At 60.7% G+C, this 56,725-nt stretch carries 51 protein-coding genes (1 of these 51 cut by a window edge); 10 read left to right on the forward strand and 41 right to left on the reverse strand.

The window, feature by feature from the left end:
- Window positions 1–571: 571 nt before the first annotated feature.
- The 3 genes from AC1DWQ_RS10720 to AC1DWQ_RS10730 are packed head-to-tail and all read left to right on the forward strand — an operon-like array spanning window position 572 to window position 3,948.
- Window positions 572–2,884, forward strand: coding sequence for a YcaO-like family protein (locus AC1DWQ_RS10720; RefSeq protein ID WP_477669629.1), 2,313 nt, complete (start codon window positions 572–574; stop codon window positions 2,882–2,884).
- 13 nt (window positions 2,885–2,897) lie between these two features.
- The gene (locus AC1DWQ_RS10725) at window positions 2,898–3,482 is read left to right on the forward strand and encodes a tetratricopeptide repeat protein (protein WP_477669630.1); all 585 of its coding nucleotides are present in this window, start codon (window positions 2,898–2,900) and stop codon (window positions 3,480–3,482) included.
- Between the two features lie 34 nt (window positions 3,483–3,516).
- Window positions 3,517–3,948, forward strand: coding sequence for a hypothetical protein (locus tag AC1DWQ_RS10730; protein WP_477669631.1), 432 nt, complete (start codon window positions 3,517–3,519; stop codon window positions 3,946–3,948).
- Window positions 3,949–3,998: 50 nt separating this feature from the next.
- On the opposite strand, the gene AC1DWQ_RS10735 is transcribed toward AC1DWQ_RS10730, so the two are convergent.
- From AC1DWQ_RS10735 to AC1DWQ_RS10860, 26 genes are all read right to left on the reverse strand, one after another.
- Window positions 3,999–5,246, reverse strand: coding sequence for a tetratricopeptide repeat protein (locus tag AC1DWQ_RS10735; RefSeq protein ID WP_477669632.1), 1,248 nt, complete (start codon window positions 5,244–5,246; stop codon window positions 3,999–4,001).
- A 36-nt stretch (window positions 5,247–5,282) separates the two neighbouring features.
- Window positions 5,283–6,125 (reverse strand): sigma-70 family RNA polymerase sigma factor, encoded by an 843-nt coding sequence (locus AC1DWQ_RS10740; protein ID WP_477669633.1) that lies wholly within the window; start codon window positions 6,123–6,125, stop codon window positions 5,283–5,285.
- A 14-nt stretch (window positions 6,126–6,139) separates the two neighbouring features.
- Window positions 6,140–7,030, reverse strand: a complete 891-nt coding sequence (gene fliP, locus AC1DWQ_RS10745; RefSeq protein WP_477669634.1) for a flagellar type III secretion system pore protein FliP — start codon at window positions 7,028–7,030, stop codon at window positions 6,140–6,142.
- The gene (locus tag AC1DWQ_RS10750) at window positions 7,027–7,578 is read right to left on the reverse strand and encodes a hypothetical protein (RefSeq protein ID WP_477669635.1); all 552 of its coding nucleotides are present in this window, start codon (window positions 7,576–7,578) and stop codon (window positions 7,027–7,029) included. Before AC1DWQ_RS10750 ends, fliP begins: the two co-directional genes overlap by 4 nt.
- Entirely contained in the window at window positions 7,575–8,015 is a 441-nt protein-coding gene (locus AC1DWQ_RS10755) for a FliM/FliN family flagellar motor switch protein (protein ID WP_477669636.1), read from the reverse strand. Before AC1DWQ_RS10755 ends, AC1DWQ_RS10750 begins: the two co-directional genes overlap by 4 nt.
- 38 nt (window positions 8,016–8,053) lie before the next feature.
- On the reverse strand, window positions 8,054–8,986 hold the full coding sequence (locus tag AC1DWQ_RS10760) for a hypothetical protein (RefSeq protein WP_477669637.1): 933 nt from the start codon (window positions 8,984–8,986) through the stop codon (window positions 8,054–8,056).
- Window positions 8,986–10,176, reverse strand: a complete 1,191-nt coding sequence (locus AC1DWQ_RS10765) for a flagellar hook-basal body complex protein (protein ID WP_477669638.1) — start codon at window positions 10,174–10,176, stop codon at window positions 8,986–8,988. The genes AC1DWQ_RS10760 and AC1DWQ_RS10765 overlap by 1 nt, the downstream gene beginning before the upstream one ends.
- A 37-nt stretch (window positions 10,177–10,213) precedes the next feature.
- Window positions 10,214–10,624, reverse strand: a complete 411-nt coding sequence (locus AC1DWQ_RS10770; protein WP_477669639.1) for a flagellar hook assembly protein FlgD — start codon at window positions 10,622–10,624, stop codon at window positions 10,214–10,216.
- Window positions 10,621–11,421 (reverse strand): hypothetical protein, encoded by an 801-nt coding sequence (locus AC1DWQ_RS10775; protein WP_477669640.1) that lies wholly within the window; start codon window positions 11,419–11,421, stop codon window positions 10,621–10,623. Before AC1DWQ_RS10775 ends, AC1DWQ_RS10770 begins: the two co-directional genes overlap by 4 nt.
- Window positions 11,418–11,939 carry a hypothetical protein gene (locus AC1DWQ_RS10780; protein WP_477669641.1) on the reverse strand — a complete coding sequence of 174 codons (522 nt, stop codon included), beginning with the start codon at window positions 11,937–11,939 and terminating at the stop codon, window positions 11,418–11,420. The genes AC1DWQ_RS10775 and AC1DWQ_RS10780 overlap by 4 nt, the downstream gene beginning before the upstream one ends.
- Window positions 11,936–13,399 (reverse strand): FliI/YscN family ATPase, encoded by a 1,464-nt coding sequence (locus AC1DWQ_RS10785; protein WP_477669642.1) that lies wholly within the window; start codon window positions 13,397–13,399, stop codon window positions 11,936–11,938. The genes AC1DWQ_RS10780 and AC1DWQ_RS10785 overlap by 4 nt, the downstream gene beginning before the upstream one ends.
- Complete coding sequence (locus AC1DWQ_RS10790) at window positions 13,396–14,166, reverse strand: FliH/SctL family protein (RefSeq protein WP_477669643.1); 771 nt, start codon at window positions 14,164–14,166, stop codon at window positions 13,396–13,398. Before AC1DWQ_RS10790 ends, AC1DWQ_RS10785 begins: the two co-directional genes overlap by 4 nt.
- On the reverse strand, window positions 14,163–14,804 hold the full coding sequence (locus AC1DWQ_RS10795; RefSeq protein ID WP_477669644.1) for a hypothetical protein: 642 nt from the start codon (window positions 14,802–14,804) through the stop codon (window positions 14,163–14,165). The genes AC1DWQ_RS10790 and AC1DWQ_RS10795 overlap by 4 nt, the downstream gene beginning before the upstream one ends.
- The gene (fliF, locus tag AC1DWQ_RS10800; protein WP_477669645.1) at window positions 14,801–16,261 is read right to left on the reverse strand and encodes a flagellar basal-body MS-ring/collar protein FliF; all 1,461 of its coding nucleotides are present in this window, start codon (window positions 16,259–16,261) and stop codon (window positions 14,801–14,803) included. The genes AC1DWQ_RS10795 and fliF overlap by 4 nt, the downstream gene beginning before the upstream one ends.
- Window positions 16,262–16,270: 9 nt before the next feature.
- Complete coding sequence (gene fliE, locus AC1DWQ_RS10805; RefSeq protein ID WP_477669646.1) at window positions 16,271–16,579, reverse strand: flagellar hook-basal body complex protein FliE; 309 nt, start codon at window positions 16,577–16,579, stop codon at window positions 16,271–16,273.
- The gene (gene flgC / locus AC1DWQ_RS10810; RefSeq protein ID WP_477669647.1) at window positions 16,579–17,043 is read right to left on the reverse strand and encodes a flagellar basal body rod protein FlgC; all 465 of its coding nucleotides are present in this window, start codon (window positions 17,041–17,043) and stop codon (window positions 16,579–16,581) included. Before flgC ends, fliE begins: the two co-directional genes overlap by 1 nt.
- A gap of 34 nt (window positions 17,044–17,077) precedes the next feature.
- Window positions 17,078–17,461, reverse strand: coding sequence for a flagellar basal body rod protein FlgB (gene flgB, locus AC1DWQ_RS10815; RefSeq protein WP_477669648.1), 384 nt, complete (start codon window positions 17,459–17,461; stop codon window positions 17,078–17,080).
- Between the two features lie 28 nt (window positions 17,462–17,489).
- Window positions 17,490–18,536 carry a flagellar basal body P-ring protein FlgI gene (locus AC1DWQ_RS10820; protein ID WP_477669649.1) on the reverse strand — a complete coding sequence of 349 codons (1,047 nt, stop codon included), beginning with the start codon at window positions 18,534–18,536 and terminating at the stop codon, window positions 17,490–17,492.
- Window positions 18,537–18,670: 134 nt separating this feature from the next.
- The gene (locus AC1DWQ_RS10825) at window positions 18,671–19,300 is read right to left on the reverse strand and encodes a flagellar basal body L-ring protein FlgH (RefSeq protein ID WP_477669650.1); all 630 of its coding nucleotides are present in this window, start codon (window positions 19,298–19,300) and stop codon (window positions 18,671–18,673) included.
- Window positions 19,297–20,325 carry a flagellar basal body P-ring formation chaperone FlgA gene (flgA, locus tag AC1DWQ_RS10830; protein ID WP_477669651.1) on the reverse strand — a complete coding sequence of 343 codons (1,029 nt, stop codon included), beginning with the start codon at window positions 20,323–20,325 and terminating at the stop codon, window positions 19,297–19,299. The genes AC1DWQ_RS10825 and flgA overlap by 4 nt, the downstream gene beginning before the upstream one ends.
- Window positions 20,326–20,335: 10 nt before the next feature.
- Window positions 20,336–21,130 carry a flagellar basal-body rod protein FlgG gene (gene flgG, locus AC1DWQ_RS10835; protein WP_477669652.1) on the reverse strand — a complete coding sequence of 265 codons (795 nt, stop codon included), beginning with the start codon at window positions 21,128–21,130 and terminating at the stop codon, window positions 20,336–20,338.
- A 35-nt stretch (window positions 21,131–21,165) separates the two neighbouring features.
- A complete protein-coding gene (locus tag AC1DWQ_RS10840; protein ID WP_477669653.1) occupies window positions 21,166–21,960 on the reverse strand; it encodes a flagellar hook-basal body protein in 795 nt (264 codons plus the stop codon).
- 39 nt (window positions 21,961–21,999) lie between these two features.
- Window positions 22,000–24,087 (reverse strand): flagellar biosynthesis protein FlhA, encoded by a 2,088-nt coding sequence (gene flhA / locus AC1DWQ_RS10845; RefSeq protein WP_477669654.1) that lies wholly within the window; start codon window positions 24,085–24,087, stop codon window positions 22,000–22,002.
- Window positions 24,084–25,169, reverse strand: coding sequence for an EscU/YscU/HrcU family type III secretion system export apparatus switch protein (locus tag AC1DWQ_RS10850; protein ID WP_477669655.1), 1,086 nt, complete (start codon window positions 25,167–25,169; stop codon window positions 24,084–24,086). The genes flhA and AC1DWQ_RS10850 overlap by 4 nt, the downstream gene beginning before the upstream one ends.
- Window positions 25,159–26,007 carry a flagellar biosynthetic protein FliR gene (locus AC1DWQ_RS10855; RefSeq protein ID WP_477669656.1) on the reverse strand — a complete coding sequence of 283 codons (849 nt, stop codon included), beginning with the start codon at window positions 26,005–26,007 and terminating at the stop codon, window positions 25,159–25,161. Before AC1DWQ_RS10855 ends, AC1DWQ_RS10850 begins: the two co-directional genes overlap by 11 nt.
- A gap of 15 nt (window positions 26,008–26,022) precedes the next feature.
- Window positions 26,023–26,289 carry a flagellar biosynthetic protein FliQ gene (locus AC1DWQ_RS10860; protein WP_477669657.1) on the reverse strand — a complete coding sequence of 89 codons (267 nt, stop codon included), beginning with the start codon at window positions 26,287–26,289 and terminating at the stop codon, window positions 26,023–26,025.
- 503 nt (window positions 26,290–26,792) lie between these two features.
- Between AC1DWQ_RS10860 and AC1DWQ_RS10865 the strand changes: the two genes are divergently transcribed.
- Complete coding sequence (locus tag AC1DWQ_RS10865; protein WP_477669658.1) at window positions 26,793–27,854, forward strand: S1C family serine protease; 1,062 nt, start codon at window positions 26,793–26,795, stop codon at window positions 27,852–27,854.
- Window positions 27,855–27,985: 131 nt separating this feature from the next.
- Here the strand turns inward: AC1DWQ_RS10865 and AC1DWQ_RS10870 are convergent, their stop codons facing one another.
- The 3 genes from AC1DWQ_RS10870 to AC1DWQ_RS10880 all read right to left on the reverse strand — a co-directional run bounded on the left by AC1DWQ_RS10870 (window position 27,986) and on the right by AC1DWQ_RS10880 (window position 38,965).
- A complete protein-coding gene (locus AC1DWQ_RS10870) occupies window positions 27,986–29,677 on the reverse strand; it encodes a ShlB/FhaC/HecB family hemolysin secretion/activation protein (protein WP_477669659.1) in 1,692 nt (563 codons plus the stop codon).
- A gap of 27 nt (window positions 29,678–29,704) precedes the next feature.
- Window positions 29,705–37,735, reverse strand: a complete 8,031-nt coding sequence (locus AC1DWQ_RS10875) for a beta strand repeat-containing protein (RefSeq protein WP_477669660.1) — start codon at window positions 37,733–37,735, stop codon at window positions 29,705–29,707.
- A gap of 303 nt (window positions 37,736–38,038) precedes the next feature.
- A complete protein-coding gene (locus AC1DWQ_RS10880) occupies window positions 38,039–38,965 on the reverse strand; it encodes an NAD-dependent epimerase/dehydratase family protein (RefSeq protein WP_477669661.1) in 927 nt (308 codons plus the stop codon).
- A gap of 60 nt (window positions 38,966–39,025) precedes the next feature.
- Here AC1DWQ_RS10880 and AC1DWQ_RS10885 point away from each other — a divergent pair, with 60 nt between their 5' ends.
- On the forward strand, window positions 39,026–40,078 hold the full coding sequence (locus tag AC1DWQ_RS10885; protein ID WP_477669662.1) for a CDP-6-deoxy-delta-3,4-glucoseen reductase: 1,053 nt from the start codon (window positions 39,026–39,028) through the stop codon (window positions 40,076–40,078).
- A 94-nt stretch (window positions 40,079–40,172) separates the two neighbouring features.
- Here the strand turns inward: AC1DWQ_RS10885 and AC1DWQ_RS10890 are convergent, their stop codons facing one another.
- Window positions 40,173–40,535 (reverse strand): hypothetical protein, encoded by a 363-nt coding sequence (locus AC1DWQ_RS10890; protein WP_477669663.1) that lies wholly within the window; start codon window positions 40,533–40,535, stop codon window positions 40,173–40,175.
- Between the two features lie 236 nt (window positions 40,536–40,771).
- On the opposite strand from AC1DWQ_RS10890, the gene AC1DWQ_RS10895 reads away from it, so the two are divergent.
- Window positions 40,772–41,701 (forward strand): Bug family tripartite tricarboxylate transporter substrate binding protein, encoded by a 930-nt coding sequence (locus AC1DWQ_RS10895; RefSeq protein ID WP_477670200.1) that lies wholly within the window; start codon window positions 40,772–40,774, stop codon window positions 41,699–41,701.
- A 337-nt stretch (window positions 41,702–42,038) separates the two neighbouring features.
- Here AC1DWQ_RS10895 and AC1DWQ_RS10900 read toward each other — a convergent pair whose 3' ends face one another.
- From AC1DWQ_RS10900 to AC1DWQ_RS10925, 6 genes are all read right to left on the reverse strand, one after another.
- Entirely contained in the window at window positions 42,039–42,428 is a 390-nt protein-coding gene (locus tag AC1DWQ_RS10900; RefSeq protein WP_477669664.1) for a DUF2845 domain-containing protein, read from the reverse strand.
- 162 nt (window positions 42,429–42,590) lie between these two features.
- Window positions 42,591–43,307 carry an ABC transporter ATP-binding protein gene (locus AC1DWQ_RS10905; protein ID WP_477669665.1) on the reverse strand — a complete coding sequence of 239 codons (717 nt, stop codon included), beginning with the start codon at window positions 43,305–43,307 and terminating at the stop codon, window positions 42,591–42,593.
- 14 nt (window positions 43,308–43,321) lie between these two features.
- Entirely contained in the window at window positions 43,322–44,089 is a 768-nt protein-coding gene (locus AC1DWQ_RS10910) for an ABC transporter ATP-binding protein (RefSeq protein ID WP_457279485.1), read from the reverse strand.
- 11 nt (window positions 44,090–44,100) lie between these two features.
- Entirely contained in the window at window positions 44,101–45,219 is a 1,119-nt protein-coding gene (locus AC1DWQ_RS10915) for an ABC transporter permease subunit (RefSeq protein ID WP_477669666.1), read from the reverse strand.
- Between the two features lie 34 nt (window positions 45,220–45,253).
- Window positions 45,254–46,183, reverse strand: coding sequence for a branched-chain amino acid ABC transporter permease (locus AC1DWQ_RS10920; protein ID WP_477669667.1), 930 nt, complete (start codon window positions 46,181–46,183; stop codon window positions 45,254–45,256).
- Between the two features lie 264 nt (window positions 46,184–46,447).
- Entirely contained in the window at window positions 46,448–47,740 is a 1,293-nt protein-coding gene (locus tag AC1DWQ_RS10925; protein WP_477669668.1) for a replication-associated recombination protein A, read from the reverse strand.
- 146 nt (window positions 47,741–47,886) lie between these two features.
- On the opposite strand from AC1DWQ_RS10925, the gene AC1DWQ_RS10930 reads away from it, so the two are divergent.
- Window positions 47,887–48,459 (forward strand): class I SAM-dependent methyltransferase, encoded by a 573-nt coding sequence (locus AC1DWQ_RS10930; RefSeq protein WP_477669669.1) that lies wholly within the window; start codon window positions 47,887–47,889, stop codon window positions 48,457–48,459.
- A gap of 54 nt (window positions 48,460–48,513) precedes the next feature.
- Here the strand turns inward: AC1DWQ_RS10930 and lolA are convergent, their stop codons facing one another.
- From lolA to AC1DWQ_RS10945, 3 genes are all read right to left on the reverse strand, one after another.
- Window positions 48,514–49,158, reverse strand: coding sequence for an outer membrane lipoprotein periplasmic chaperone LolA (lolA, locus tag AC1DWQ_RS10935; protein ID WP_477669670.1), 645 nt, complete (start codon window positions 49,156–49,158; stop codon window positions 48,514–48,516).
- A gap of 5 nt (window positions 49,159–49,163) precedes the next feature.
- Window positions 49,164–51,518 (reverse strand): DNA translocase FtsK, encoded by a 2,355-nt coding sequence (locus AC1DWQ_RS10940; RefSeq protein ID WP_477669671.1) that lies wholly within the window; start codon window positions 51,516–51,518, stop codon window positions 49,164–49,166.
- A 247-nt stretch (window positions 51,519–51,765) separates the two neighbouring features.
- Entirely contained in the window at window positions 51,766–52,443 is a 678-nt protein-coding gene (locus AC1DWQ_RS10945; RefSeq protein ID WP_431097946.1) for a Crp/Fnr family transcriptional regulator, read from the reverse strand.
- A 176-nt stretch (window positions 52,444–52,619) separates the two neighbouring features.
- Between AC1DWQ_RS10945 and trxB the strand changes: the two genes are divergently transcribed.
- The 3 genes from trxB to rpmG all read left to right on the forward strand — a co-directional run bounded on the left by trxB (window position 52,620) and on the right by rpmG (window position 54,179).
- Window positions 52,620–53,564, forward strand: coding sequence for a thioredoxin-disulfide reductase (trxB, locus tag AC1DWQ_RS10950; protein ID WP_477669672.1), 945 nt, complete (start codon window positions 52,620–52,622; stop codon window positions 53,562–53,564).
- 202 nt (window positions 53,565–53,766) lie between these two features.
- Window positions 53,767–54,000, forward strand: a complete 234-nt coding sequence (rpmB, locus tag AC1DWQ_RS10955; protein ID WP_293403299.1) for a 50S ribosomal protein L28 — start codon at window positions 53,767–53,769, stop codon at window positions 53,998–54,000.
- Between the two features lie 11 nt (window positions 54,001–54,011).
- Entirely contained in the window at window positions 54,012–54,179 is a 168-nt protein-coding gene (gene rpmG, locus AC1DWQ_RS10960) for a 50S ribosomal protein L33 (protein ID WP_007863188.1), read from the forward strand.
- A gap of 285 nt (window positions 54,180–54,464) precedes the next feature.
- On the opposite strand, the gene AC1DWQ_RS10965 is transcribed toward rpmG, so the two are convergent.
- Both AC1DWQ_RS10965 and AC1DWQ_RS10970 read right to left on the reverse strand, forming a co-directional pair.
- Complete coding sequence (locus tag AC1DWQ_RS10965) at window positions 54,465–54,863, reverse strand: diacylglycerol kinase family protein (RefSeq protein ID WP_477647988.1); 399 nt, start codon at window positions 54,861–54,863, stop codon at window positions 54,465–54,467.
- A 127-nt stretch (window positions 54,864–54,990) separates the two neighbouring features.
- Window positions 54,991–56,725, reverse strand: partial view of a linalool dehydratase/isomerase domain-containing protein gene (locus tag AC1DWQ_RS10970; protein ID WP_477669673.1) — the 3' portion only. 41 nt of this gene lie beyond the right edge of the window; the window shows 1,735 of its 1,776 coding nt (coding positions 42–1,776); the start codon falls outside the window, past its right edge; it ends in the stop codon at window positions 54,991–54,993.

Genomic DNA, 56,725 nt, shown 5'->3' on the forward strand with positions numbered 1-56,725 from the left:
ATTGACAAACGCCTGCTCGCCGCTTCGCCCCTGGCCGGCCGCCCCCAGCAGCCCGCCTCGCCCCAGCGTGGCCAATGACGTTGAACCCAAGCCCAGGCTATTGCCGCTGACGATCGCAACCATGTGATCTACCTAATGGTGAACCGCCGGCTCGGGCCCCTGCCCCTCACCCCTCCTCCAACCCTTTGGAGAACTGCTCAACGGTATTTCATCAATACATCCTCACATTTACCACTTTGTTTAGGAAAACCCTCAATCACCAGACCAACAGGCCATGCCATTTGCGGCGCAAGGCTTGATTTACCGGGATAGTGCAACGGCTGACGAGGTAGCCATGACAAGTGACAGCGGAGAACAAACGAATGCGATGGTCCGCAGAAAAAACAAACAAATTCCGAACTGCGCGGATATATTAGTGAGCGCTTCGCCGATGGGGCCGGAGCCTCTCCACTCTGTCCCGCACAACTCCGCGCGCCAGGCAGCCTATTACCCTCTTCGGAGACATCTACGTGCCTATTGACATCCGCATGACCCGCCCGCCGGCCGGGAATCTCCGGGACGACGCCTATGGGTGGATCACAGCATTCCCGCAATGACTCGCACAGGTACGCACAACAGCATCCTGAACCCCAGAGTGCCGGCGGCCGTCGAAGCCTGCCTGACCGATTGGGATCGCCTGGCGCCCATGCTGGCGGGCGCCAGTTGCATACGCAGCAAAGGCCGCAAAGCCATGCTGGTGGTTCGCCATGCGAGCGAGATTGTCGAGATAGAGGCGCCGGCGGTCCTGCTGGAGCATGTTTTCGCTTTATGCGACGGCACCCGCACTGCCAACCAGGCCGTCAGCAGCATTGCCGATACACAGGCCCGTGCAAAGTTTTCCGAATTCCTGACTTTTCTGCTCAGCGAAGGCGCATTGATCGATGCCAGCCTGGCGAGTGCTCATGCGGCGCGTTATGCGTTCCAGCTCAGCCCTTTGGGCATCAGAGCATCTCCCGCGCTCACTAACGGCATCGCGGGCCGGTTCTTGTGGAATACCGAGCAAGCGCCCAGTGCCTTGCCCGAGGCCGCCGTCACGGTGGAAAGTGCACCGCTTGACAGATTTCTGTCCTCCCGCGTAACCAGCAATACCTTTGACGATCGCACGGTATCCGCTTCTGCGCTGCATCAGCTGCTGTGGTCGCTTGCCGGGGTTGTGCACATCAAACATCCTCGCACAGGCTATTTGCCTCATCGGGCCCTTGCTTCAGCGGGAGGGATGCACCTGCTGGAAATTTACCTGGCACTGCAGCGCCAGGTCGATGGCTATGCGCCGGGGGTGTACCGCCTTCACTACCCGCAGGAGCGCATGATTTACCTGCAGAAGATCGGCGAAACTGCGGCGCAACTACCGCGCGCCTTCCTCAAGCCGTGGGAATTAACCTATGCCACAGGCGCTATTTTTATAGCGGCCGATCCCGCTATCGGCGCGATGCGCTATCGCAGCCGTTCGCTGCAATACCTTTTTATGGAAGCAGGAGCCGCGCTGCACAACGGAGCCTTGAGCGCCGATGCACTGGGCCTGGGCTACGCGACGATCGGCGGTTACCAGGAGCAGCCCATCGCCCTCATGTGCGGCTTGCACCGCCAGTTGCTGTTGGGCACGGCGATGTTTGGTGCCAAACCCTCACCCGAACAAATCGAGGCAGCTTCCCACGCTGCGAAAATTGATTTTTCCTGGGCGGATGTCGAATCTTCCAGTCCTCACCGTGGTGTACACCTGGCCCGGGCACGGACAGACGCGGTTGGGCCGCACGCCTGGGGTAGCCACACCGATCCAATGCAGGCGGCCCGCCAGGCCATTCAAAACGCCCTCGCGCACGCAGGTCATCAACAAGTGCACAAACTTGTCCAGGGCCGTATCAGCGAGATCGGGGACGCGCAGAACCCTGAGCAATTCGTGCGCTATGCGGACGTACAGTACAAACTCCCCAATTTCCCCTACCTGCCGTTTTCGCAGTCGCAGGTCTACCCTTGGGTTGAAGGGGTAGACCTCTGCACTGGAAAATCAGTTCATGTCCTGGGAGAGCTGGCTTTCTCCCGCGCTGGTCTGGCGGCCTTGGGGCACTGTCCGCAAAAATGCTATACGCAGGCCAACTTTTCCGGTTGCTGCAGCGGCACATCCCAGGAAGACGCGACGGTGCGGGCTTTGCATGCCGCCATCGAACAAGACTCACTGATGAGGCACTGGCTGGCCCAAAAACCAGGCATTGTTCACCCGCCAGCGCAATGGCCCAGGGAGTTGGCTCAGCGCCTCGATGCGTTTGCAAGCGAGGGATGCATCATCACGGTCCAGCGACTCTCCACGGAGTACGCCCAGGTCGCGATGGTCTCTGCTCAGCACGAGGAAAGGCATTTCACGGCTACCGCAAGCGCGGCAGGCTCCTGCTTTACCGACGCCGTCAACAGCGCGATCGATAAACTGGAAGCGAGGATTCATGCATGGATGCGAGGGTACCTTCCCCCTATCAAACTTGCAGAACAGGTCGAAACGGCCGAACACCATTTTGGGCTGTATGGACTCAAACGCCATTTCAGGCGCGCCGACAGAATGTTGTTCCCGTCCGGTGAGGTGACCGGCACCCCTTGGCCGACAGCGGAGGCGAATTACTCGCTAGACTTGCTGCTTGGGCGTTTTTCCGGGAAAGGCCTGTGCCCTGTCGCCATTGATATCACCCCCCGGCACTCCCTTGTCGATCAGGGCCGAACACAGCTTACGGTCGCGAAGGCCCTGGTGCCCGGCCTGCTTCCTGTTTCATTCGGTCACCAGCGGGAACCTCTGGGAATGGTTCCACGCAGTCACCCCGGCGCAAAATTCCCTCACCCGTTCAGCGAATTTCGAATCTGAAATGATGCCCACCATGACACAAATACCTTCCGCGCGTTCGCAGGCACAGGCTCTGCTCCAACAGGGCATTGAAGCCGGCAGAAACCAGGTACAAGCACTTGATTTTTTTCATGAGTGCGCGGCAGTCGACCCCACTTGGGGCATCCCGCTGTTTCTGATCGGCTCGCATCACGCGGCTCACGGAGAGATGGAACAGGCCGAACTGGCGCTTTCCAATGCCGTCCTGCTCTCGCCCGAGTTCACCATGGCAAGGTACCAGCTTGGAACATTGCAATTCAGCGCAGGCAGGGCTGCGGCGGCATTGGTGAGCTGGCAACCTTTACTCGACCTCCCTGAAAGCGACCCGCTGCCGTATTTCGTTCGCGGCTACGCGGCGCTCGCCCAAGACGACTTCGAAAGCGCCGTCAAGCACTACGAAGACGGTTTGGCGAGGAACACCGAAAACGAAGCTCTCTCTGGCGACATACGCAAAATCATCGCCCGAATAGCCGAATTGAAAGAATCGACCTCGGACCTTGTTCTACCGAAAGCGACAGACGGGGCCGAAGAAAACCATGTGCTGCTTTCAAACTACCAGCGCCATAACCACCCGAATTGAGATGGCTAACCCCATCTGAATTTAACCCAGTCCCATGCCCATCATTGATCCTTCTTCCCGCCTCGGGGCGTTTCTTCGCCCCAACGCCACCGACCCCAAAAGGCCGGCGCCGCCTGATGCTCCTTCGCAGGGGAAAGCCTCCGAGCTCCAGCGGGGACAAGCAGGGAACACCAACCCGTTTCTCGACTCGCTGGCACTGCTTGAGCCCAAACTCAAGCAACAGCTGCTGCAACGGATTCGTGCGCTTTCCAGAGAAGACTCACGGCAGCCACGCAAGGTATTCCAGCTGTTCATGGAATCCGTTCTGATGCAGGAATTCGTCGGCGACGCAGCGCAGGACGTGGACTGGAAGCGGCTGGCGGACCCGGTCCTGGACCAGATGGAGTTCGACCCAGAGCTGGCCTCCGCGATCAAGGATGCAGCTCGCTATCTCGTCGACGCAGCGGCCGCCATACCGCAGGTCTGAAAGGCGATATCGGTAGACAGTCCTAGGGGTTCTCGGCCTCACTCCACGGACTAGCCTTGCGGTGAATTTCCCGTGAAATCCGGAACGCTCACACCGGACAGGTTCTTCCGGCTTGCGAGCAGCCGTTGCGCGAGTTTTCGGATAGCAACTTCATCCTTCACCTCTCCATTGAGCAAAGCTTCGGCATAGCGTCCCGACAAATTATTTTTGTCCAGGCCTATGGCACGCTCCGCATGCTGTCTGGCTTCATGTGTTTGCTTTTTGAGCGCCAGCACGACCGCCATGCCGCCATGGCTTTCGGAAAAGTTGCGGTCCATCTCAAGGGCTGTGGAAAAACTGGCCTGCGCCGCCTCAAGGTCGTGATCGAGCAATTCCGCCCAGCCCTGGCCGTGCCACGTCCCGATGTGACCGGGCATGCCCTGCAAAGCGCGCGCAAAATCCTGCCGGGCCAGCTTCAGGTCACCTTTCAGTAAATGTGCAAATGCCCGCCCAGACCATGCACGACCGTCCGAATGATTGAGCTGCAGAGCCTTGTCCGCCCAGTCGATGGCTTCATCCGCTTTTCGCATACCGAGGGCCAAAGTCAATTGCGTGACGAAAATCTCGGCCGGAAGAAGGCTTGGCGGTGTTTGCAGTTGTGCTTGCTGTAACGCCAAATCCACCCAGCGCTGCGCACTCACCGCATCCCCCGCATCTATGGCGATCAGGCTTGCTATTGCGGCGGCGCTAGCGCGCAGATTTTGCAACTTTTCGGCCTCCCGAACCCAATTGCAGGCGCGCTCCAGTTCGGCCGTACGATGAAGCGACCGTAGCCACAGCTGTTGCAACAGTTCTCCTGCCAGCGAGGCTCGCGCAATACCCTCATGCGAAAGTCCCGATGCCGCACTGGTGAAAATTTCCATGTATTCCGCCAACTCGGAAACACACTCGGCGTACCGACCCTGCCTGAACTCGATATAAGCAAGATTGTGCAAAACCACGGCGGTGAACTCCGGGGGAACCCCATCGACTTGCTGCAAAACTTTCAGTGCTGCCGTGGCCTCCGGGTAAAGCTCCTGCGCCAACAGCAAATCGCCCTCCTTCAGACGCCACGACAACGCATCGGCCTGGAGCACTTGCCCATGACGCAGATAGAAGGCTGCGCGATCCCATTGCCTGCATTGCAAAGAAAGATCAAAAGCCTCTGCGAGCAACTGTAGATTGCCTGGATCTGTTTTCAGGTAGCCTTCGAGACGATCAAGGCGGGCAAGTTCAGCGGAGGCCACGTTTGCACCTTCAGTAGACAGATCGTTATTCATTGATAAACATCCATGTAACTCATAAAAAAGTCAGGCTTAAGCCAGCACATCGCAACCTTGTCGCGCCAGGCCTTGCCTCAAACTCCGGAGCGCCTGGTGGTGGATCTGGGAAACACGACTTCGCTTGACTCCCAGCATCTTTCCAATGTCATCGAACGAGGTCTCTTGAAGATAGTGATAGCGAATGACCGTTCGTTCCTGTTCCGTGAGCCCTTTGAGGAGATTGGCAAGAGTCTGCTGCAAGCGTTGCAGTTCGGTTTTTTTAAAATAAGTCACCTCAGCAGAAGCTTCGGCGGCCTCCGAATGAAACGCCTCAGCATCTATCATCCCGGTGCCTTCGAGCATGACTCCCAGGGCCAGGCTCATACCGACTTCGGCGAGAAAAGAAAACAGGAACTTCGGATCGTTCATCCTGGATGAAAGCTCGGCGCCTTCGGTCGCCGCCAGAGCCGGATCCAGTTTCTCCAGCGCCGCCGCTTTGGCGGCATTGAGGCGCTCGCGGCGCAACTCGCCCTGGACTGCAATCTGCTGGTTCTTCTCCGTCAACCGGGCAAGCCCGTTAAGGATGGAACCCTGCATTCTGCGGGCGGCAAAAGTCCTGAACTGCGCTCCCAGCGAAGGCTCATAGCGATCAAAGGACTCCAATAGCCCCACACTGGCAAGCTGAAGATAGTCATCGAACTCCACTTCGTCGTGGGTGCGGCGCGCGTAAAAAGTCGCAGCGACGATGCGAGCATATGGCAAGTGCATGGAAAGAAGTTTCTCGCGGGCGGGGGCCGCACGCTGGTCTATCCACGCTCGCCACAGCAGCAGCTCATCATCCCCCAGTCCTGAAGGTGGCGCAGACTGGGACGGCTGATTGTGTGCTGTCTTCGGCATGGTGGACACGGGGCTCAATGAAAGCTGCCAACCAGTGCCTTGAGCACAAGGCTCCATCCATCGACCAGGATGAACATCAGTATCTTGATGGGCAGGGCAATGGTGGTCGGCGGCATCATCATCATCCCCAGGGCCATGAGGATGCTCGACACGATGAGGTCTATAAGCAAAAACGGCAGGAAAATCACAAAGCCGATCTGGAACGCCGCGCGCAGCTCGGACAGCATGAATGCGGGGATGAGCTGCACATTGCTAATGTCATCCATGGTCTGCGGAACCGGGGCCTTTGACAGTTCCACCATCAATGCCAGGTCGGGCTCACGCGTCTGTCGGACCATGAATTCACGCAAGGGACCCACGCCTTTGTCGTAGGTTTGTTCCATGCCGATCCGCCCCGCCATGAACGGCTCGAAAGCATCCACATTTATTTTCTGCAGGACCGGCGACATCGTGAACATCGTCAAAAACAAGGCTAAGCCGATCAGCGCGGTATTGGGTGGCGTCTCGGGCATGCCGATGGCATGGCGCAGCATGGACAGCACGATGATGATGCGCATAAAACTGGTGAGGCATACCAGCAACGCCGGCAGTATCGCAAGAACCGTCAGGCCGAGCACGACACGCAGGGCTTGCGAGGTTTCCGTGGCGGGTGTTTTACTTGCCGCGACAGCAACCGCGGGCGCGCGGCGGGCCGCTGTGGGCGTCGGCGCTCCGGACAGCATCGGGCTGGCCTTTAGTTGAATCTCAGGCTCGCCAGCCGAATTTCGAACCACCGCGGTTTCGGCGCTCATCGCACCTTCCGCGACATCCGTCGCTTGGGCATGCACGCCCACCCATGACACCATACCGATGAGGATGCCCGCAACCCAACGCAACAACAGAGCGGCAAACGATGAGCGCCTCATGTTGCACCCTCTGGCTGCGTCGGAACGGGATGGTTTTGTCCGGCGGTGCTCGCAGACGACTCAACCACCGCGTGCTCTGACAGCAAGGTCATGGCCTGGTCGGTACAGCCGATCAGCAAACGACGCCCTCGCCATTCGATGTCGTGAACACTGTGCTTGGGTGATAGCCGGGTCGCCCCATGGAGCAGAACATCCCTGGACGAAGCACCACCCCACCAGCTTGAACGCTTTGCGGCGTCAACGCCGGCAGTCGGCCGGCGATTTCGCCATATCCAGATGGCAAAACCCGCAAAGCCAAGCGCCAAAATCGCCGTGATGGCAGTCAGCGGCGGCCCCTCACCGCCGGACGACGAGGCCGAGTCCTGCTTGAAAGGAATCGTTTTGGGCAAAGCGATGGCGCTTGTGGCAGCGGAGGCGGAGGACGCTCCCGCCGATGCAGCCGTGCCTTGGCTGAACGCGGTGGCATGGCTGACCAACAGGCAAACCGCCGCCACTTTCAGGGCGCGGAAAAAATAAGGCAAACGCTTGAGCAAACCGGCAAGCCTCATGGCTTGACTTCAGCCAGCAAGCCACTTTGAAGATCTAGCGGCAAAGGCAACTCCGTGATGCGAACCGCGAAATGTTCGTCCAGCGCCACCAATTGGCCGCGGGCAACCACCTGGCCTTCGAGCAACAAATCGACAGGCTGGCCCACAGTCCGGTCCAGCACCAGCACCTGATTTTTCGCGGCGGACATCAGCTCGCCCACCGTAAGCGTTGCCGATCCCAAGTAGACCTGCAACGTGGCCTTCACCTGGTGAATGGGATGAGCAGCATGACCCTCGGGCCGCCAGTTCTTTTTCTCGGGAGCTGCCGCGTCGCTCGGCTGATGCCTGTCGTTGGCCGGCGCATGGGGAAATGTGATCGGTCGTACCGTAAGAGCCGACACGTCAGGCTTTTCGGCATCGGCGCTTGAATAAGCAGGGTTTTGGGGTGGCGGGTTCATGATTTTTTCAGCAGCTGTATTCACGTTATGTCTCAGGGTCATTTGGGGGTAGCGGTGAGTTCCAGGGATTTAAAGCCGCTTGTTTGTGTCATCCAGGCATGCGCCACTTTTTCGCGATTCTCTGAGAAGACCTGTGAAGGGTGGTCCAGCGGGTGCTCAAGCGCGATGACGTCACCGACCCGCAGGCCTTGGAGCGCGCCCAGCGAAATGGTGCATGGAAGCAAATAGGCATCGAGCGCCAGCGTGCGTTGGCGCAAGGCCTCATCGACGCGAACGCGGTCGGCTTGCCTGAACGGTTTCTGCGTAGCGCGCGGCTTTTCCTCGCCGGCCTTGGCGAGGATGGCGTCCACGCTGGCCGCTTCCAGCGCCACCGTCCATTGCAGGTCCGCGGCGGAGAACTCGACCAGCAAAGTGCCGGAAAATTCATGCGGGCACGGCCAGTCGACCGTTCGCCCCTCCATCTTCAGCGGCGTGCCAGCGACAGCACCGGGCGGTGTACAGGCAATAGCCCATCGCTGCTGGAAATCCTGCCACATGGACCGCGCCATCTCCGCCGCCATAGATGCCAGCGCCGGAGCGGGTTCGGGCAACTGGCGCTCGTCCGCCGTGCCCCATAGCCAGGTGGCAAAACGCTCCACCGGGAATTCAGGTGCCGCCACATCAACATCGCCCGCACGGCAGCGCATTCTCAGCAAACCGGCGCCGGGATCGGAAGGCTCGCAAACCAGCCATTTTGGATTCCAGGCGGCGTACACCGGATCGACGGCACCGCGGACCACAACCTGAAAACTCTCTGCGTCCAGACTCTTGCCACGCCAATCCCATGCACTACGCCACGACATAAGCATCGCTGAAATAGTGGCGCTCACACGTGCGCGCCGGTCAGTGGAAAATACCCTGAGCTCGCGGAGTTTTGGAGCGGCGTCGGCTTCCGACACCAGGACTTTCCCTGCAACAGAAGCATCGGCCATTATTTGCCTTTCAGCGCAAACAGTTCCTGCAGCATCTCATTGGCCGTCGAGATTACCTGCGAGCTCGCCTGAAAGCCTCGCTGCATCACCACCAGGTCGCTAAACTCCTGCGAGAGGTCCACGTTGGCAATCTCCACGGAAGAGGAGCGAATCGAACCAAAGCCGCCCTCCTCCGCGCTGCCTGTCACCCAGTGCTCCGGATCCAGCGCACTGAACTGGTTGTCGCCCACCGTACCCACCGCATCCAGCGAGTCGAAGCGGCCAAGGGCCAGGCGCGCGCCCTTGACACTCTGGCTGTTCGAATAACCTAGCACCAGGGTCCCCGTGGAATCAAAACTGGCCTGGGTCAAGGCACCCGGCGTGACGCCATCCTGCGAAGACATGGCGAGCGTGGACAGGTTGCCCGCCGCAAAGGAGGTCACGTCGGTGCTGAAGTCCAGCAGCAGCGGAATCGCCGCGCTTCCAACTGGCGTATAGCTCACGCTGAGTTTCGAGGTCGCTGCGGTCGGCTTGCCGTCAAAAAAAATAATCTGGCGGGTCGCAACCACCGTGGTGCCGTCGAGCAATTCAACCTTCCAGCTTCCAGCTGTTGTCGCGTCCGTGTTGGTGAATTTGACGCTGAGGGTATGGGCGCCGCCCAGCGCATCGATGACCCGTACGCCGCCGACAGTCTGGTCGGTGAGGGTACTGGAAATATTGCCGTTGAACTTGACATTCGCGGTAGCCTTTCCCGCATTGGTGCTCAGCCCGGCGAGGCTGATTTCGGTGAGGCCTCCGTCGGAGCCACGGCCCATGACTTTCGCGTTGTCCCCCTGGTTCACGAGCACGCCGTCACCATTGAATTTGAACTGGCCCGCGCGCGTATAGGTGATCTTCCCCTCCGCGTCCCTGAGGATGAACAGCCCCTGGCCGTCGACAGCCATATCCAGCGGATTGTCGGTTTGGCGAATTTCGCCTTGTTTGAACGAGAGCACGGTCGAGCCCGCATTCAGCCCGTAACCCAAGCCACCGTAGCTGCCCGAACCACTGCCACTGGCCAGATTGCTGTTGGAATAAAAGAGGTCGGAGAACTGCAGGCTGGAGCCCTTGAACCCCGGGGTATTCAGGTTGGCCGTATTGTTGGCGATGACACGCAAACCTTTGGAATACCCCAGCAGACCGGTCATCCCTACGTAGATCGAATCAAGCATTTTTTTCTCCCCTTGTACCGTGCATGTTTGTTGCGCCTTAGCGTACCGCGACGATCTGGCTGATGCTGATGCCGTCGATCACCGCCCCAGAGGCGGTTTTCACGCTAAGGGCCGGCGAGCTTCCCTGCAGGGACAGCGCCATGACGGTGCCCGTCAGCGTACCCGAGGCGGTAGTGGCATCGACGGTGCGTCCAATCAGCCCCACCGACTGCAAGGCTGCCTGGTTGTTGATCAGGGTCTCGATTTTCGTGTTGAGCTGCTGGGTCTGCTCGACGCCGGTGAACTGCGCGATCTGAGCCATGAACTCCTGGTTGTCCATTGGCTTGAGCGGGTCCTGGTACGAGAGCTGGGTCAACAACACCTTCAGGAAGTCCTGGAGCCCCAGGCTGCTGGCCTGCAAGTTGGACGAAGAACCGCTTGGGGGGGCGCTGATCGCGGAGATAGTCATGGAAACTCCTTGGACTGTGTGAAATAAGGAAACTCTGGAATGAACGAGGAAGAAACTTCAAAAACGGTCTTGCCATTGCAGACCAGCTTGACAAGCCTGCTGCGCTGCCCCTGAAGGCAGGCTCTGATGTGGGGCAGAAGCTGCGCGAGCTGCTCCTCCCCGGAGTCGGCTCGGGCATCAACGCCTAGCCATACGGCGACATCGTGCCCGTGCCATTCGGCATGCAGGCGTATCGCCTGCGAATCGAGATCGGCCTCTTCGCTTGGTGAGCCCAGTCCTGCCGGTACATTGAGCGCATCCGCCATGTCCCCGGGATCAGTCGGAGGCGCCAAGCCCACCACCTTCAGGCGCGAGACGCCTGCCAGCGCAAGCGCCAGACTGGCCGCCCGTATATCCGTGACAAGCATACGGCTGGCTTCGGGCTTGGGCGCTTGCACGACCATCAGGGCCGCTGCCTGTATCCCGGGCCCACGATTCGGCACAGGACCGGCGCCCATCAGAGGCGGTGTCACCCTGCGTCCGTCCGCCTTCACCGCATTGTTGGACGATGCGGGGCGCTGTGCACCTGAATTCAAAGTAGCCTGGCTGGTAGTGCCTTCGGGCCGACCGTCGCTGCGCGGTGCAGCTTGTCGCGGTTTGAACCAGGTGTCCAGTTGCGCCCGCTCCATCTCGCGATTCCAGGCACCGGCCGATTGCGGCTGATCGCCGGCAGCCGCTTGCTGCAATCCCGCCCCAGCCTTGGCCACCAGTCGCAACGCTCCAGGATCTTCCCGGAGCGGGAACAACGGAGAACTCATGCGCCGCCTCCGGGTTCAGTCGGGGAGGTCGCGGGCGCCCTGTTGAAGGCCTCGCGCGTCATCCAGTCCCGGTCGGCTTCTGTCGCGTGAAGGCGCGACTGCTCACGCACGTAAGTATCGATGACGGCCGATTCGTGGGACCGAAACCCTTCAAGCCGGGTTTCGGCCGCCCGGCACAGCAGCAAGAAGCCATCGCGTGCCTTGTCCAGCACGGCCACTTGTGCCTGAATCTTCTCCATCGAAGCCTGCAGCTGCGCCAGGTAGAGCAGTCCGGCCTGGTGCATCGAAGCGTCCAGGCGCACCTGGAGCTGCTGCCCCAGCTTCTCGGATGTCTGCCTGTGCAGACTTTTCGTGGCGCTCAGCGCGGCCCGTGCCGAGGCCAGTTCGTGCTGCGCTTTGGCAAGTTTTCCGTTCAGCTCGTCAAGCTCCCATTGGGCTCGCCTGGCCAAAGGCTCCAACGGATATTTGAACCCGCGCAAATCGCCTTTTCCCGAATTTTTGTAACCCGGCAGATTCATCTCGAGCCTCCCGCTTTGATGCCCGGCATGGCTGCCGGAACAGCTACGGCTTCAGCCATGCAGGCCCGCAACTGCTCCAGCGCACGTGGCCGGTCAAAACCACCGTCCCGTTGCGTCATCCACTCTCGAAGTGCCGTGTCACGCCGCAGAGCCTTGTCCAGTTGCGGATTGGTTCCGGCTTCATAAGCGCCAATCTCCACCATCTGGCGATTGCGCTCCATCAGTGAAATATGCTGGGTCACGCGGTTGACAAGCTCACGCTCGGCGGCATCCGTGAGGTCCGTGCGCAAACGGCTGGTGCTTTGCAGAACGTCGATAGCGGGATATTGGCCGGTATGGGCCAGCGAGCGCGACAGCACGATGTGGCCGTCCAGTATGGCGCGCAGGTTGTCCGAGATGGGTTCGTTGAAATCGTCACCTTCGACAAGAACCGTCAGCAAGGCCGTGATCGCACCGCCGCTGTCCGATGTTCCGAAGCGTTCGCACAGTTGCGGCAACTCGGCAAACACCGAGGGCGTATAGCCCCGCGCTGTGGGTGGTTCACCCGCCGAGAGGCCGACTTCACGGCGAGCCATCGCCAGCCTGGTGACCGAGTCCATGGTGAGAAGGACCTGCCGTCCCTGGTCCCTGAAGTATTCGGCGATCGCGACGGCCGCATGGGCGGCGCGAATCCGGGCCAGTGCGGGTTGGTCTGCGGTAGCGACTACAACAACGGACCGCTGCAGACCCTCGGGCCCCAGCTGCTTGTCGATAAAGTCCCGGACTTCCCGCCCGCGTTCGCCGATCAGCGCGATGACGTTGATGTCGGCCTTGACATGACGCGCAATCATGCCGAGCAAAGTGCTCTTTCCGACGCCGCTTCCCGCGAAGATTCCGACGCGCTGGCCCTGGCCCAAAGTAAGCAGGCCGTCGATCGCCCGAATGCCGGTTTCGATGATGCGGGCAACCGGCGGTCGCTTCATGGGATTGACGGGCGCGCCGTGCAAGGGGACGTCGCGAACCGTGGCAGGCCGCGCATCGCCATCCAGAGGCTCGCCAAAGCCGTCTATCACGCGGCCAATCTGGGCAGGACCCACCCCAAAGGTCGATGCCCGGCCCAGTGCAACCACCTCGGCGCCAGCGCTGACGCCCTGAAGCGAGCCATAAGGAAGCAGCGTGACATGGCCGGCATGCAAACCCACTACCTCGGCCAATACCCCCGCATTCGCCGAAAACAAATCGCCTGCCGGGTCCGATCCCGACGGGTCATGGGGCGCCAGGCGCGGACGGATCCGGCACAACTCGCCCACCACGGCGTCCGGCCCTTGCGCCTGGATGGCCAAACCCTGGACCTGGCGCACCCAGCCTACACGCCTCATCAGTTCCTGCTCCCGCACAGCTTTTCGATAGGCGCTCAGCCCCGGACTGGCGGCCTGGCCTGCAAGGTCGGAAACGGCCGGGGAGCCCGGGTTGGAGTTCATGCCGGGCGCTCCGCTCGGCGTGTCGCCCGGGTCTGAAGCAGCATTGTTTTGAGCGCCTCAACCTGCACATCAAGGCGGGCGTCGAGCGCGCCCTCGGGGGAACGCAACATGCAGCCGCCCAAGGCGACCTCAGTGCTGGCAACCCACCGCGTTGTGTGATTTCTCTGTGATGCGATGCGGGCTCCCAAATCTGTATCCGCTTCAAGCCACTGCAGGTCTTCGGGGTGGACGTGAATTTCGAGCGCCGCTTTTCCTCGCCAATGGGCGAGCGCGTTCACCACGCCCGCCTTCAGCATGTCCCGGGTGGGGACCGTTTCGCCCAGCACCCGGCAAAACGCCTCAAAAGCGAGCGCCACCATGTCATCCTCGGCGTCATCCAGAAAGCGGTTTTTCTGCCCAACTATCGCATCAGCCATTTGCCTGATCTTTGCCAGCGCATCGACCAGCTTCTGCTGGCCAGCCTCATGGTCTTCAAGAAGCGCATGGCGCTCCTGTTCAGCGCGCTCCAGCGCCTGTTTCATGCCCGCCTCATAACCGTCTTTTTGACCCTGAACCCTGCCTGCCTCGTACCCGAGGGTGCGCGCTTCCTGCCGGACCTGTCCGAGGCCCGCATCAGGCTCCTGCAACGCGCGGCCGGTCATCAGGGTCGCTGATTTATCGGCCATCGGACGCTGCAAGGGCAGCACTGCAGGCGCGCGCGACGCCACGCGCAGCTCGAGCGGCGCGCCCTCCACGGCGCCTCTGATAACAAAACCTTCCGGGCTCACTTGTAGGCCCTCATGGGTGCAATGATGCTGGACCAGAACCGGCGCCGTTCCTGCCACCAGCGTGCAAAACCGCCCCGGTGCGCGCTGGTCGCGTTCTGCGGGGACGCTGAGGCCTCGACGGTTCGGTAGCGTCGCAGCAAGCGCCGCAATAGCCCGAGCCGCAGCTGAGCGGCCTGGTCTGGGGTCGCCCCAGCTCTGCTGTCCAGGCTGTCGACCTGCAGGCGCAAAGAGAGCCGCCTGTGCGTCTCAAGTGCCGCCAGCAGGGAATCGGCCCAAGACCAGGATTTCAAAGAGAGCAGGAAGGCCAGCAACGCAACAGGTTCAGGTTTCAGGAGGGGCAGCAACAGATCCACACGTGCCGCGTCAAGCGCATACATCAGGGCTTCGACGGACAGTTCATCGATATGAGCGTGGCCCGCAGGAGCAGACTCCTGTGGTGCCGCATCGCCCAGGCGCAGCTCGTCAAGAAGCCTCGGGTCGGAAGGGATGCCCAAGTCGCGCAACTCCTCCAGCAAGGATTGCAACTCGGCCGCCTCGATAGCAGGGAGTTGTTGCAACAGCCATGCGGCGTCGTGCGGCGCCATGGCATGCAAGGTCAATGCAGCCTGCCGCGCATTGGAAGAGGATTCCGGTCTCATGGCTTCAGTCCTGCGGGCGGGGCTTCCTGCTGCATCCAGGCCCGGACCTGCCGCAACGCCGATTCGCGCTGCTCTTCGGTCATCGCGGGATCGGCGGTTTTGCGCTTTTGCAGCAGAAACCACACCAAGCCGCACAGCATCACCAGCAGCAATCCCGCTATCGCCACGACGGGCGTCGGCGTTTCGCCCGACGCCGCAGCGCCTGGCCCTGTGGCTCGAGGCGAATCGCCAGCAACGTCAGGAATTGCCGGCAGGGGAAGGGCGCCATTCTTCAGGCTCTGCACAACTACGGTGTCGCCCCGTTCGAGTGAAGCCCCCACAGCTGCGGCAATGACTTTCCGGGCTTGCTCTTCGTCGGCGGCGTCCAGCGCTTTGCGCACAACGGCCACCACTTGTATGCGGCGTATCGACCCCGGCTGGCTGACCACCTGCTCGACCCTTCGCCCAACCTGATATTCCACTTCCCGTTGTACGCTGCCATTCACGCCAGTACCAGTACGCGCGTCGAGCGGCGCCACCCCGGTATCGCGCACAGACTCGCGTTCGCGCACCACCACGCCGGCAGGCGGCTTGTTTTCTCGCCCCGGCGCCGAAATCACTTCTTCGGTGGTGATGCGTATCTGATCCATGTTTAACAGGACGTCCACACTGGCGAGCGCTTGGCCCGCGCCAAAGCTCTGGTCCAGCACCAAGGCCGCCTTGCGGGCAAGGTAATCTTCGGTTTCTTTTTTAAGGTCGAGCCGGCTTGAGCTGTTTGCGAGCGCCGCGCCGTTTTCGGCATTGGTGGCCACTCGACTCAGCGCGATGCCCTGGTGGTTGACGACGGCGACATCGGCAGAGGTCATTCCCGGTGTCGCTGAAGCGACGAGGTGCTGAATTCCGAAAACCTGCTCGGGACGCAGGTTCTGGCCCTGTTTGAGCGTCAGGGTAATGGCGGCCTTCGGTTTACTGCTCGCCTGCTTGAACAGGCCCTGCTCCGGAAGCGCCAGATGGACGCGCACGTCGCTGACCTCCGCCAGGGACAGGATGGTTCGTGTCAACTCGCCTTGAAGCGCTCGCTGATAGTTGATCTTCTGGGCGAATTCGGTCATGCCGAAATCGGTATTGTTGAACAGCTCAAACCCGACCACTCCCTGTAAGGGGATTTCCTTGCCCATCAGCTTGATGCGCGTTGCGTGCACCTGCGTTTTGTCGACAAGAATGGTCGAACCGCTTTCGGCGAGGCGATAGGGCATCTTTTGCTTGTCGAGCTCCGTTGTCATCGCCAGCGCATCCTGGGGCTTCAGGTCAGTGAACAGCACCTGGTATTCCACTCTGAACGCCCACCATGCAAAAAAGACCACAGCGCCCAGGAACAACACCAGCGCTCCAACCAGGAGCGCACGCGCCGGCTGGGTGAGCCCTTTCCAGAAATCGATCATTGCTTCAGCTTTCTTCTTTAAAACAGGTTCGAACAAGCCCCGTGGCTATATCTGCATCTTCATGACGTCCTGGTACGCCTCAAGCAGGCGATTGCGAACCTGCATCATCAGCTGAAAAGCAATCCGGCTTTCTTCCATGCGGATCATGACCTGGTGCAGGTTCTGGACGTCCCCCACGGCCAGCGCCTGGAGATCGCCCTGCGTGGCGAGCAGCTGTTCGTTGACCTGCTGCAGGCCCTGGGTGACCATGGCGCCGAAGGACCCCGCGCCCTGCAGTCTTTCACTCATCGGCTGGAACTGGGAAATGTCGACGCTTGTTGCCGCGGCAATGGGTGCGATCATTTCGGTGCTCATCATGCGCCTCCAATTTCGAGTGCCTTCAAAGCCATGGTGCGTGCCGAATTCATCGCTGCCACGTTGGCCTCATAGGAGCGCATGGCGCTCATCAGCGTCACCATCTCGGTCGCGCTATCCACACCGGTGTAAGCCACAAAACCCTTGTCGTTGGCCAGCGGGTGACCCGGTTCATAGACCATTCGTGGCGGCAAATCAGTCGGCTCAACCGACACCACGGCAGGTGCCGATGTACCGGTCAGGCCTGCACCGTTAACCCCGCGGCTGAAAAGATCAGCGAATGCCGGTGAGCCGGATGCCACCATCGCGGCAGCTCGAGCCACCACGCGGAGCGGCCGGTACTGGGGACCGCCCGTCTCTTGAATGGTGTTGGCATTGGCCAAATTGAGTGAGGCCACGTCGGCGCGCGTGCGCTCCAGGCTCATGCCGGCGGCGCTGATGGCAAAGGAATCGGAGTAATCCATAGGTGCAGGTCCAATACGTGAGTGATCGGTCGAACTATTTCTTGCCTTCCGTCGCTGCCGACGAAAGCATGGCGAGGTGGCGCGAAAGCCCTTTCACCAGCGCCTGGTACTGGACCGCGTTACGGGCCATGTTCCCCACCTCGACATCCAGCTCTACGCGCGCCGGCTGGCCGTCGATGCGCAGCATCGGTTGTTGCCGGAACTTCATGTCTCCCAACGCCGCCTCGTCGAGCCGGCCGCGTTCGCGCAGGGCTCTGCGGGCCTGTTCAAGCTGGCCCTCGAAGTCAAGGGCCTGCGGCACAAAGCCTTCCGTATTCGCGTTGGCGATGTTGTTGGCAATGACTTGCTGCCTTGCCGAAGCCGCGTCAAGCGCCAATGACAGCGCGGCCGTCGTAATGGATTCGATACTGTTGGACATGGGTGTACCTCTGGTGTAGACGTCGGAACTACTGGACGACGAGTTCGGCATGCAGGGCGCCGGCAGCCTTGACGGCCCGCAGAATCGAGATGATGTCGCGGGTGTTGGTCTTTAGTTTGGCGAGCGACTGGACCAGGTCTGTCACAGTGGTTCCGCCAGCCACAAAACCCGGGCCGTTGCGCTCATCCACGTCGATCCGGGTATTGCTAACCAAGGCGGTGCGCACGCCCGGCCCGGCCTCGCCGATAAAGAAGGGTTGCGAAACGCCGTTCTGCTCGGTGATGGCAATCTTCAAATCACCATGGGTGATGGCTACCTTGGCGATGCGCACATCCCCGCCCGCAACGACTGTGCCCGTGCGTTCGTTGATCACCACTTTGGCCCGCCTGTCGGGCTCGACCGTGACGGACTCCAGGCGCGACAGGAAAGCTACCAGGCTGCCGCGCTGGCTTTCCGGCACATCGATGTCGATGCCTGAGGCGTCGCGCGCCTGGGCCAGGTTGGCACCCAGCTGGGTGTTGATGGCCAACGCAATCCGGTTCGCCGTGGTGTAGTCCGGCTCGGCAAGCAGGAAGGTTACGTTGGGAATGGCGGTGCCGGTGGATCCGGGCTCCATGGGGGCTTTGGCCGTGCCGACCTCAACGGTCGCGCCATTGGGCACCGCTCCCACTGTCGGGTGGTTCTTCTGCAACACGTTGCCGTTGGAATCATAACGGTAGCCTCCAACCGACAGCGGCCCCTGCGCCAGTGCATAGACACGGCCGTTCGCCGCTTTCAACGGCACTTGCAACAAGCTGCCGCCCACCAGGCTGCGTGCGTCGCCTGTCGAAGACACCGTGATGTCCAATGTGTCGCCGGGCCGGGCGAAACTCGGCAGCGAAGCGCTGACCATGACGACAGCCACATTCCGGCTTTGGATCTGTTCAGGCGGCACGCTGAGATTGAACTGGGACATCGCATTGGACAATGCCTGCCGGGTGGCCCGGTTCGTCGGTGAGTCGCCCGTTCCGGCGAGGCCGGTCACGATGCCGGTACCCGTCAATGCGTTGTCTCGCCACCCCTGGAGTTTGCCCAAGTCCTTGATTCGGATCAGGCCAGTCTGACCATGCGAAGCCGGTGCCACCAGACAGAGCGCACAGCAAATGAGTACCGGAATGATACGAAGCCGGGAGACAAACCTCGACTGCAGAAATGAAGTGAGCGCCATTTTCAAAACCCTGTCCAATCGAGCAATTTCCGCCACCAGGGCCGCTGGTTGCGTTCAGCGATATCGCCCTCGCCGACATAGGTGATTTTCGCGTCGGCCAATCTCGTGGAAAGAACGATGTTGCCGTCGGACACGTCCACGGGCCTCACGCGCCCCTCGAGCGTGACGCGTTGCGGTTCCTGGTTGACCGTCAGCATCTGCTCGCCCGTCACTGCCATGTCGCCGTTAGGCAAAATCTCGCGAACCGTCACCGACAGCGTGACCAATAGCCGGTTGGCGCGCTGGGTGCGCCCCCCGCCGTCAAAGTCGCTGGCCACGTTGACGCCCGTCTGGGCTTTGCTTTCACCACGGTGGCTCAGGTCCGCCGACAGGCTGTTTTTTCTTCGGGTGTCCGTGTCCGCGCTGCTGCTGGCACTGGAGTTTTCAAACACCTGAACGGTGAGGACATCTCCCACGCGAAAGGCCTTGTTGTCGGCCGTCAAGGGGCGATAAGTCTTTTCATCGTAGAGGCTGACTCCCTGCGCATGCGACAGGCAGGCCCAGCAGCACAGCACCAGCCCCAACGCGGCCAGGCGCGCGGCTGCAAAGTTGTTCCGCAATTCATTGCCAGGTTTGGAAGCTGAAAAAATCATGGGTACATCTCCACACGGCCCGGGCCTGCGACCCGGGCTAACAAACTGGCCGTAGCATTGACGGGCTTGACTTGAACCATCTGGCCGGCGCGGCCGTCCTGCAGCACTTCCGCACGGCTCTGCACATTCAGGCCGGCCTGGCGCGTTTCGAGCACGGCCCAGCTCCCGCGCGCCACATCGGGAACGGCTTCCGTGTGGGCCGCCGTCAAGGTTTCGCCGGCCCGAATCGGGCGGCGCAAACGCTGGCCGTCAGAAAACTGGCGCGCCGGATTTTTCTGCGAAGCTGCGGCTGCGGCAATGTTTTGTTCACGCAGCTCCACATCGCCCGCCAGGAGGGACGCACCTGCGGGAATGTCTCTGGTGGCAACCACCACCGGCCCGTAGACCACAACCTCAAAAACGACCGCCACCGATCTTTGCACTCTGCCAGCACTGCCCACATCGATCCAGACCGTCATTCTGGAAGCCAGTGCCGCCGCACCCTGAGCACGGGGATTGATCTCCACCAGTTCATCGGCGACTACCAGGTCGCGCGGCACGGTCACCGGCTGCAGTTCGATGCGAGTGCCGGCCGGTAGTTGGCCGCGCAGTTGCTGCCGGAGTGTCTTGTCCGCGAGGGCGACGATATCCTCGCCGGGTATGTCGCGGCTGCGCAGGCTGATGTCAGTGAACGCAGCGCCCTGCCAGGTGATTTGATCTCCTTGAAGGCCCGCGTGACCCCGTATCCACCGGGCAAGGACATCCCGTTCCAGGACAAAGGACTGGCCGGCACGCGGCGCGCGGCCCAGCGGCAAAGCCATCAGGCGCCGCAAGGTCGCCGGGTCCGGGCTGGCAAGGCTGGCAACGTCGCCCAAGCGCACGTCGCTGTGGCTGACCTGCACATGCTCCGGCAGGCTGATACGCGCCATGCTCGCAGCGGTTTGTGCCTGAAGAGGCTGCGCGGGAGCCGCCCAGAGCGCAAGCAGGCAGAGACCCGCCGCCTCGACACCGGAAGGCAGGAACCCAAAAAAGCGAACACCACGCATCAGTGTTTTCTTAGCGGCGCAGCGCATTGACCATGCCGAGCATCTCGTCGGATGCCTGCACAACCTTGACGCTGGCTTCATAAGCGCGCTGCGCGATCATCAGGTTCACCATCTCGTCGACCAGCTTGACGTTGGAGCCTTCCAGAAATCCCTGGGCAATCCGCCCCAAGCCCTCTTCTCCAGGTTTGCCGACGACCGGGTCGCCGGCGGCCTCGGTCGGCCGGTAGAGGTTGTCCCCCTGCGCCAACAGAGCTTGCGGATTGGAGAATCGCACCAGGTCAATCTGCCCGATCTCCACAGGCGTGGCCTGATTCGCCAAACGGATCCGCACGGTGCCATCCGTGTCGATCAGCAAGGCCTGCGCATTGTCGGGAATGCTCAGGCCAGGTTTCAGCGCATAGCCTGCCTGGGTTGCCAGCAGGCCCTCCTTGTTGACCCTCAGCGTGCCGCCGCGCGCATAAGCCTGTGACCCATCAGGCAAAGTCACCTCCATGAAGCCGTCACCTTCAATTGCAACGTCGAACGCGGACTCCGTTTTCTTGAGGTCGCCCATGTCGAAAAGCTTGGCCATGCCGCCTATGCCAACGCCCGCCCCCACTCTCGTAACCGCATCCATGAGGCCCTGCGGCGCGCCGGCATTCGCCAAAGGGAGCGGCGCGGCCGAACGCGTGACCAGATCCGAGAACGTCAGTCGGCCTTTTTTAAATCCCGTGGTGTTGACGTTGGCCAGATTGTTGGCGATCGTGTCCACATTCATCTGCTGGGCCTGCATGCCGGTCGCACCAATATAGAGCGCATCGAACATAAAACTCCTCTGGTTTGTGTGTAGTGAAAACGGGCTCAGGCAAGATCGCCGAGCTTTCGAATGGCTGTCCCCATCATTTCGTCGTAACCTGTCGCGACCTTTTGCATCGACTCGAAATGCCGCATCGTCTGCATCAGTTGCACCATCTCCTGCATGGACGAAACATTGGAGTTTTCGAGAAAGCCCTGGCGTACCTGGACATCGACATCGTTCATCATGCCGGCCGGACTCTCCGAAGCGACAAGCCCCTCCCCGAGATGCCGGAGCGTCTGCGACGCCTCTAGCTGCATCACCTTGAGCTGGGCCACCGGCTCTTGCGCGGACAAGCGGTTGGCGGCAATGCCGGCTGCTCCGGACTTGGGGCCTTCAAATACATAGCCCCTGGAATCAATCGAGGGATTGCGTGTCGTCAAAAAGATGGCGCCGCCTTTACCCATCACCGGGTGTCCCTGGGCATTCACCAACCGCCCCTGACCGTCCAGGTGGAAGGAACCCTGCCGCGTGTAGGCCGGGCCGGACGCCGTTGAGACCTCAAAGAAGCCGTCTCCGTCCAACGCGAGATCCAGATTTTGTCCGGTGGACTTGAGTGTGCCGGGGCGAAGGTCCGTCTGCGTTTTCAGCAGGCCGCCGGTCGCGTCTACCTGCTGCGACAACGCATCGACCTGCGCGGAGAAGGAGGCGCCGAGTTGGGAATAGGGGGTGGGCTGGACCGAAACGACCTCCCGCTTGTAGCCTATGGTCAAGGCGTTGGCCAGGTTCATGCCGACCCTTTCAAGACGGATGCTGTCCTGGTGCATGCTTTGCAAAGCGACGGAGAGAATATTGGTCATGGTTCGGATTGAGTTGCAGGACAAAAATGCACGGGTTGCTTAAAAGCTCACCACACCATACGACTTGAGTTCGATGTTGTGCGGGATCTCGGCCATGGACAGCACACGCAGATGCGGCATTACCCGCTCGGACAAGGCACGCACGTGCCGGCGAAGCTCGGGAGAGCAGAGCAGCACTGGCAGCAAATTGCTTTTCATCATCTTTTCCGCTTGCTGCACCAGTTTGCCGATGAATTTTTCGGCCATTTGCGGTTCCAGGACGAACTGACCCGCGGCCTGGCTGGAACCCTCGGCACGGGAATTTTGCACGCCTTGAATGAAGCGACTTTCAATGGCCGGGTCGAGTGTGAGAACGTGCAACGCATTGGCCTCCCCGAGCAAGCCCTGGCATATCGCGGAACCCAGCCTGTGGCGCACAACCTCCGTCAGGTAGCCGGTCTCCTTGGATTGCCGGCCAGCGTCCGTGAGAGTTTCCAGAATCGCCTCCATATGCCGTATCGAAACCTTCTCTTTGAGGAGGTTCTGCAGCACCTTTTGCACGTCGCTGATCGAAAGGACTGTCGGCACAAGTTCTTCGACCAGGCCGGGCTGGTTCTGGCGCACCCGGCCCAGCAGGCGGTCGGTTTCGGCCCGTGTCAGCAGTGTGGAGGATTCGCGCCGCAAGACCTCGGTGAGGTGCGTCATGAAAACGCTGGAGGCATCCACCAGCGTGAACCGGGCGCGGGTGGCCGCATCCCGCTGTGACTCTTCTATCCAAACGGCCGGCAGGCCGTAGGTGGGGTCTTTCGTGACTTCTCCGGAAATGGCTGTCACGTCGCCCTGAGGATGAATGGCAAGCAGGCGGTCCGCGCGAACCTCACCCTTGGCACTCAGGGCCCCGTCAAGGTAAATCTCGTATCGGTCCGGCCCAAGGCGCGGTGCATCCTTGAAGCGTATGCGTGGCAAGACCAGCCCAAGCTCCTGCGCATGCTGATGGCGGAAGGCGGCAATTCTTTCGAGGAAAGAGCCACCCTTTTCGTTCACCAGAGGAACCCAGCGGGAACCCACCTGGACCTCGATGGGTTCAACGGTCAGGTGTGCATAGGGATCGTCCTTGCCGCCAGCGTCACTGCCGTCAGCCGATTTTCCCTCCTGGCCCGCCGCCGCTTCTTCCCTGGCAATGGCACCGGTATGCGCCCCGCGATACACCATCCAGGCGCCCAGCCCCGAAAGACAAAGCAGTATGAGCGTGGGGACCGCAGGAATACCAGGCAGGATCAACAGGCCCGCCAGGGCTGTAGCCACCAGCAGCAATGTTTTGGGAAATGAGGTGATCTGCCGCAAAGCCTCTTTGCTCAGGTTGGCATCCGAAGCCGAACGGGTAACAATGATCCCGGTTCCCAGGGCAATGACCAGCGCCGGCACCTGGGTCACGATGCCATCGCCTATGGTCAGCAGGGTATAGGTTTTGAGCGCATCACCCCACGGCAGGCCGCGCTGCATGATACCGATCAGCAAGCCTCCCACAATGTTGATGAGCAGTATCAGGATGCCCGCGATGGCGTCGCCTTTAACGAACTTGCTTGCGCCGTCCATCGCGCCGTAAAAAGCCGCCTCTTTCTCGATGTTCTTGCGGCGGCGCTGCGCTTCGGCCTGGTCAATGAAACCCATGTTCAGATCCGCGTCCACGCTCATTTGCGCGCCGGGCATGCTGTCCAGCGTGAATCGGGCGGCCACCTCGGAGACGCGCTGAGCGCCGCTGGTGATCACCACGTACTGGACGACGATCAGGATCAGGAAAATAATCAGGCCGATCACGTAGTTCCCGCCAACAACATAGGAGCCCACAGCGGCGATCACCCGGCCAGCGTCGCCGTCCGAAAGAATCAGGCGGGTGGCGGCGACGTTCAGCGACAGCCGGAACAGGGTGGCAATCAACAGCAGCGAAGGGAACGTCGAAAACTCGACAGGTCGCGCCATGTAGAACGTCAGCATCAGAATCAAAAACGCGAAGCTGAAGTTCAGCAGGATCAGGAAGTCCAGTAGCGGGCTCGGGATGGGCGCGAACAATACCACCAGTACACCCAGCACCAGCAGCACCATAACGATGTCGCTGTGTTTGGTGAGGAAACCCTGCAGGGCTTTCATGTCGCGGCCATCCCCTGCCGGCGTTCGCGCATGGCAAAGACCCAGACGATGATTCGCGCCACTTCGGCATACATGGCTTGGGGCACATGCTGTTCCACAGCAAGCTCGCGGAAGAGCCTGCGGGCCAGAACGGGGTTTTGCACGATGGGGATGTTGTTCTCGCTCGCTATTTTTCTCATGGCTCCTGCGACCCGGCCGGCGCCCTTGGCCACCATCTGCGGAGACGACATCTCGCCATGCCTGTAGCGCAAGGCGACCGCCACATGCGTCGGATTCGTCAACAACACATCGGCATTTTTTGTGTTGCGCACCGTTAGTGTGCGCTTCAGCGCTTCCCGACGCAGCTCCCTGAGCCGCGCACGGATGCGAGGATCACCTTCCCGGTTTTTTGATTCGTCTTTCAGTTCCCTGCGGCTCATCTTCATCTTTTTGGAGAACTCGCGCCGTGTGTACATCCAGTCCACGGCGGCGATCATCACCAGAATCAAAGCCATCTTCATGCTCAAAGAGGCCGCGTCCTGGAGCAAGGTGCGCAGGTAAGCCAGCGGTGAAAGGCCGGCCACGCCAAAGAAGTGAGGTGCCAGGCTTTTGAGCGCGAACCAGGAAACACCGGCAAGAAGCATCAGCTTGATGCAGGCCCTTGCCGCATCAAACAGGGTTCGCATCGAAAACACTTTCTTGAACCCGTTGACCGGATTGAGCCTGTCGAAATCCGCCTTGAGGGGATCCGTGGTGAACATCGGCCCTGTCTGCATCAGGTTGGCCAGCGCGGCGGTGAGCATGATGACGGCGAAAAAAGGCAGCAGCTGCATCATTGCCCCCTTGACCACCTGGGATGCAAGAGGCCACAGCGCTCCGCCATTGGGATCCAGACCAGCGATGCGAAGCAACAGGCTCTGGTCGAAAACGAATTGGTCCCTGACGCTGTCCCAGCCCTTCCATGTCAGGTAAACGGAAGCCACCGTCCACACCAGCGCCGAAATGACTTCCGGGCTTTTGGCGACCTGCCCTTTTTCCTGCGCCCTGAGAAGCTTGTGAGGCGTCGCCGCTTCATTGCGGTCAAGGTCTTGCTCATCGGCCATGGACGGCTCCCGGCGCAAATGTGCTTTGAGACGCATCCTGGGACAACATGGAATCCCAGGTCGTGTAGATGCTGCGGTAAACCCGCGTCATGACGCCACCTACGCCGGCAAACCACAGGGACAGCGTGATGAGCCCGACAACGATTTTCACGGGAATGCCGATGGCGAACATATTCATCTGCGGCAGGTTTCGCGCGACAACGCCGAGCGCCATTTCAACCATGAAGAGGCAGAAAACCACGGGCGCGACCAGGGCAAATCCCAGCGTGAACAAGGCGCTCACCTGTTTGAGCATCGCGACCAGGCCGTAGGCAGCCGACCACTGCGCTGCCACGGGAAACCGCTCAACGCTGAATGCGATGCCTCGCAGCAAAGCATGATGGCCGGCCAGCAGGAAGAACAGCAGCACGGCAAATGTGTTGAAGGCGGAGGTCAGGATCGGCACCTGCCGCCGAGTGACGGGATCGAACACTTGCGAGATGCCGAACCCGATCTGGATGTCAAGAATCCGCCCGGCGACATCAAAGGCCGCAAACGCCAGCAGCACACCGAGCCCGAGCGTCGCGCCCAGCGCGAGCTCCGCCAGTGCGGACGTAAACAGCGTCGCATGATTGGCGATATGGCCGCTTCCGACCGGTGTAAACCCCAGCGCAATGATGAACGACAGCGACAGCAGCATCAACACCCGCACCGTCGTCGGTATGGGCATGGCATAGAAAACTGGCGTCAGGATAAAAACACCGGCAACCCGTATCGAAAGCAGGATCACCGCCTCCAAAGGTGGCAATGCCCATTTCTGGGAAACCCAAGACCATCCGGCTCCAAGTTCAGCAATCACGCGTGGCGACCTGGGCTAAAACATGGCAGGAATACCTGCCCACAGCTGAGTAAAGTAAGCACTGAGCTTGCGCAACATCCAGGGGCCAAACACGACAAGCGCAATGCCAGCCGTCATCAGCTTGGGTACAAAGGTCAGGGACATCTCCTGCACCTGCGTAACCACTTGAACAATGCTGATCAGCAAACCTGTGAGCATGGTCAAGCCAAGAACGGGCAGGCACACCAGGAATCCCATCCAGAATAGGTCCGACATCATTTTCAAAGCCAGGTCAGCGTGCATTCTGCTGTGTGCTCCCGCATCCATAGTTTGTTGTCGCCACACATGCAAAGGGATGCAAGTCCGCGCGGTCATCCTGACGCATTCGATAAGCTTTGTTGTTTGTCATGTCCCAAGGCGCCTGTAGCGGGGCCTCCCCCTGTTATTTGTTCCGAACTGTATCGCAATCTACAGAATTTGCGGCAGCAGTTACCTTATTTTCCATATCGATTTAGGTACTAATTACTTAGACATTTCCAAAGCACTGGAAATAGATATTGCTTTTGAACCTTGTGCGGTGCTACTTCGCTGACTAGGAATTTTTCACAACCCCTTCCCCTTTTCCCCTCCTTTTGGGGAGCCTGCTGAGGTCAACAAATGAGACTTGGCGGGTTGGGGCAATGAATGAGCTGATTGTTTGTTACACGCTTCTCAAGATTCTTTTGACCTTACCGCTTGTAACGCCATTTATTAACGTGCATTCTTGAGCTGTGGTTGGGATTGTTCCTGCCGTTCAGGAGTCTGTCATGTGCACCTTGCGTCAGCGGCTCTACATCCTCCTTTCAAGCTTATTGCTGTCCGGCACACCCTGGCTTGCCACCACCGCGCACGCGGCCACTGTGCAGCCCCCGGCGGCGCAGGCCATGATGGACGCACTAACCCGCGCTACAACGGCGGTGGTCGGCGTCAAGGTCACGGCGATGGAAGATGCACGCTCGGCCGAAACGCTGGGCCTGCGCCGCGCCGGCTCAGGTGTGCAAATCAACCAGGACGGGCTCATCCTCACCATCGGCTACCTGATGCTGGAAGCCGAACACATCGAGATCGTGACGCAAGACAACCGCACCTTGCCGGCGCGCGCCGTTGCCTATGACCTGGCCACCGGCTTCGGGCTGTTGCGCCCCTTGCTGCCACTGCGCGGTGTGGGCGTGGCAGCGCTGGGCAACGGTAAAGACCTGCAGCCCGGCGAACCGCTGATGGCCGTCACCGGCCCGCAGGCTGATGAGGACGGCGACGTAAGCATGACCCGGCTGGTCAGCCGGCGCGCGTTCTCCGGCAGCTGGGAATACCACATCGAATCGGCGCTGTTCACCAGCCCACCTATCATGGCCAGTGGCGGCAACCACAGCGGCGCCCCGCTCTTCAACCAGAAAGGTGAGTTGATGGGCATAGGCTCGCTGCTGGTGTCCGATGCCACAGGCGAAAACCGCCGCCTGCCGGGCAATATGTTTGTGCCGGTGGATTTGCTGCGTCCCATCCTCGCGGAGCTGCAGCGTTCAGGCGCCAGCATGAAAAGCCGCAGGCCATGGCTCGGCATCACCTCCAATGACCAGGGCGGGCGCATACAGATCCTGCGGGTCAGCAAGGAGAGCCCTGCGGACCTGGCCGGGCTGGAGGCGGGCAACGTGGTGCTGGCAGTAGACGACGCCAAGGTGGCCACGCTCGAAGCTTTTTATAAAAAGCTGTGGGACCGGCCCGCACCCGACGCGGAAGTCAGGCTGACGGTGCTGCAGGGTGCAGAAGTCAAAACCATTGTGCTCAAGGCCCAGGACAGGATGCTGACGCTCAAGAAGCCTGCGGGCATCTGATTTTTACAACAAAATAGGTTGTAGCCCATACAGGTAAAGCGCAAGCAGCTATTGATTTAATAGCACTACAGGGCTACGCGATTTGACAGCCCCGCACGACAAGCCAGGAATGGGCACGAGCAGCGCAGCCTTCAAAACCGGTAGGCGACCTCGGTCCACATACGCGTTGAATCTGTCGTCCTGACCAGCTCGGGTGTCGACCCCAGGGGCGAGGCCAGGTAGGCACGGGCCCGCCACTGGTTGAGCCCGGTCCAGTCAAGGCCAACCCCCGCTCCGCTGAGCGTTGCGCTGTTGGCACCTGTCACCCAGGGTCGTTGATTGACTTTCAGGTAGGCACCGTCCCAGAACGCCACCGCCTGGAGCTTGCCGCCGACAACCTGCCCCAGGTCGTAGCGCAGCTCGACGCTTGTGCGGTAACCCGTATCACCCGACAACGCACCCACATCGTAGGCACGCACCGAATAGGGCCCGCCCACGGACATTTTTTGTGACGAATCGAGGTTGGTGTTTGCCCACTGGCCTGCCCATGAAAAATGCAGCGTGCTGTTTTGCCCGAGGCGCTGCAAGCGGGAGAAGCCCAGATTGGCCTTTGAAAACCAGCCCTGCGTTCGTGCGCTGGCCGCATCGTCCAGCTGCGCCTCTGTAGCGTCAAAAACCACCCTGCCCCGGGTCCATCCCAGGCTCCAGGTATTGATGCCGCCGGACAGCAAGGTGTCCCGCCAGTCCCCGGTCAGGCTCGACGTCCAGGAGTCGAGATGCCGGTCTGTTTTTATTCCCGCCACGTCTACACGCTCGCGCAACTGCACCGTGTCGTATTGAATCTGTCCATAGAGGTTGACCGTCTGGCTTCGCACCAGCGGATGCTTGCCCCAGAGGCTGCCGGTCTCGGCGGAACCATGCGCGCCAAGTATCTCAAGAGACCCGCCAATTTTGTAATCCAGCAAGGAATAGGCGGCTCCTGCGCGGGTGCCCTGGCCGTTCAACAATGATTCGTAGCCCACCCGTCCGTAGCTCAGCCCCTTCCCGGAATTCAGGCCGCTCAGGCTCAGGACATCGCCATGCTTCAAAGGGTTGTTGACGTACACCGTACCGCCCAGGCGGGCTCTTCCTGTATAGCTGTTGCCGTAGTCGTCCACAACCAGGCTTCCTGAAACCGCCGGGCCGGGCGTGGTATCGATACTCAGATCGGAGGTGCCCATCCCGTCGCCGGGTCTTAAGGTTGCCTGCACCACCACGCCGGGTATGTCCGACAGCAACAGCAGGGAATTGTCCAGCAGGGCCTGGTCGACTGGCTGCCCGTTTTGCAGCGGCGCTACCGTCGCCTGCAGCAGCAGGTCGTTCACGCGCGTCTGGTTGTTGACGCCGACCTTGCCGTAGCGCGCCTCGACCACCAGAAAGCGAACAACGCCCGACTGGATCACCTGCGCAGGCACCACGGCCCGGGCAAAGGTCTGGCCCCTGCTGTGGTAATACTGGCCTATGCGCCCCGCCATTTCGTCGAGCTGGTCAAGCGTCAGGCTTTTGCCTTCAGCATCGGCCACCAGTGCATGCAGCGTGGCTGTCTCAAACAGGGTGTTGCCGATGATGTTGATCGATTTGACATCCACCGTCACGGCGGGACGCACAGGTGGCGGCGGGATATTCCCCTCATTGCTGAGGGGCGGCCTTTCTCCGCGGGGCGATGGGACGGCTTGCTGGGACGGCTGGACCTGCCGGAGGATGGTGCCGATATCAACCGGCAGCGGATCAGCCGCCTGGACCGCGAACAGGGGCGCGGCTGCCAACAGCAGCACAGCGTGCTTACCGGATACGTTGCATTTCATGGGGAAACTTTTGTGGGGTAGCCGTATTTATTTTTGAGCGGCCAGCACACCGTTTTGCAGCTGCACGCCGCCGTCAACGATATGCAGGCGCGGATCTTTTCTTACTGTGGCAACCACATCCTGCAGCACCTCGACGGCCCCACCGGAAACCACCAGTTCGTCTCCACCGGAGGCATCGGCGCTTGCGCTGCGAGTTACCCGAAGGATGGGCGATACCTCGATCAGGCCGGATTTGGAGCGTGTCCCATCCACGGCCTGTTGCATGGCGGCGTCGGCACCATCATCGGCGCCCCCCCGCCCAAGCGTTCCCGCCCGTGCGGGCACAGCTGTGACAGGCAAGGGAGTGATGGATGCCGTCAGCCCGGTCGGTTGCACCACCGTGTAGTTGGCCGCGTCAACCCCGCCCAGGGTATAGCCTGTCACGGTCACGGGCTTTGCGTTACCCACATTCGCGTTGGCAAAAGCACCGCTGCCGCCGCTGACGCTAACCACGTCACCGACCAGGGCCGCCACGGCGGCGGTACCACCCAAGGTGGCCGCAGTCGTACCGTCAAAAACCTTGTTCTGCGCATTTACACCGGTGACAGCCAGGCTGGCCGGTGTGATGTTTGCCGTGACACCTGTAGGTTGCACCACGGTGTAGTTGCCGGCGTCGGCCCCGCCCAGCGTATAGCCGGTCACCGTCACGACTTTGCCGTTGCCCGCGTTTTTGTTGACGAAAGCGCCATTGCCGGTACCACCCACAGTCACCACGTCACCGCCCAGGGCTGTGACCCCCGCCGTTCCGTTAAGCGTGGCGTTGGTGGTGGTGTCGTAGACCTTGTTGTTTGCCCCGACGCCCGTGACGGCCAGGCTGGCTGGTGTGATGTTTGCCGTAACACCGGCAGGTTGCACCACGGTGTAGTTGCCGGCGTCGGCTCCGCCCAAGGTGTAGCCGGCCACGGTCACGACCTTGCCATTGCCCACATTCTTGTCAGCAAAAGTGCCGCTACCGCCACTCACACTCACCACGTCACCGCCCAAAGCAGCCACAGCGGCCGTGCCATTGAGGGTGGCTGCAGTACTCGCGTCATACACCTTGCTGTTTGCCCCTACACCGGTCACCGCCAGGCTGGCCGGCGTGATGTTTGCCGTAACGGCAGTGGGCTGCACCACGGTGTAGTTGCCGGCGTCGGCGCCGCTCAGCGTGTAGCCGGTCACGGTCACAGCTTTGCCATTGCCTACATTCTTGTTGGCGAAGGTTCCGCTACCGGTGCCGCCCACCGTCACGACATCACCGCCCAGGGCAACAACACCTGCGGTGCCATTGAGGGTAGCCGTGGTGGTGGTGTCATACACCTTGTTGTTGGCGCCCACACCTGTGACTGCCAGGCTGGCTGGCGTGATGTTGGCCGTGACAGCTGTGGGCTGCACCACGGTGTAGTTGCCGGCGTCGGCGCCGCCCAGTGTGTAGCCCGTGACTGTCACGGCCTTTCCGTTGCCCACGTTTTTGTTGACAAAGATGCCGCTGCCGGTACCGCCCACCGTCACGGTATCGCCGCCCAGGGCCGCGACGTTTGCTGTGCCATTGAGTGTGGCGGTGGTGGTCGTGTCGTAGACCTTGTTGTTTGCGCCTACGCCGGTAACAGCCAGGCTCGCCGGCGTGATGTTGGCTGTGACGCCGGTGGGCTGCACCACGGTGTAGTTGCTCGCATCGGCGCCGCCCAGCGTGTAGCCGGCGACGGTGACGGCCTTGCCGTTGCCCACGTTCTTGTTGTTGAAATTGCCGCTGCCCGTGCCGCCCACCGTCACGGTATCGCCGCCCAGAGCTGTGACCGCCGCCGTGCCATTGAGTGTGGCGGTGGTGGTGGTGTCGTAGACCTTGTTGTTTGCGCCTACACCCGTGACAGTCAAGCTGGCCGGCGTGATGTTGGCCGTGACGCCGGTGGGCTGCACCACGGTGTAGTTGCCTGCATCAGCTCCACCCAGTGTGTAGCCGCTGACCGTCACAGCCTTGCCATTGCCCACATTCTTGTCGGCGAAGGTGCCGCTGCCACCGCCAACCGTCACCACGTCGCCGCCCAGTGCCGCGACGTTTGCGGTGCCATTGAGCGTGGCGGTGGTGGTGGTGTCGTAGACCTTGTTGTTCGCGCCTACACCCGTAATGGCCAGGCTGGCAGGCGTGATGTTGGCCGTGACACCTGTTGGCTGCACCACGGTGTAGTTGCCGGCATCGGCGCCGCCGAGGGTGTAGCCGGTGACGGTGACGGCCTTGCCGTTACCCACGTTCTTGTTGACGAAATTTCCGCTGCCGGTACCGCCCACGGTCACGGTATCGCCACCCAGGGCCGTAACGGCGGCTGTTCCGCTCAGCGTGGCCGTGGTGGCGGTGTCATAGACCTTGTTGTTTGCACTCACACCGCTGACAGTCAAGCTGGCCGGTGTGATGTTGGCGGTCAAGCTGGTGGGTTGCACCACGGTGTAATTGCCGGCGTCGGCACCGCCCAGCGTGTAGCCGGTGACGGTCACGGCCTTGCCATTGCCTACGTTTTTGTTGGCGAAGCTGCCGCTGCCGGCGCCGCCTACCGTCACCGTGTCGCCACCCAAGGCCGTCACCGCAGCTGTTCCGCTCAGCGTGGCTGCAGTTGTGGTGTCGTACACCTTGTTGTTGGCATTCACACCTGTGACCGTGAGGCTGGCGGGGGTGATGTTGGCGGTCAGCCCCGTGGGTTGGACCACGGTGTAATTGCCGGCATCGGCTCCGCCCAGCGTGTAGCCGGTGACGGTCACGGCCTTGCCGCTGCCCACATTCTTGTTGGCAAAAGCGCCACTTCCACCGCCAACCGTCACAACATCACCCCCCAGGGCCGTAACAGCCGCCGTTCCGTTGAGAGTCGCGGTGGTCGTTGCGTCGTAGACCTTGTTGTTGGCGCCTACGCCGGTAACAGCCAGGCTGGCTGGCGTGATGTTCGCGGTCACCGCCGTGGGTTGCACCACGGTGTAGTTGCCGGCGTCCGCACCGCTCAGCGTATAGCCGGTAACAGTCACAGCCTTGCCATTGCCCACATTCTTGTTGGCGAAGCTGCCGCTGCCCGTGCCGGCCACGGCCACGACGTCACCGCCCAGGGCCGTGACGGCTGCCGTTCCGTTGAGTGTCGCCGCGGTGGTCGTGTCGTAGACTTTGTTGTTCGCGCCTACGCCGGTAACAGCCAGGCCAGCCGGCGTGATGTTCGCGGTCAATCCCGTGGGTTGCACCACGGTGTAGTTGCCGGCGTCGGCACCGCCCAGTGTGTAACCGGTGACAGTGACGGTCTTGCCGTTGCCCACATTCTTGTTGGCAAAGGTGCCGCTGCCACCGCCAACCGTCACCACATCACCGCTCAGGGCCGCGACGGCCGCCGTGCCATTGAGTGTGGCGGTGGTGGTGGTGTCGTAGACCTTGTTGTTTGCGCCTACACCCGTGACAGCCAGGCTGGCCGGCGTGATGTTGGCCGTGACAGCTGTGGGTTGAACCACGGTGTAGTTGCCGGCATCAGCACCGCCCAGTGTGTAGCCGGAGACGGTGACGGTCTTGCCATTGCCAACATTCTTGTTGACGAAATTACCGCTGCCGGTGCCCCCCACCGTCACAGTATCGCCACCCAGGGCCGTAACGGCGGCTGTTCCACTCAGCGTGGCCGTGGTGGCGGTGTCATAGACCTTGTTGTTTGCACTCACACCCGTCACCGCCAGGCTCGCCGGCGTGATATTGGCGGTCACCGCCGTGGGCTGCACCACGGTGTAGTTACCGGCGTCTGCTCCACCCAGTGTGTAGCCGGTGACAGTCACCGCCTTGCCATTGCCCACATTCTTGTTGGCGAAGGTGCCGCTGCCGATGCCACCCACCGTCACGGTATCGCCGCCCAGGGCTGTAACGGCCGCTGTTCCGCTGAGCGTGGCCGTGGTGGTGGTGTCGTAGACCTTGTTGTTTGCGCCTACACCCGCGACAGTCAAGCTGGCCGGTGTGATATTGGCGGTCAAGCTCGTGGGTTGCACCACGGTGTAGTTGCCGGCGTCGGCACCGCCCAGCGTGTAGCCGGTCACAGTCACCGCCTTGCCATTGCCCACATTCTTGTTGGTGAAGGCGCCATTGCCGGTACCGCCCACGGTCACGGTATCACCACTCAAAGCCGTCACCGCTGCTGTCCCGCTCAGCGTCGCTGTGGTGGTCGTGTCGTAAACCTTGTTGTTTGCGCCTACACCCGTAACAGTCAAGCTGGCCGGCGTGATGTTGGCCGTGACAGCTGTGGGTTGAACCACGGTGTAGTTGCCGGCATCTGCACCGCCCAGTGTGTAGCCGGTGACGGTGACGGTCTTGCCATTGCCAACATTCTTGTTGGCGAAATTTCCGCTGCCGGTACCGCCCACGGTCACGGTATCACCACTCAAAGCCGTCACCGCTGCTGTTCCGCTCAGCGTCGCTGTGGTGGTCGTGTCGTAGACCTTGTTGTTTGCGCCTACGCCGGTAACAGCCAGGCTTGCCGGCGTGATGTTGGCTGTCACGCCGGTGGGTTGCACCACGGTGTAGTTGCTCGCATCGGCGCCGCCCAGCGTGTAGCCGGTTACGGTAACCACCTTGCCGTTGCCCACGTTTTTGTTGGCGAAGCTGCCGCTGCCGGTGCCGCCCACCGTAACCGTGTCGCCACCCAAAGCTGTCACCGCTGCTGTTCCGCTCAGCGTCGCGGTGGTCGTTGTGTCGTAGACCTTGTTGTTGGCCCCCACGCCCGTAACCGCCAGGCTTGCCGGCGTGATGTTTGCCGTGAAACCTGTGGGTTGCACCACGGTGTAGTTGCCGGCATCGGCGCCGCCCAGCGTGTAGCCGGTCACGGTAACCACCTTGCCGTTGCCCACGTTCTTGTCGGCAAACCGGCCGATGCCCGTGCCGGCCACGTTCACCGTATCACCGGCGAAAGCTGCAACGCTGGCCGTGCCGTTGATGGTGGCGGCGTCACTGGCGTTGTACACCTTGTCCTGGATCGTCACACCGCCAACGGCAAGGCTGGCCGGCGTGATGTTCGCGGTCAGGCCCGTGGGCTGCACGACGACATAGTTGGCGGCATCTGCGCCGCTCAGCGTGTAGCCGGTGACGGTCACGGCCTTGCCGTTGCCCACGTTCTTGTCGGCGAAAGCACCGCTGCCGGTGCCGGCGATGCTCACCGTGTCGCCGGCGATGGCTGTGACGCTGGCCGTGCCGTTGAGGGTGGCGGTGGTGCCGGCGTCATACACCTTGTTGTTTGCGCTCACGCCTGTGACAGCCAAACTGGCGGGATTGACTGTCAGCGTGCCATTGGCGTAACTGATGTCGTAGCCCTGCTGATTGGAATACAGGCCGGAACCCGTCACCGTGTAGCTTCCGGCATTGACCGCGCCCTGGGCGGTTCCGCCGAAACTGATGCTTCCCGACAAGCTGCCGCAAGCCGTATTGGAGCAACTGATGCCGGTTCCGCCGTTCCAGGACAGCTTGTCGTAGGTCTTGCTGGTGCTGCCGACCGTGACCGTGGTGGCCTTCATGAGCGCCTTGAGCAGGGGACGGCTATTTCCCTCATAAATACGCCAGACGCTGGTGAAATCCCAGTTCGGGTTGACGTTGCCGTTGGCAGCCGTGGCCGAGCTGAAATTGGCCTGTTGTTGCATCTGGGCTGTGGTCATGCCCATGCCGCCGCCCGAGCTGGTGGCCCGCCCGGTTGTGACGGTGTCCCAGAAACTGTTGTTGATCGCCGTTCCGGCGTCCCACAAGCCGACCAGCCCGCCCAGGTTGCTGGTGCCGCTCACGGCCCCGGTCGCGTAGCTGTTGTTGATGGTGCCACCAGCATTGAACTTATAGCCCACCAGGCCGCCGACATTCGTGGTGCCGGACACCGTGCCACTCGCATAACTGTTGCTGATCACAACATTGGCGGTACCATTGCTGTCCCAATACCCCACGAGCCCGCCGACATCCTGGCCGGTGCTGGTGACGTTGCCGCTGGCGTAGCTATTGCTGACGCTTCCGCCGTTGAGCATGTCGCCCACCAGCCCGCCAACCCGCGAACTCGATGCGCCGACAGAGCCGGTGGCATAGCTGTCGCTGATAAGGCCCTGGTTCCAGCCAACCAGCCCGCCCACAATGAACGAGCCGATCACCGCGCCGCTGGCGTGGCTGTTGCGGATTACGCCCTGGCTGGTCCCCACCAGCCCACCAGCCTCGGATCCGGAGCCGGTCACTGAGGTGCTGGCGTAGCTGTTAGTGATATTGCCAGAGCTCCACCCGGCCAACGCGCCGACTTTGGTTTGGCCCGTGACGCTACCGCCGGCCAAGCCCAAATTGTTGATTCGCCCCGAAGCGCCTACATAGCCGAGCAGACCGACGTAGGTGGCGGTGGGCCGGTTGATAGTGAGGCCGGAAATGGTGTGGCCCAAACCGTCCAGGATGCCACTGAATTGCGCCAGGTTGTTGCCCAGCGGTTCGAATCCACTGCCGCCGTTCCAAGCGCTGGTTGGCGAGGCGTCGATGTCAGCGCCCAGTGCGTAGCGACCGTTGAGATTGCCGCTCATGCCCTGTAAATCTGTGCCGCTGGTGCTGGTTGCGGTACCCAGGTCAGTGATCACCGTATAGGCGACGGGGGTACCGTTGCTGCCTTGCTTGGTGCTGAAATTGTTGCCTGCCGGCAAATTGATCTTCGCGCCGTTGTTGACGTTGTAGGAGTTGGTGATTCCATTGGTATTGCCCTGGCCGTATTCCAGCGCCAGCTTGCCGGTGCCCGATGCGTTGAGGTTGGCATTGATGTTGATGTTGTTCTGCGCGTTGAGCGTCAGCTGGTTGACGCTCCAGCTCACCACGTTGTTGACGTTGACATCGCCCGCCGTGCCCGTGTTCCCGCTGCTGCTCTGGATGACGACGTTGCCTGAGGCCAGGTTGGCACTCAGGGCCGCACCCGTGATGTTCCCGCCTGCAGCGGCGATGGTGAAGTCCACAGGATCGATCAGCCAGGTGCCGCTTTGGCCCGCGGGGGCCGCCGTGGTGATCCGGGCGCCGTCGGCAATGTTCACCTGCGCGCCCGAGGTTTCCACAAAGCCGCCGTTGCCGCCGTTGGGCGCCGAAGCGTCCAGCGTGCCCGCAATGTTGGCAGTGCCGGCGGCCATGCCGCCCAGCAGGATGATGGTGCCGCTGCGGTTTTCCACGGTGCGCGCCTGGATCACCCCGGTGTTGTTGACTGCGCTGGCCAGCAGGGAATCCTTGGCACCGGCGCTCATCAGCGCCTGCCCGCCGTCAGCCAGAATCAACCCGCCGTTCTCGGCCAGGCTGTTGAGAACGCTCTGGTCCACCTCGATCTTGAGCAGCTGGTTGCCCTGGAAGGTCAAAGTAGCCGCGCTGCCTGCCGCCAGCGCCACGCTGCCCTGCGGAGCGCTGATGCTGCCCTGGTTGCGCACGGTATTGCCGACCAGTGCAACGTAGCCGCCCGTGGCAGCATTGATGCGGCCCTGGTTGACCACACTGCCTGCGCCTGCGCCGCTGAAGCTGCGCTTTCCGCTGCTCAGGTCCGCATCCTTGACATCCAGTGTCGACGCCACCAGCCCGCCCACATTGACCTGGGCGCCGGCGCCAAACAGGATGCCGTTGGGGTTGATCAGGAAGACCTGCCCATTGGCATTGAGCTGGCCCAGGATCTGGCTGCCGTGGGTGTCCATGATGCGGTTGACCGCGATCGCGCTGGCCGAAGGCTGCACGAAGTTGACGCTTTCCTGCGCGCCTACGTTAAAGCTCTTCCAGGTCAGCGAAGCGTTCTGGCTGGATTGATTGATGGTGGTGGCGGAGCCGCTCTGCGAGATGCTGGCCGCGCCCGAAGTGACCTGGCCGTCTACCGGGCCGGCCTGCGCTGTTGCTGCTCCCAGCAGCAAAACGGCCGTTACGGGCTTGCGCAGGGTCCATCTGCCCGCGGCGCTATCGGCCATCCGTCCCAGTGCATCAAAAAACGGCGGCGCCGCGGTGGGTACGCGTTGACCGATGTTTGTTACAAATTGCGCTGCCGTACGCGCATTTTTCGAACTTTTTTTGTGCATTTTTCACATCCCGCGAGTCCCCTTGCGTCAGCCGATTGCAAGATAGAGGCACTCGAAGTGATGGTATTCACAAAGGAAACCCGGCACATCGGGTTAAAAAAAGTTCTTTTTGCAGTTAATAGAAACGTGCTCCAGGCCGACCACGTTAGTTTCAATTTGTTACCGCTTTGGTTGTAACATTCGACCGCAGTACCGTTGCCAAAAAAAGACACCTAAAATGAGAAAACGGGCTGCCATGGTGGCAACCCGTTCATTTCAGGCGGTCAATGGCATTTATTGCGTTGCACCGCGCGGCTGGCTCGCTCACTGATCGCGCAGGCCAATTGCTACTGTCGGGTAGTGCAAACGAAGCCGCAGCTCCTGCTTCAGGCGGGTGTTGTCCAGCCGGCGCGACTCGCTCATGAAGCTCAGCAGCATCAGCGGCAACTCTTCCTGTGCCGTGCCCCGTGCCAGGCGCGGCGGCCGCGGCAGACCGTAGAGGTCCGCCGCTAGGTCGAAATAGTCGCCCATCTTCAGCTGCGTATCGTCACTGACGTTGCTGGCGCGCTGGGGCTTGCCGCGCCACAGCGCCGCCAGGCAGGCACGGGCCAGGTCGTCGGCGTGGATATGGTTGGTGTAGACGTCGTCTTCGGCACGCAGTACAGGTGTGCCCTTGAGCAACCTGCCACGCGGCGTACCGCCTTCGCGGTCGGACGCATAGATGCCCGGGATGCGCAGCAGGTGCACGCGGGTGCCGGTGGCCCGGCCAAAAAGCCGCAGATGCGCCTCGGCATGCACACGCCGCTGGGCACGCGGTGTGTGGGGCTTCAATGGCCGCGTTTCGCGCACCCATTCGCCGCCGCAGTCGCCATACACCCCGCTGGTGGAGCCATACACCAGCGACTGCGGCAGGCTGCGCAGGCGCAGGGCGCGCAGCAGTGCCAGCGTACGTGGGTCCGTACGCCAGTCGGGCTGGTCGCCGGGTGGCGGCGCCAGATGCACCACCCGCGTAGCCAGCCCGGCCAAGCGCCGCAGGGAGGCGCCGTCGTCCAGGTTGCCCAGCAGCGGTGTGATGCCTTGCGCGCGCAAAGCCGGGAAACGCTGCGGTGACGACGTCAGGGCGATGCGCCGGACATTGCGCGGCAGCAGGCGGGCTACGCGCAGGCCGACATCGCCGCAACCGGCAATCAAAACCCGCTCGCGGCGGAAACGGAAAGGCAGCGCGCCTAGGGGGTTCAGGTTTGAGGGCAAAATTGGGGTTGCTGGAAAAAGCCAGCCAGGTCGAGAACAGATACCGCAAGGATACCGAATATGAGCTTTAACGTGACCGTGCAACCCAGTGGCCGGACATTCATCGCCGAGGCGGATGAACCGCTGCTGGCAGCCGCCATTCGCCAGGGGATTGGCCTGCCCTACGGCTGCAAGGATGGCGCCTGCGGCTCCTGCAAGTCAAAAAAACTGGAAGGCAGCGTCCTCCATGGCGCGCACCAGGTCAAGGCCATGTCACCCGAGGAAGAGGCGAACGGCTTCATCCTGACCTGCAGCGCCAGGGCGACGAGTGATATCGTCCTCGAATCACGCCACGTCACGGATGAAAGCGCCTTCCCGGTCAAGAAGATGCCGGTGCGCATCAACAGCCTGGCCAAGGCCTCACACGACGTCATGGTGGTGCGCCTGCAATTGCCGGCCAGCGATGTGTTCAAGTACCACGCTGGCCAATATGTGGAGTTTTTGCTGCGCGACGGCGACCGCCGGGCGTATTCAATGGGCAATGCCCCGCACACCCAGGCCGACAACCCGGGCGTCGAGCTGCACATTCGCCACATGCCGGGCGGCAAGTTCACCGAGCACGTGTTCGGCCCCATGAAAGAAAAGGAAATCCTGCGCATCGAAGGCCCCTTCGGCAGCTTTTACCTGCGCGAAGACAGCGACAAACCCATGGTGCTGCTGGCATCGGGCACCGGCTTTGCGCCCATCAAGGCGCTGATCGAGCATCTGCAACACAAGGGCATCACGCGCCCGGCCGTGTTGTACTGGGGCGGCCGCCGCCCGGCCGATTTGTACATGGACGAATGGGTCAAGGCCAAGGCTGCGGAAATGCCGAATTTGCGTTATGTCCCGGTGATTTCCAACGCGCTGCCTGAAGACAACTGGACGGGGCGCACCGGCTTTGTCCACCAGGCCGTGCTGGAAGATTTTTCCGACCTGTCGGGCTATCAGGTGTATGCCTGCGGCGCGCCCATCGTGGTGGACTCAGCCAAGGCCGCCTACACGGCTGCGGGTCTGCCGGAGGACGAGTTTTATGCCGACTCTTTTGTGACCGAAAAAGAGAAAGCCCAGGCGACCGTGCCCGCGGAAACCTGAGCGGACACCTGGACAAAAAAAGCCCCGGCTGATCCGTCAGCCGGGGCTTTTTTATGTGCGGATTAAGCGCTGCGGCTACCTACCATGCGAACGCTCAGCCAGCCTTGCCGGGTGCAACCTGCCGGTCGTGCTTCTGGCGGCGGATGGCGGCGCTGGCGCGGTTTTCTTCACGCTTTAGCTTGCGGCGCTCGGCCTGTGTGACTTTGCCGTCGGATTTGGCGGCCAGCTTGTCGGACTCAATTTTCGTCTCGCGCTTATCGAGTTTGGCGGTCTCCTTGGAAGTCAACGCACCGGAGGTGACGCCCTGGTCAATACGTTTTTCCTGGTTGGACTGGCGCTGGTCGACGCGCGGCGTGGCCAGCGGGTCTTTGGGGGTCGCGGGAGCGGCAGGCGCCTGCGCAAAGGCTGCGCCACCAGCAACCAGGGCGAGGGCGGCGACAAGGGTGTTGATCTTCATGGGGTTTCCTTGAGGTGGGGGTTGAGAAAACATGAAGCAGGCGCCTCATGAACCTCCAACGCGGCGCGGCCCCCGAACAGCCATGTCCGGTATGTAAAGATCCCGTAACGGCATGCATCAGGCTCTGCCCCAAGGCGTGGCCAACTTTTTGCAACAATAGGGACATGAACATTCGACCTTCCCTCACCCAGCCTTCCCTGCTCGGCAAATGCCTGGGCGCCCTTTTCATTGCAGGCATGGCGCTGTCAGCCCCTCTGGCACACGCCCAGCCCAAAGTCATGCGCATCATCGTGCCCTATGCAGCCGGCGGCCCGATTGACGTGACGGCCCGCCTGATGGCCGAACGCGTCAAGGACACGCTGGGCCCGGTCATCATTGAAAACAAGCCCGGCGGCGGCGGCAACATTGGTGTCGACGCCATCGCCAAGGCGCAACCCGACGGCATGACGATCGGCATTTCCGCTGTCGCCACCCACGCCATCAATCCCTGGCTTTACAGCAGGATGCCGTACAACGCAGCGACCGACTTCGCGCCCATCACACAGCTGGTGCGCGTGCCCAATGTGCTGGTGATCAACGCCGACTCCGCGCGGCGCCTGAACATCAACTCGCTGGCCGACCTGATCAAGTACGCCAAGGCCAATCCGGCCAAGCTCAATTACGCCAGCGGCGGTAACGGCAGCGCGGGGCACCTTGCCGGCGAAATGTTCAAGGCGCAGGCCGGCATCTTTGCGCTGCACATTCCCTACAACGGCGGCAACCCGGCGCAACTGGCGCTGCTGAGCGGCCAGGTGGACTACAACTTTGACAACCTGGCCACGGCATCCGCCAACATCAAGGCAGGCAAACTCAAGGCGCTGGCAGTCACCACAGCCAAACGCAGCGCCATGCTGCCCGATGTGCCTGCCGTGGCCGAGACGCTCAAGGGTTTTGAGATCGATACCTGGTGGGGACTGGTGGCGCCCGCAGGCACACCGAAAGACGTGATCGCCAAACTCAACCAGGCATTCGTCGCCGCGCTGAATTCACCCGAAGCCAAAACCCGCTTTGCCACACTGATGGCCGAACCTGTAGGCAACACGCCCGAGCAGTTCGGCGCCTTCATGAAAAGCGAAATGGCGAAGTATGAAAAAGTGGTGAAGGCGTCAGGCGCGAAGGTGGATTGAAAAAAGGTCCACCCCCTTCCAGGCTCACTGCGTGTAGCCTGTTCCCCCCTCAGGGGGCGGCGCCTGGGGCCGGCGAAGCCGAAAAATTGGCACACCCCTATCGGGCTCACTGCATGTAGCCCTTTTCCCCTTGCAGGGGACGGTGCCTGCGGCCCGGCAAAGCCGGTTCCGCGGCACCCACTGGCGAATACCTCCGCCGATAGTGCCCAAAGAATTCTTAAACCCAGCATGAGCCCCGGAACCGGCTTTGCCGGGCCGTAGGGCGGGCGGCCCCCTCGGGGGGCAGGGAGCTACACGCAGTGAGCGACCGTGGGGGCTCCATCACCACCGTGGGGGCTCACCTGGTTACGCGATCCCCGTATCGAATGCTCTTCAGGGAACCGCCCTCAAACAGCAGCATGGTCATGAACTGCCCGTAACCCGGGTTGTAAGTCCACTCTTCCACCTGCTGGCAGGTATTAACCGTCACGTTGGTGGTGGTGCTGGCGGTGGAACCCACGGTGTTTGGTGTCACGACAGTCGAGCTGGGCACTGTGTCAGGCGTGGCTTTGCAGAACGTGTCCTTCATGACAGGCTCGCCGCATCTTTGCAGGATCGTGCCTTTGGAATTGCCGATCTGCGCCAGGTCGCCCTTGCAGCGCAGTGACTGGGCCGAAGCCCCGGTGAAAAAAGATGAGGCCAGAAAGGCGAACATCACGACAGCAACGCGAACAACATACTGGTTCATTTTGACTTCCCCCAAGTTAAACAAGGATGCGCGTGGTGCGCACCCCTTCTTAACTTTATGCGTAAATATTTGGCGCCGCAAGGCATTTATGCCCTGCGCTGGTTGGCCAGATTTACGGGGTGACGTGCGTCCCGCAGCGCCTGCCGGCGCGCGGGCGCCTGCTTATTCGCCGAGGTAAGCGGCCCTGACGCGTGGATCGTTCAGCAGGCTTTTCGCGTCGCCGTTCATGGTGACGTTGCCCGACTCCATGACATAGCCGCGGTTGGCAATGCCGAGCGCACGGCTGGCGTTCTGCTCAACCAGCAGCACCGTCACGCCGCGGGCTGAAACGTCCTTGACCACTTCGAAGATCTTGTCGACCATGATGGGCGAAAGGCCCATGGAGGGCTCGTCCAGCAGCAGCACCTTGGGGCGGCTCATCAATGCACGGCCCATGGCCAGCATCTGCTGTTCGCCGCCCGACATGGTGCCGGCCAGCTGGTCCTTGCGTTCACGCAGGCGGGGAAACAGCACAAACATCTTTTCCATGTCTTCGGCGATGCCCGCCTTGTCGCTGCGGATGTAGGCGCCCATCTGCAGGTTTTCGGTGATGGTCATGCGGGTGAACACGCCGCGGCCTTCCGGCACCATGGCCAGGCCTTCTTTCACCAGGTCCCAGGCGCCGCGGCCCTTGATGCTCTTGCCCAGGTATTCAATGTCGCCGCCCAGCATGGGCAGCGTGCCGGTGATGGCTTTCATGGTGGTGGTCTTGCCGGCGCCATTGGAGCCAATCAGGGTGACCAGTTCGCCGTCGTTGACTTCGAAGTCAACGCCCTTGACCGCCTGGATGCCGCCGTAAGCGACCTTCAGGCCGGTCACTTTAAGGAGTGTGTTTGCCATATTCTTGCTTTCCTTCAATGACCTGTGCCCAGATAGGCGGTGATCACTTTTTCGTCTTTTTGTACGTCCGCGGGCGCGCCTTCGGCAATCTGCTTGCCGTAATCGAGCACGGTGACGCGGTCGCACAGGCCCATGACCAGCTTCACGTCGTGTTCGATCAGCAGAATGGTGCGGTTGTCCTTGCGGATGCGATCGATCAGCTCGCGCAGCTGCACTTTTTCGGTCGCGTTCATGCCGGCGGCCGGTTCGTCGAGTGCGATCAGCTGCGGGTCGGTAGCGAGAGCCCGGGCAATTTCCAGGCGGCGCTGGTCACCGTAGCTCAGGGTGCGGGCCTTGAAGTCGGCGTATTTGCCGATGCCGACATAGTCGAGCAACTCCTGCGAGCGCTTGGCAATGGCGGCTTCTTCGTGCTTGAAACCGGGAGTGCGCAGCACGGCGCCGATCAGGCCCGAGTTGGTACGGATATGGCGGCCGACCATGACGTTTTCGAGGGCCGTCATGTCGGCAAACAGGCGGATGTTCTGGAAGGTCCGGGCAATGCCGGCCTTGGCCACTTCGTGCACCGCCGTGGGCTTGTAGGGCTTGCCGGCGAGCTCGAAGGTGCCGCTGTCGGGCGTGTAAAGGCCCGTCAGCACATTGAAGAAGGTGGTTTTACCGGCGCCGTTGGGACCGATCAGGCCATACACCTGGCCACGCTCGATATGGATGCCGACATCGGAAAGGGCCTGCAAACCGCCGAAGCGCTTGGAGACACCCGAGACTTTAAGAATGGTTTCGCTCATGTCCATTCTCCTTAGGGGTTGATTGACTGGATAGGGTCCGGGCCGACGGGCTTGTTCAGCGACTTGCCGTGCTCGGAAGCGGGCCACAGGCCGCGCGGACGCATCAGCATGACGGTGATCATGGCCAGCGCGATCAGCAGCTGGCGCAGGATGGCGGAGTCGAGCCGGCCGTCGGTCATGGCCTGCAGTGGGCCGGCCACATGGCGCAGCACCTCAGGCAAAGCCGCGAGCAGCAAGGCGCCCAGAATGACGCCGGGCAAATGACCGATGCCGCCCAGCACCACCATGGCGACGATCATGACCGACTCCATCAGGCTGAAGGATTCGGGAGACACAAAACCCTGGAAGGCGGCAAACATGGAGCCCGACACGCCGCCGAAAGTGGCGCCCATGCCGAAGGCCAGCAGCTTCAGGTTGCGGGTGTTGATGCCCATGGCCTTGGCGGCGATTTCGTCTTCGCGGATCGCCATCCAGGCGCGGCCGATGCGGGAGTTTTCCAGGCGGTGGCAAACCACAACCGAGACGATCACCAGCACCAGGAAGAGGTAGTAGTACATCGACACCGAGTTGACTTCGAAGCCGAAAAACTCATGCGGCTTGCCAAGGTCGAAGCCGAAGAACTTCATCGAATCGATCTGGTTAATGCCTTTGGGGCCGTTGGTCAGGTTGATGGGGCGGTCCAGGTTGTTCAGGAACACACGGATGATTTCACCAAAGCCCAGCGTCACGATGGCGAGGTAATCGCCGCGCAGTTTGAGGGTCGGTGCGCCCAGCACCACGCCGAAGAATCCGGCGAGGGCCGCTGCCGCCGGGATGATCGCCCAGATCGGCAAATGCAGCCCGTTCGGAAACTGCGCCGCAATCCAGGGAAAGGCGTCGGCCAGGTGCGGCGAGCCGAGCAGCGCGAACAGGTAGGCGCCGACCGCGAAGAACGCGACATACCCCAGGTCCAGCAGGCCGGCGTAGCCGACCACGATGTTCAGGCCCAGGGCCAGCAGCACATACAGCAGCGCCATGTCGACAATGCGCACCCAGGCGTTGCCGCCCTGCTGCAGGATCAGCGGCAGCACCAGCAGTGCCGCCGCGACGATCAGGAAGGTAATGAGTTTTTTCGATTTGACAGAATTCATGAATGTTCTCCTTGTGTACCGGATGGACGCGGCGTCACGCCCGGTCCGCTACACGCTCACCCAGCAGACCTGAAGGCCGCAGCGTGAGCACAAAAATCAGCACGATGAAAGCAAAGATGTCGGAGTACTGGCTGCCCAGCACGCCGCCCGTCAGCGGGCCGATGTAGCCGGCGCCGATGGATTCAATCAGGCCCAGCAAAATGCCGCCGAGCACCGCGCCACCCAGGTTGCCGATGCCGCCAAACACAGCTGCCGTGAAAGCCTTGAGGCCCGGCAGGAAGCCCATGGTGTGCTGCACCGTACCGTAGTTGGAGGCGTACATGACGCCGGCCAGCGCGGCGAGGATGGCGCCGATAATGAAGGTGGCCGAGATGACGGTGTCGGGGCGCACGCCCATGAGCGCCGCAACACGGGGGTTTTCAGCCGTGGCGCGCATCGCACGGCCCAGCTTGGTGTAATGCACCAGCCACATCAGCACGGAAAGGGAGACAACCGTAGCACCCAGGATGAAGAGCTGGGTCACAGTGATGACGGCACCGCCGACCTGGAAGGGCTCGGAAGGCAACAGCGTGGGATAGGGCTTGTAGTTGGGCTTCCAGATGATCATGGCCAGGGTCTGCAGCAATAGCGACATGCCGATGGCGGTGATCAGCGGGGCCAGTTTGGGAGAGTTTCGCAAGGGCCGGTAGGCGATTTTCTCAATCGCGAAATTGAGGGCGCCGCACACCACAAAGGCGATCAGCAGCGAAATCAGCAAAATAATCCAGCCCGGCGTGCCCGGCATGGAATCCTGCATCAGGCCAATGATGGTCCAGCTGGTCAAAGCCCCCACCATCAGTACTTCGCCGTGTGCGAAGTTAATCAGGTTAATGATGCCGTACACCATGGTGTAGCCCAAGGCGATCAAGGCATACATGCTGCCCAGCACCAGACCATTGATGATCTGCTGTAGCAAAACTTCCATAACTCACTCTCCCGTCCAATTGATGAAATTGCGAACTCCGCCTGGCGGCCACCATCCACCGGGATCGCCGGTGACTGGCTTGAGTTAACAAAAAGCCCGCCTATCAAAGCCGGATGGCTGGTGAAGTTGGCGAGCTAATCCGCAAATTGTAGCCAAGCGTCTCTAGCGAGAATCGAGCCAGCGGTGCGGTTTTCGCGGGGTTTACCCTTGAGAAAGTGAAATTTTCGGGCCGAATCCACCTTTATCAGCGGCTTTTGTTTTTTATCAGTTTTTCTTATTGTTCTTAATTTTCAACTCATTTAACTTATCAGCTATGCGTATCTCCAGCCCTCTGTTGACGGGGCGATAGAAACCTGGAGGTGACATGCCTTCCGGAAAATAATTCTCACCCGCGGCAAAGCCGTCTTCCTCGTCGTGGGCGTAACGGTAGTTTTTGCCGTAATCCAGCTGTTTCATGAGCTTTGTTGGTGCATTGCGCAAATGCAGGGGCACCGGGCGGGTGCCGTCCCTGGCGATAAGAGCTTTGGCCTCGTTGAAGGCCCTATAGACCGCGTTGGACTTGGGCGCGACCGCCAGGTAAATGACGCACTGGGCCAGCGCCAGCTCGCCTTCAGGGGAGCCAAGGCGTTCGTAGACTTCCGCAGCATCCAGCGCCATGCGCAAGGCACGCGGGTCGGCCAGCCCGATGTCTTCGCTGGCCATGCGCACCAGCCGGCGCGCCATGTAGCGCGGTTCAGCGCCGCCGTCGAGCATGCGCATGAACCAGTAGAGCGCGGCATCGGGGTCGGAACCGCGCACCGACTTGTGCAGCGCCGAGATGGTGTCGTAGAACTGTTCGCCGCCCTTGTCGTAGCGCCGCATCCGCTCGCCCAGTACCTTGAGCAGCCAGACGTCGCCGACGTCGGTCACTTTTTCGGCCTTGGCCGCCACGCTGAGGGACTCGAGCGTGTTCAAGAGGCGGCGGGCGTCGCCGTCGGCATAGGCAACCAGCCTGTCAACGGCTTCATTTGCTATGGTTTCGATAGCTGGTAGCGCATGTTCAGCAAGCACCTTGGCCACTATTTGCTTGAGATCTGCCTCCTCCAGCGGCTGCAACACATACACCACGGCGCGCGAGAGCAAGGCCGAGTTCACCTCGAATGACGGATTTTCCGTGGTGGCGCCGATGAACGTAAAAAGACCGCTTTCCACATGCGGCAAAAAAGCATCCTGCTGGCTTTTGTTGAAGCGATGCACCTCATCCACAAACACGATGGTGCGCTTGCCGCCCTGCCCTTGCCAGATGGACGCCTGCTCAACCGCTTCCCGGATGTCCTTGACGCCACCCAGCACGGCGGAAATAGTGATGAAGTGGGCGTCGAAGCTGCTCGCCATGAGCCGTGCGATCGTGGTCTTGCCAACGCCGGGCGGACCCCAGAGGATGCAGCTGTGCGGCTGGCCTGATTCAAATGCGATGCGCAGCGGCATGCTTTCGCCCAGCAGGTGCTGCTGGCCGATAACCTCGCCCAGCGACTGGGGGCGCAAGCGTTCTGCTAGTGGTTGGCTTTTCGTTGGCATAAAGGGTACATGCGCGCCATGTCGTTGGCGCAAGAAGTTTTCTAGTGTCTGATCAGCGCTGTCCGGGGGCCCGCAAACAGCTTGTGTTTGCACACACCGATAATCACCACCGACTCATCATTCATCAAAAACTGCGGTAAATCCTCATGAAACTCAATATTGGCTGCGGTCACAACAAGTTTGCCGGATATGTCAACGTGGACGCATTTCAGGAATGCAACCCGGACGTAGTTTGTAACGTGGAAGTGACCCCGTGGATGTGGGACGACAGTTCAGTCGATACCGTCGCCTTCAATCACTCTCTTGAGCACATGGGCCAGCAATCCAGTGTTTTTCTGGGAATCATGAAAGAACTCTATCGCGTATGCAAAAACAATGCTGTGATTGAAATCAACGTACCCCATCCCAGGCACGACAATTTCATCAACGATCCTACGCATGTGCGAATCATCACGCCCGCCCTGTTTGCACTGTTTGACAAGAAAAACAATGACGAGTGGAAATTGCAAGGCATTCCCAACTCACCTTTTGCCCATTATCTGAGTGTAGATTTTGTGACCACCCATGTAGACGTAGTCATCGCCGACCCCTACAGCCAGATGTTTTCGGAGGGGAAAATTTCAGGCGAAGAGCTGGAAATCATGGCGCGCGAAAAAAACAATATCGTCGCAGAATACAGAATCAAACTGTCAGTGAGAAAGCCAGAAAACCGGGTTTGATGACCACCATGAATCCGGGAATTGAAACCGGCATGGGAAAACCACCGCAGGCGTTTACTGGCGAATCAGGTCCGCCCCAGCCGGCGTCTTGAACTGGAAGGCGGCAGGGCCAAGTGCAGGGTTGATCTCGAACTGACTGAAGGTCATCACTGACTTCTGGCCAAAGCTGTCAAGGATTTCCAGCATGGCGAGTTCGCTGCCCTTCCCGGTCGGTTTGAAACCGACACTGATGCTCTGCAACTGGCCGTCTTTGGTTTTGGGTTTGGCCTGTATCCACTGCAAACCATCTCTGTCAGGCAAGGACGCCAGGTTGAAATCGGCTTGCAGGCCCTTGAGGTCTGCAGCAGCGGCGATCACGGCGGCCGGGGTTCCGTTCAGTACCTGGGCCAGCTTGCGCGAGGTGACCTGGTTCAAGTCTGCGTCATAGAGCCACAGGGTCTGGCCGTCGGCCACGATGGTTTGTTCAAAAGGCTTTTTATAGACAAAGCGGAAACGGTTGGGCCGCGAAAACTCAAACGTACCGTTCGACGTCTTGCTGCGTGCAGCCTGGCCGTCCTTGCCGGGCGCCGTCACCACCTGGGTGAACTCGGCGCGGCCGCTGCTGACGGTCTTCACGAAAGTTTCGAGGCTTTCCAGGCCATCGGCCCATACGGAATGGGCGCAAGCAGCTATCAAAACAGTAGCAAAATATTTCTTCATGATCGTCACTCCGCCCGTGAGGGCACCAGGATTTCGCGCTGGCCGCTGCCACTCATGGCGCTGACCAGCCCGGCTTTTTCCATGTCTTCGACCAGCCGCGCAGCGCGGTTGTAGCCGATCTTGAGATGACGCTGCACCAATGAAATGCTGGCCTTGCGGTTTTTCAGCACGACTTCCACGGCCTGGTCGTACATCGGGTCTTTTTCACCGCCGCCGTTACCGCCACTGCTGCCATCACCCAGCAAGTCGCCGTCTTCGCCATCGACGGTACCGCCTTCCAGCACGCCCTCGATGTAATTGGGTTCGCCCTGCAGCTTGAGGTAGGCCACCACGCGGTGCACTTCGTCATCACTCACAAACGCACCATGCACCCGAATTGGAAAGCCTGTACCACTCGGCATGTAAAGCATGTCACCCATTCCTAACAATGCCTCAGCGCCCATCTGGTCAAGAATGGTCCGGCTGTCGATCTTGCTGCTGACCTGGAAAGACAGGCGGGTCGGGATATTGGCCTTGATCAGGCCAGTAATCACATCCACGCTTGGCCTCTGGGTGGCCAGCACCAGGTGGATGCCGGCGGCCCGGGCTTTTTGCGCCAGGCGGGCGATCAGCTCTTCAATCTTCTTGCCGACCACCATCATCAGGTCGGCCAGCTCGTCGATCACCACCACGATGTAAGGCAGGCGTTCCAGCGGCTCGGGTTGCTCGGGCGTGAGGCTGAAGGGGTTGTAGATGAATTCGCCCTTGGCCTTGGCCTCGTCGAGCTTGGCGTTGTAACCGGCCAGGTTGCGCACGCCCAGCTTGCTCATGAGCTTGTAGCGCTTTTCCATTTCGGCCACACACCAGTTCAGGCCGTGGGCGGCCTGGCGCATGTCGGTCACCACCGGCGCCAGCAAATGCGGAATGCCTTCATAGACACTCATTTCCAGCATCTTGGGGTCGATCAGCAGCAGCCGCACGTCACGCGCATCGGCCTTGTAGAGCAGGCTCAGGATCATGGCATTGATGCCGACCGACTTGCCGGAGCCGGTAGTACCGGCCACCAGGCAGTGCGGCATCTTGGCGAGGTCAGCCACCACCGCAGCGCCGCTGATGTCCTTGCCCAGGCCGATGGTGAGCATGGACTTGGCTTCGTTGTAGACCTGCGAGCCCAGGATTTCACTGAGCTTGATGGACTGGCGCTTGGCGTTGGGCAGCTCCAGCGCCATGTAGTTTTTGCCGGGAATGGTTTCGATCACGCGAATGGAAACGAGGCTGAGGGCGCGCGCCAGGTCTTTGGCCAGGTTGACGACCTGCGAGCCCTTCACGCCCGTGGCGGGTTCGATCTCATAACGTGTGATGACGGGGCCGGGAGCGGCGGCCACGACACGCACCTCGACGCCGAAATCCTTCAGCTTTTTCTCGATCAGGCGCGAGGTCATTTCCAGCGTCTCGGGGGCCACGGTCTCCTGGCGTGTCAGCGCACCGTCCAGCAGATCAACCTGCGGGAGCTTGGAGTCGGGCATTTCACTGAAGAGCGGCTTTTGCCGTTCTTTTGCCACGCGCTCGCTTTTGGGAATGTCCACGAGCACAGGCTCGATCAGGACCGGCACCGGATGGTGTTCTTCAATCTCGATGCGCTCGTCGATCAAAGTCTCTTCACGCTCACGCGCGGCCAGTTTGCCGAAGGCGAGGTCTTCGGCAATTTCGCGCTTTTCGCGGCGGGAGTCAATCAGGTTGTCAATCCACGCGCCAACACGCAGGGCCACATGCGCCCAGGAAAAGCCGAACACGGCGGACACGGCGATCACGCCGAGCGCAATAAAAACCAGGCCTGAACCAGCAAAACCCAGCCATTTCTCGCCCTGCGTTCCAGCCAGGTAACCCAGCACGCCGCCAGCGTGGCCGGGCAACCTGAATTCAAAACGATACAGGCGGGACCATTCCAGCGCCGCGCTGGCCAGTAAAAGCAGGAGCAGGCTTAGCCAAAACCGGATCCGGCCGGCGGAATGGGATGAATCGGCAGCAAGGGGCTCGCCGCGAAGCCAGCGCGCCAATGAAGACAACCAGACCTGGGCGCCTGCCGCCAATGCCCACCAGACGGAAAAGCCCAGCAGGAAATAGCTCGCATCTGCCAGCCATGCGCCCAGGCGGCCACCCCAGTTTCGGGACGCAGCTTGGGCGCCACCCAGGACATCAGCGGTACCGGATGTTGACCAGGCAGCGTCTTGCGGAGAATAGCTGAGCAGTGCCGCGAGCCAGAAAATCAGGCCGAGCAGGCCCAGAATCAGGCTGACTTCATGGGCAAAGCGTTTGATGCCGCTGGGCGCGCCCGCGGCTGGGGAATTTCTGGAGTTCAGGGTATCGAGTGAGTAAGTCATGGCCCGGCTAGTACTGCAAGCCGGAAGTAGCGAGACAAAATGAAAGGGATGGATTCGTGCCCAGGGCAAGGCGCGGGCCGCAGCGAAGGCTATATGCCTTCGCAAGGCTTGCAACGCCGCCATGGGTACGAAGACGCGCTTTCATGTTTCGATATTTCCGGGTTGCAGTACCAAGCTTACCGCAGTTGGGTAAGGCCTTTGAGGGCGCCAGAGACGCCAAACCGTACGGCAGGGGTCTGCCAGGGCCCTATCCCAGCGTATGAAGACGCTCTTTCACCAAAAGCGAGCCATCGTCGCGGGTTTCGATGAATCCGCGCTCTTCAAGATCCTTCATCACCCGGCTGACCATTTCGCGCGAAGCGCCGACCATCTTGGCCAGATCCTGCCTTGAAACCTTGTCGCGGATCACGGCATTTCCGCTGCCGTCTTCATTGGCGAATTCGAGCAATGCCCTGGCCACACGGCCATACACATCCATCAGGGCCAGCGACTCAATCTGCCGGTCTGCATGGCGCAGTCGCTGGACCAGCCCCTTCAGCACGGCATAGGCCATTGAGCTGTTTTCCGGAAGGCAACGTGCAAACTCCAAGCGGCCCAGGATCAGGGCATCGGTCTGGATCTCGGCGCGCACCGTGGCGGAGTGAGGTTCGTTGTCGATCAGGCTCATTTCACCCACATAGTCGCCGGGGTGCATGGTGGCCAGAATGACCTCGCGGCCCCGGGAATCCGTGGTGATGACGCGCGCGCGGCCGGTCAGGATGATGGAAAGGGCGTTGGATTTTTTGCCCTGCTCCACGATAGGCTCGCCGCGCTTGAACCGGCGCTTGACCACGGTATCGGCGACCGATGCAGCCTGGCTGGCAGTCAACACGGAAAAAAGAGGGACCCGGCGAATCAGTTCCAGGTTAGACACCATCGTTGTCATAGCAGATATCTCCCAACCTCACATCGGACGGCTAGTCGCGTGAGTTCTTACAATGGCACGTAATCTCATAAGAAATCAAATGCCTGAAAAGTACCAGCAGCTGTTTTTACTTGACGCTGCACTTATGCGGCACGACTCTACATGAGTTCTTACACTTTCCCAATCAGTTTTTCATCATGAAACATTCCAGAGTCCTTATCCTCGGTTCAGGGCCTGCGGGTTACACCGCAGCTGTCTATGCGGCGCGCGCCAATCTCAACCCGGTATTGATCACCGGCATTGCGCAAGGCGGTCAGCTCATGACCACCACCGAGGTCGACAACTGGCCCGCCGACGTGCATGGCGTGCAGGGGCCCGACCTGATGCAGCGCTTTCTGGAGCACGCCGAGCGCTTCAAGACCGAGATTATTTTTGACCACATCAACAAGGTCGACTTCAGCAAACGCCCCTTTACCCTGACGGGCGACAGCGGGACTTACACCTGCGACTCGCTGATCATCGCCACCGGTGCCTCCGCCAAGTACCTGGGCCTGGAGTCGGAGACGGCATTCATGGGCCGTGGCGTTTCCGGCTGCGCCACCTGTGACGGCTTCTTCTACCGCGGAGAAGAGGTCTGCGTGGTGGGTGGCGGCAACACCGCTGTCGAAGAGGCACTGTATTTATCCAACATCGCCAGCAAGGTCACGCTGGTACACCGCCGCGACAAATTCAAGGCCGAAGCCATCCTGATCGACAAACTGCACGAAAAAGTGGCCGCAGGCAAGATCGAGCTCAAACTGCACCACACGCTGGAGCAGGTGCTCGGTGACGCTTCAGGGGTGACCGGTGTCCGCCTGAAGTGCACAAACAGCGATGCCTCGCAGGACATCACCCTCAAAGGCTGTTTTATCGCGATCGGCCATCAGCCGAACACAGACATCTTTGCAGGGCAGCTGGAAATGAAAGACGGCTACATCATCACCAAAACCGGCCTGCAGGGGTTTGCCACCATGACCAGCGTTCCAGGCGTCTTCGCTGCCGGCGATGTGCAGGACCATGTTTACCGTCAGGCGATTACCAGCGCCGGAACAGGCTGCATGGCAGCGCTGGATGCCCAGCGCTTCCTGGAACAAGGCCCCTAATAACCAGAGGAAGCGCTGACTTCCTCTTTTTGTCTCTTTTTTCCAGCTCTTTTGCCGCCCTGCCGAGGCTCTCAATCGCCGGAATTGGAACAAATCAGTTTTCAGGCTATAATCTATGGCTTAGCTGAGCATTTTCAGGTCTGTCTCGTGCAGATTTAACCTTTGCCAGCATCCGATTTCTAATTTTTTACGGAGAGTGCTCATGGCACGCGTCTGTCAGGTAACGGGCAAAGGCCCGATGGTGGGAAACAATGTTTCTCACGCAAACAACAAAACCAAGCGCCGGTTCATGCCTAATCTGCAGTACCGCCGCTTCTGGGTCGAAAGCGAAAACCGCTGGGTGCGCCTGCGCATCACCAGCGCCGGTCTGCGCTTGATCGACAAAAAAGGCATCGATGCAGTCCTGGTGGACCTTCGTGCCCGCGGTGAAGTCTAAGGAGAAGCATCATGGCTAAAGGCGCACGCGAAAAAATCAAGCTGGAATCGACTGCCGGCACGGGTCATTTCTATACGACCACCAAAAACAAGAAAACCACGCCCGACAAGATGCTGATCATGAAATTTGATCCCAAGGCACGCAAGCACGTGGAATACAAAGAAATCAAGCTGAAATAAATAGTTACGAGTCCGTGCGTAGTTAATAACTACCCGCCCGGTCTGCACATTCAGAAAAGGACACTTCGGTGTCCTTTATTTTTTGAGGTTTAGAAAGCAAAACTCCCACCAAATAAGCAGGTTGCTACGCGGCTTGTTTGAATCCTGTCGAAATCTGATCCACATAAGCTCCATCTGTGATTCAAGTCTTTAAAGGCGGGCGCGTCACGCACAGCGCAATCACCCGGCAAGCCACCTCCGCAACCAACTCAGGCTAACTCCAAGAGCAGGGCCACCGACGGAAACTTATAGGCCATCTCCCAAATAGGGCCAGAAGGTTATGACACCGGTTGCCGCTGCTGCGCAAGCCGCAATTAACACGCCGCCGGCAGCAAGATCCTTTGCGCATTTGACCGCCAATGAATATTGTGGCGACACAACATCGCAGAGCGACTCCACTGCAGTGTTCATGGCCTCTGCCATCCAAACCATGGTCATCGCACCAATCAGCCAGCGCCAATCGCCGGCGTCCACTCGGCACCAACCGGCCAGCCCCGTCACTAGTATTGTGGCGATGAGATGCAGCCATGCGTTGTGCTGTGTTTTAAGCATCAAGGCAATCCCCTCGAAGGCATAACCAAAGCTCTTGAGGCGTGCGACCAGAGTGAATCGTTGCGCTGCGCGGGCATGAGGGACTTCTTTCATTTCCCATCCTTCCTGTTTACCAAGCGCCAAGCCTGGGCAACACATGAACGTCGAACAGTGCACACCTGCATAACCTGCAACCCATACAAGCAGCCCCATACCGTGGCCATCAAAATACAGCAACCCATCACAGCGCGCCGGCCGGCTCCAGCGTCAAACAGGTGCGCCCAGCAAGCGGAATCTGCAAGCACACATTTCCCATGTCATCAGCCAGAACCTGCGTCAGGCATGCGCCTGTGACCCGATAAGGTGCCAACGGACGCAAGCCCGACACGCCCAAGCTCTTAATGCCATCACCGGCTCCGCCGTACAGCACCGCCTGCAAAGAGCTGCTCACAGCATCGAAGTGCGCAGCTGCAACCAGCACATCGGGATAGGACAGGGGTTCCAATCTGGGACCTTTTGATGGAAGCGGGTTACTGATCAGGTTTCGAAAGCTGTCGTGCCCTCCCGAGTGCGCCATCAGCTCGACACCATGCGCCCATACCGAGGCCTTATTCCTGTGGGCGACCCCATGACTGAGAGTAGTTGGACACTCGTACTCCAGGGCATCCATGCAGTTTTGATACACACACTCATCGCCCAACTCTACCGCCGCCAAGGCCGTCGCCGCGTAAGCACTCCCTCTTGAGAAACCATAGTTTCCCGTATCGATGGGCCAGAATTCACTGCGTCGAAGTCCCTCACGACTATCGAACAGCTGACGTCTCAACAACAGCCATTGGCGACGCGCCAGGTCAGGTTCCAGCGCATTCAAAAAGTAGCAGGGCATCGCCAGGGGCATTGCACCACCAATGGCCGGCAAGGCCAATCCCGTGTACGTAGAACGGCATGGCACGTAGCGACCCATGCCATCCAGAAACTCCGCGTCCAGATGCCGGCGGAACTCTGGCGCGTGACCGGCCCATTTCATCTGACCGTACTGCGCATCGTGGGCACGCAATGCCGCGGCTCCCATTGTGTTGCACAGGGGATAGACCCAGTTGGGCTCGCAGGCCATCAAATAGAAGGGTGAACGTTCGTATTCTTTTTCCAAACTGGACAGCAAGGACTCAAAACTGTGTTCGTAGCGTTTTCCGTTCGGATGCACCAGCGTAAAGGCACCTTTTTTCGAAAACTCCTGACCTCCTGTGCTGGCCTGGAACAAGGCCATCTGCAGCGCCACGAAGCCCGTGTACATGATGTTTTCACGGGCAGCAGGGTCGGAGTTCCACCGCAAGTTTCCCCATAGATTTTCCAGCGACCAGTAGGCCCATGCACGATGCTGTGTCTGCTTGTTCAGCAACCTGCTTTGCGCGTCGCTCATGTACCCGCCTAACGCAGGCGTGAAGCGTGCCTGCGTCAAGGCAATGCCATAAGCCAGAAAGTTGACTTGATACCGAAGCGCCGCCGTCTGAAATTGATCGCGTTGCTCGAATCCCGAAAATTCATCGAAAGGTTGCAGAGCCCGATCGAGTGCGAACCTCAGACGACGCAGATGCGCCAAAGACATTTCCGGTTTTTGCCTTGATGGTTGGGCTGTGAAGATCACGTCCAATCGAGCCATTTGTCGGACCAGGTAATCGTTATCGATGCGCCTTTGCCGGCCTGAAAACATAAACCAGGCCAGCATCGACAGGCAGCCCGCCGCAGCAAACAGCGCGAGCACGCAGTACACATTAAGAACCACACCTGGCTGAATTGCACCATGGCTCATGCTCGCGGCCCAAAACGCCGAACCGAGCCAAACAAGCGGAGGCAGCAACACATTGCCCGTGCCAAACCAGACCAACAGCGCAAACGCCAAGGCACCAACCGAGCACAGCCAGGCGGCTATATGACCTATGCCACTGCCTGTGCAGATATCGGCGTGCGCCAGAAAT

It is taken from the genome of Polaromonas sp. P2_G11, from assembly GCF_056403595.1.

Bases quoted from the DNA above. Each gene is read 5' to 3' on its own strand.
- AC1DWQ_RS10725 (WP_477669630.1), top strand. From the start codon at position 2,898: ATGACACAAATACCTTCCGCGCGTTCGCAGGCACAGGCTCTGCTCCAA.
- AC1DWQ_RS10730 (WP_477669631.1), top strand. From the start codon at position 3,517: ATGCCCATCATTGATCCTTCTTCCCGCCTCGGGGCGTTTCTTCGCCCC.
- AC1DWQ_RS10735 (WP_477669632.1), bottom strand. From the start codon at position 5,246: ATGAATAACGATCTGTCTACTGAAGGTGCAAACGTGGCCTCCGCTGAA.
- AC1DWQ_RS10740 (WP_477669633.1), bottom strand. From the start codon at position 6,125: ATGCCGAAGACAGCACACAATCAGCCGTCCCAGTCTGCGCCACCTTCA.
- fliP (WP_477669634.1), bottom strand. From the start codon at position 7,030: ATGAGGCGCTCATCGTTTGCCGCTCTGTTGTTGCGTTGGGTTGCGGGC.
- AC1DWQ_RS10750 (WP_477669635.1), bottom strand. From the start codon at position 7,578: ATGAGGCTTGCCGGTTTGCTCAAGCGTTTGCCTTATTTTTTCCGCGCC.
- AC1DWQ_RS10755 (WP_477669636.1), bottom strand. From the start codon at position 8,015: ATGAACCCGCCACCCCAAAACCCTGCTTATTCAAGCGCCGATGCCGAA.
- AC1DWQ_RS10760 (WP_477669637.1), bottom strand. From the start codon at position 8,986: ATGGCCGATGCTTCTGTTGCAGGGAAAGTCCTGGTGTCGGAAGCCGAC.
- AC1DWQ_RS10765 (WP_477669638.1), bottom strand. From the start codon at position 10,176: ATGCTTGATTCGATCTACGTAGGGATGACCGGTCTGCTGGGGTATTCC.
- AC1DWQ_RS10770 (WP_477669639.1), bottom strand. From the start codon at position 10,624: ATGACTATCTCCGCGATCAGCGCCCCCCCAAGCGGTTCTTCGTCCAAC.
- AC1DWQ_RS10775 (WP_477669640.1), bottom strand. From the start codon at position 11,421: ATGAGTTCTCCGTTGTTCCCGCTCCGGGAAGATCCTGGAGCGTTGCGA.
- AC1DWQ_RS10780 (WP_477669641.1), bottom strand. From the start codon at position 11,939: ATGAATCTGCCGGGTTACAAAAATTCGGGAAAAGGCGATTTGCGCGGG.
- AC1DWQ_RS10785 (WP_477669642.1), bottom strand. From the start codon at position 13,399: ATGAACTCCAACCCGGGCTCCCCGGCCGTTTCCGACCTTGCAGGCCAG.
- AC1DWQ_RS10795 (WP_477669644.1), bottom strand. From the start codon at position 14,804: ATGAGACCGGAATCCTCTTCCAATGCGCGGCAGGCTGCATTGACCTTG.
- fliE (WP_477669646.1), bottom strand. From the start codon at position 16,579: ATGAGCACCGAAATGATCGCACCCATTGCCGCGGCAACAAGCGTCGAC.
- flgC (WP_477669647.1), bottom strand. From the start codon at position 17,043: ATGGATTACTCCGATTCCTTTGCCATCAGCGCCGCCGGCATGAGCCTG.
- flgB (WP_477669648.1), bottom strand. From the start codon at position 17,461: ATGTCCAACAGTATCGAATCCATTACGACGGCCGCGCTGTCATTGGCG.
- AC1DWQ_RS10825 (WP_477669650.1), bottom strand. From the start codon at position 19,300: ATGATTTTTTCAGCTTCCAAACCTGGCAATGAATTGCGGAACAACTTT.
- flgA (WP_477669651.1), bottom strand. From the start codon at position 20,325: ATGCGTGGTGTTCGCTTTTTTGGGTTCCTGCCTTCCGGTGTCGAGGCG.
- flgG (WP_477669652.1), bottom strand. From the start codon at position 21,130: ATGTTCGATGCGCTCTATATTGGTGCGACCGGCATGCAGGCCCAGCAG.
- AC1DWQ_RS10840 (WP_477669653.1), bottom strand. From the start codon at position 21,960: ATGACCAATATTCTCTCCGTCGCTTTGCAAAGCATGCACCAGGACAGC.
- flhA (WP_477669654.1), bottom strand. From the start codon at position 24,087: ATGAAAGCCCTGCAGGGTTTCCTCACCAAACACAGCGACATCGTTATG.
- AC1DWQ_RS10850 (WP_477669655.1), bottom strand. From the start codon at position 25,169: ATGGCCGATGAGCAAGACCTTGACCGCAATGAAGCGGCGACGCCTCAC.
- AC1DWQ_RS10860 (WP_477669657.1), bottom strand. From the start codon at position 26,289: ATGCACGCTGACCTGGCTTTGAAAATGATGTCGGACCTATTCTGGATG.
- AC1DWQ_RS10865 (WP_477669658.1), top strand. From the start codon at position 26,793: ATGTGCACCTTGCGTCAGCGGCTCTACATCCTCCTTTCAAGCTTATTG.
- AC1DWQ_RS10870 (WP_477669659.1), bottom strand. From the start codon at position 29,677: ATGAAATGCAACGTATCCGGTAAGCACGCTGTGCTGCTGTTGGCAGCC.
- AC1DWQ_RS10875 (WP_477669660.1), bottom strand. From the start codon at position 37,735: ATGCACAAAAAAAGTTCGAAAAATGCGCGTACGGCAGCGCAATTTGTA.
- AC1DWQ_RS10885 (WP_477669662.1), top strand. From the start codon at position 39,026: ATGAGCTTTAACGTGACCGTGCAACCCAGTGGCCGGACATTCATCGCC.
- AC1DWQ_RS10890 (WP_477669663.1), bottom strand. From the start codon at position 40,535: ATGAAGATCAACACCCTTGTCGCCGCCCTCGCCCTGGTTGCTGGTGGC.
- AC1DWQ_RS10895 (WP_477670200.1), top strand. From the start codon at position 40,772: ATGGCGCTGTCAGCCCCTCTGGCACACGCCCAGCCCAAAGTCATGCGC.
- AC1DWQ_RS10900 (WP_477669664.1), bottom strand. From the start codon at position 42,428: ATGAACCAGTATGTTGTTCGCGTTGCTGTCGTGATGTTCGCCTTTCTG.
- AC1DWQ_RS10905 (WP_477669665.1), bottom strand. From the start codon at position 43,307: ATGGCAAACACACTCCTTAAAGTGACCGGCCTGAAGGTCGCTTACGGC.
- AC1DWQ_RS10910 (WP_457279485.1), bottom strand. From the start codon at position 44,089: ATGAGCGAAACCATTCTTAAAGTCTCGGGTGTCTCCAAGCGCTTCGGC.
- AC1DWQ_RS10915 (WP_477669666.1), bottom strand. From the start codon at position 45,219: ATGAATTCTGTCAAATCGAAAAAACTCATTACCTTCCTGATCGTCGCG.
- AC1DWQ_RS10920 (WP_477669667.1), bottom strand. From the start codon at position 46,183: ATGGAAGTTTTGCTACAGCAGATCATCAATGGTCTGGTGCTGGGCAGC.
- AC1DWQ_RS10925 (WP_477669668.1), bottom strand. From the start codon at position 47,740: ATGCCAACGAAAAGCCAACCACTAGCAGAACGCTTGCGCCCCCAGTCG.
- AC1DWQ_RS10930 (WP_477669669.1), top strand. From the start codon at position 47,887: ATGAAACTCAATATTGGCTGCGGTCACAACAAGTTTGCCGGATATGTC.
- lolA (WP_477669670.1), bottom strand. From the start codon at position 49,158: ATGAAGAAATATTTTGCTACTGTTTTGATAGCTGCTTGCGCCCATTCC.
- AC1DWQ_RS10940 (WP_477669671.1), bottom strand. From the start codon at position 51,518: ATGACTTACTCACTCGATACCCTGAACTCCAGAAATTCCCCAGCCGCG.
- AC1DWQ_RS10945 (WP_431097946.1), bottom strand. From the start codon at position 52,443: ATGACAACGATGGTGTCTAACCTGGAACTGATTCGCCGGGTCCCTCTT.
- trxB (WP_477669672.1), top strand. From the start codon at position 52,620: ATGAAACATTCCAGAGTCCTTATCCTCGGTTCAGGGCCTGCGGGTTAC.
- rpmB (WP_293403299.1), top strand. From the start codon at position 53,767: ATGGCACGCGTCTGTCAGGTAACGGGCAAAGGCCCGATGGTGGGAAAC.
- rpmG (WP_007863188.1), top strand. From the start codon at position 54,012: ATGGCTAAAGGCGCACGCGAAAAAATCAAGCTGGAATCGACTGCCGGC.
- AC1DWQ_RS10965 (WP_477647988.1), bottom strand. From the start codon at position 54,863: ATGAAAGAAGTCCCTCATGCCCGCGCAGCGCAACGATTCACTCTGGTC.